The organism is Marinobacter zhanjiangensis, assembly GCF_014651935.1.
Lineage (GTDB): Bacteria > Pseudomonadota > Gammaproteobacteria > Pseudomonadales > Oleiphilaceae > Marinobacter > Marinobacter zhanjiangensis.
The window spans coordinates 1-57,671 of the sequence record NZ_BMXV01000005.1 but is presented as its reverse complement, the minus strand read 5'-3'; the positions used below and the strand labels follow the sequence as shown (position 1 = coordinate 57,671).

The following is a 57,671-nucleotide window of genomic DNA, read 5'->3' as shown; positions in this document are numbered from 1 at the left end:
GCCGCTCATGGAGCCCATCAGGCCGCTGGAGAATACCGCCACCTTGGCAGGGCCGCCCCGGACATGGCCCAGCAGTGCAAACGCCAGGTTGATAAAGAACTTGCCACCACCGGTCTTCTGCAGGGCAACACCAAACAGCAGGAAGCCGATGACCAGGTTGGCAAAGGCCTGCAGGGGTATCCCCATGATCCCCTCACGGCTCATGGCCAGATAGATGGCAGTCTGCGGTGGTGACGAGGGGAAGCCCTGAATCGGGCCCGGCACCACGTCGGCAAAAATCGGGTAGAGACTCGCAAGCCCCACGATAATCGCAATGGGCAGCCCCCCTGCCCGGCGGATTGCCTCAAGCACAGTGGCCCAGAACAGGAAGCTCATGACAACCGCGTACTGGGGCGCCGCGTATTCCCAGCCCTCGTCCAGGATCTGTTCGGCGCTGATCACGAAAAAACCGCAGATACCGATTGATGCCAGAAACAGCACGATGTCATACCAGGGCACACGGTCCCGGGCCGCATGGCGGCTGATCGGCCATAACACGAACACCAGTGGCAGCATCAGCGCCACCACTGTGTAGAAAAACTGACTCTCCACCTGGGTGACCACATTGATCAGCTGCAGGTTGAACAGGTAATCGATGGTGAACAGGGTCAGTGCCAATGTGACAAGGCGGGGAACCCACGGCCAGAGGCCGCCCGGTTGCCGGATACCGGTCACTTTCTCCGGGTCAGGGGAAGTGGTTTCAGGGGGTTGGGTCATTGCGCAGACACTCCGTCGGAAGACTCCGACGGGAGGCGATCAAACCTCCCGCCATCAAGGAAGCCGTCGCGAACAGGTCATGAGAGGGCAGGACACTGCTGGCGACAGGCTTCCGAAGGCTGTGAACTCAACGGAAGATCGGATTCATCCCCGCTTCTTCCAGAGCTTCAGCCCTGACCTCCATCCAGGCACTGCGGAAGGCGTCATCATCGTCAGGCGTATCACCGGCAGTGAAGTTGTCCCAGGTGTCCAGCAGGAGGTTCTGACGACGCACAAGCATGTCCTGGTGCTCCTGCATCTCGTCGGTCCAGTGACCGATTTCCTTGTAGTACTCCACCACGGCATCGTGGAACGGGATCACCCACTGCATGTTCTGGTTATCAAGAGCGTACCCCTCGTTACCCGGTGCAGCGTCCTTGTACTTGTCGTAGTCTTCGGTGAAGATCTTCACCATGCTCTTGACCAGGGTATCGTTGGTGCCGGCGTTGGCCACCAGGATCGGGTAGGGGTAGCTGGAGCCGATCCAGGGATCGTCCTCGCTGATACCGGCCCCCGAGGTCACCTTGTGAGGCTGGAAGTATGGCGCGACCTCTTTCAGCCGGGCCCAGCCTTCCTTGTTGTCCGGGTCCAGGGTCAGCCAGGTGATGCCGCGCGGGCTCGCCGCCAGTTGTTGGGGACCACCGGCAACACTCACGGTAAACGCGGTATCCGTCTGATTGGCGATAATGCCGTCAAATGAGCGGCCGTAGCCCGGAAACTCCACTCGCTCCACGTCATCCCAGGTCAGGTCACCGAAGGCGAGCATGGCTTCCGTTCCCAGGTTAAGGGCGTCATCGCCACGAATGTAGGACACCCGCTTGCCCTCGAGATCGGAGGGGACTTCCACATCGATATCCCCGGCCACCGCGATGCTCAGACCGAAGCTGGCGATGGAAGTGGTGACCACCCGGATCGGTTGCGGTCCCCAGTCTTCATCGGCAAACAGAAGGACGCCTTCGGCACCATAAAAGGCCGCGATGCCACAGGCACACAAGGGAACCCGCCCCATCTTGAGGGGTGTCATGCGGGAAACGTCATTGTCACCGGGCAGTATGCGCACAGAAACACCGTACTCGTTCTGCAGCAGGTTGCCGATGGATACCATCTGACTGTAGCCCGCCGAACTGGTGCCGTAAGCCGTCATCCCGAGGGTGTCTGGCAGTTCAACGCCGTCAGCGCTGAAGGCCATGGCGGGTGTGGTTGCCAGGGCGAAGGCAAGCAGGTGCCGTTTGATAGTGGGCATCGGTTTTTCCTCTCGATATTGTTGTATTTTTTGGTTCAGATTTCCGCTTTGCGGAATATTATTGGTTATGGCCAATGACTGTAGGTCGTTAATAAGTAGCCAGTCAACTACTGATTGTCGCTGCGGAATTCAGGCACGAAACAGCGCCCGGACCCCAAGGAAAGATTAGCAGCGATTCGCCGATAGGGAAGAAAATGCGGCAGGCGAATGCCTGACTCAGTGCCAGTTCAGGGTCTTCGGCTCATCCAGGTGCTCACAGAACAGGTGGCCCACTTCCGGCACCGCATAACAGCGGTCACCGCGCTGGGGCTTGCGGGCGTTGAAGTCGGAGTGGCTGATGCCCACTTCCCATAGCTCGTCGCACTCCCAACCGTCGGGCTTGAGTTCAATCCGTACTTCCGCGCCGATCACGCTGATGGCCTCGATGCGGAACGGCAGGTGGGCCTCGCGGGTCGGCTGCTGGGTCAGTCGCACCTCGTGGGGGCGCAGATAGAGCTGCCCGTCATCGTCATCGCAGCCCCGAGGCAGTTTCACCCAGGCATCCCCCTGGCGGATGATGCCATTGCCAATGGTGCCCGAGAGGACGTTCACCTGCCCCAGGAAGTCAAACACGAAGCGGCTATCCGGGCGGGCATAGAGTTCCAGGGGCGAATCCACCTGCTCGACGCTGCCATTGCTCATCACCACCACCTGATCCGACAGTTCCAGCGCTTCCTCCTGATCGTGGGTGACGAACACGCTGGTGAAGTGCAGCTCGTCATGAAGGCTGCGCAGCCAGCGGCGCAGTTCCTTGCGGACCTTGGCATCCAGGGCCCCGAACGGCTCGTCAAGCAGCAGGATTTCCGGACGCATGGCCATGGCCCGCGCCAGGGCAATGCGTTGCTTCTGGCCCCCGGACAACTGGGCCGGATAGCGGTTGGCCAGGTGGTCAAGCTGCACCATCTCCAGCAGGCCGTTCACCCGCTGGCGGATCTCCGGCTTGCCGGGGCGCTCGCGGCGTGGCAGCACATCCAGGCCGAAAGCCACGTTCTGGGCCACGGTCATGTGACGGAACAGGGCGTAGTGCTGGAACACGAAGCCCACGCTGCGGTCCCGCACATGCAGACCGGTCACGTCGCGGCCACTGAACAGGATGCGCCCCTGCTCCGCCGACTCCAGCCCCGCAATAATGCGCAACAGGGTGGTCTTGCCGGAACCGGACGGGCCAAGCAGCGCGGTAAGCTGACCATCGGGAATGGTCAGATTGATGTCGTTCAGCGCCTGGAATCTGTCGAAAAACTTGTTGATACCCTGGATTTCGATACTCATGAACAGTCCTTACAGTCGACTCTGGCGCCACTCAACGATGGCTTTTACGGCCAGGGTGATCAGCGCGATACCCGCCAGCAGGGAAGACGCGGCAAAAGCCCCCACGGCGTTATAGTCCTGGTACAGCAGTTCCACATGCAGGGGCAGCGTGTTGGTTTCGCCGCGGATATTGCCGGACACCACGGACACCGCCCCGAACTCACCAACGGCACGGGCGTTGGTGAGTATCACCCCGTAAAGCAGGGCCCAGCGGATATTGGGCAGGGTGATACGCCGGAACAGCTGCCAGCCCGAGGCGCCCAGCACCACGCCGGCTTCTTCTTCCTCACTGCCCTGCTGCTGCATCAGCGGGATCAGCTCCCGCGCCACGAACGGACAGGTCACGAACACGGTCACCATCACAATGCCGGGCCAGGAGAACATCAACTGGATGTCATACTGCCCCAGCCACTGCCCTACCCAGCCGTTGCCGCCGTATAGCAGCAGATACAGCAGGCCAGCCACCACCGGCGATACCGCAAACGGAATATCAATCAGCGTGATGAGTACCTTGCGCCCGGGAAACCGGAAGCGGGTCACCAGCCACGCCAGGAATACCCCGAACACCATGTTCAGCGGCACCGTCAGCAGGGCCACGAACAGGGTCAGGCCGATGGCATGAAGGGTGTACTCATCCAGAATGTTACCCACGTAGACGGCCCAACCTTCCGACAGGGCTTCCACAAAGATCAGCGCCAGCGGCATGAACAACAGCAGCACGGTGAAAACCACCGCCAGGCCAATCAGCGAACGGCGCACCAGCGGGCTGTCACCTACGCGGCGATGTCTCGGCGTGGCCATGACCTACCCTCCGTGCAGGCGCTTGAGGTAGCGCCCCTGCCAGACATTGATGAACAACAGCAACAGCAACGACACACCCATAACCACCGCTGCGATGGCGCTGGCCGCCGGGAAGTCATACTCCTCCAGACGCACGAAGATCATCAGGCTGATGACCTCGCTGACGTAGGGCGAGTTACCGGCAATAAATATCACCGCGCCGTACTCCCCGAGGCTGCGGGCAAACGACAGGGCACCGCCGGTGACCACCGCCGGCCACAGCACCGGGAACAGGATACGGCGGAACACCGTCCAGTCCGACGCGCCCAGGCTGACGGCGGCTTCTTCGTCTTCCGGCGCAAGCTCCTCCAGCACCGGCTGCACGGTACGCACCACGAAGGGCACGCTGGTAAAGGCCATGGCCACCACGATGCCCAGGGGTGTGTAGGCCACCTCGATGCCGATCTTCGCCAGCCACTGGCCGTACCAGCCGTTCTCCGCAAACAGGGTCGCCAGGGTAATACCGGCCACCGCGGTGGGCAGGGCAAACGGCAGATCCATGATCGCATCCAGCAGGCGCTTGCCGGGGAAGTCGTAACGCACCAACACCCAGGCCATCAGAAGCCCGAACACACAGTTGAACAGTGAGGCCGCCAGCGCCGCCAGCGCCGTGACCTTGTAGGAAGCCACCACCCGGGGATCCGATATCACGAACCAGAACTGCTCCCAGCCCATGCCCCCGGCGCGAATCACCAGACCGGAGATCGGCAGCAGCAGGACCAGGCTGACAAAGAACAGCGAGATACCAAGGCTGAGGCCGAACCCCGGCAGCACGCGTTTGGAAACAGGCGCGCCCAGCCGTCTGGCCGGGCGCGCCGAAAGGTCAGTGGTGGCCATGGTTCAGTACACAGCCCCTAGCGTTGACGCTGCAGCTGGTCGAGCTTGCCGCCACTGGCGAAGTGGGTTTCCATGGCGTTTTTCCAGCTGCCGGCGATGTCCTGAATCGGCATCAGTTTCACTTCCGGGAACTTGTCCGCCACTTCGGCCTTCACGGTCTCGTTGTGGACCCGGTAGTTGAAACCGGTCAGCATGCGCTGGGCCTCCTCGGAGTAGAGGTATTCCAGATAGGCTTTGGCCAGCTCTTCGGTACCCTTCTTCTCGATGTTCCTGTCGATCCAGGTGACCGGGAATTCCGCCAGGAAACTGACCTTCGGCACCACCACTTCGAAGTTCTGGCCCGGGTTCAGTTCCGGAATATTGTTCACCTCGGATTCGAAGGTCAGCAGTACATCCCCCAGACCACGCTCGACAAAGGTGGTGGTGGCGCCTCGACCGCCGGAGTCGAACACCTTCACCTGACCGAGCAGGTCGCTCAGGAAGGCATCGATCTTCTCCTGGTTATCACCAAACTCATCCTGGGCATAACCCAGGGCCGCCAGATAGGTATAACGGCCGTTACCGGAGGTCTTCGGGTTGGGCATGATCAGCTCGACGTCTTCCCGCACCAGGTCGTCCCAGTTCTCGATGTTCTTCGGGTTACCTTCACGAACCAGGAACGCCATGGTGGAATAGTAGGGCGAACTGTTGTTGGGCAGGCGTGACGCCCAGTCGTCCGGGATCAGATTGCCCCGCTCAGCCAGGATGTTGACGTCGGTGACCTGGTTATAGGTAACCACATCCGCCCCCAGACCCTGCAGGATTGCACGGGCCTGCTTCGAAGAGCCGGCGTGGGACTGCTGGATGTTGACGGTCTCGCCCGTCTTTTCCTGCCAGTGCTCGGAGAACAACTCGTTGTACTCGGCAAACAGCTCACGGGCTATGTCGTAGGAGGAGTTGAGAATTTCCCGCTCCTGAGCGGAGGCCGGGCCGACCATGGAGACGGTCAGCGCCAGGGCGCTGAACCACAGGCCCTTGCGGGTCTTGAATATCGACAAGATGGAATGGGACATAACAGGCAGTGCTCCGTGTTCGTGCGGAATCTCTATATTCAAATGAAGAATAAAGGTGTCGCTTCGTTAGAACGGAACGATAAGACACAGCGCACAAAACAACAATGCCCTGAATAGATGATTTCCGCCTTTTGTTGGAACGGATGGTTATATGGGTAGGTTGCTTATGGGAGCGGGTAACTTCTTTGTGCCCTGCCGGAAGGGCCCGTTAACAGACAGGAAGCGCTGGCAAAGGCCGCCGTTTTTTACAAGGCAGAAACAACCGCCTCGCAGACCTTATCCTGTTTCAGTTCCGATGCCTTCACCCATATATCGCAATAACGCTGATAGAGTTCGAACCGCTCATCAAACAGGTCTTCAAAAGACTGGCCGGGGCGGCGGGAGATGTCCCTGAGGCTGTGGTCACCGATACGCGGGATCACACCTCGCACTTCATGCCGCCAGCTCGTCCCGCATCATGTTCAGCAACCCGCCCTTGAGGACCATGCGCACCAGGCGGTCGCTCAGGTCATGGCATAGTTCGTAGGTTTCCCCGTTGCGGCGGTTTACCGCGGTGATCTTGTCACCGGATTCCAGTGCGCTGGCCAGACCCTCAAGTTCCAGTTCATCATCCTGCCGGATGTCGTCGTAATCGTCGGCCCTGGTGAAGCGCAGTGGCAACACGCCAAAGTTGCACAGGTTCTGCCAGTGGATGCGGGAGTAGTTCTTGGCAATGACCGCCCGCACGCCCAGGTAACGCGGCGCCAGCGCTGCATGTTCGCGGCTTGAACCCTGGCCATAGTTCTCGCCACCCACAATCAACGACCCTGTATCCTGATGCTGTTTGGCCCGCTCCGGATAGGAAGGATCCATTCGGGCATAGGTGAACTCACTGATCGCCGGGATGTTGCTGCGTAACGGCAGGATCTGTGATCCCGCTGGCAGGATGTCGTCGGTGGAGATGTCGTCACCCACCTTCAGGAGCACCGGGACTGTCAGGCTATCGGGCAAGCCGTCAAACTGCGGCAGTGTACTGATGTTTGGTCCCTTTTCCACGACGCTCAGCTCCGGGTGCCGGGCCGGGGGGCGAATATTGCGGTCCGCAACGTGGAAGGAACGGCTGTAGTCGAACACCGGATAGTCCATATCCAGGTCCCGGGGATCGGTAATCACCCCCGTCAGCGCCGAGGCCGTAGCCGTCTCCGGGCTGCACAGGCAGACCTTGTCTTCCGGCGTGCCGGACCGTCCGGCAAAATTCCGCGGCACTGTGCGCAGGCTGATCTGGTCCGTTGCCGGCGCCTGGCCCATGCCAATACAGCCATTGCAGCCGGTCTGGTGCAGGCGGGCGCCAGCACTGAGAAGATCCGTCAGGTGACCAAGCCCGGACAGGTTTTCCAGCACTTGCCGCGATGTGGGATTGATGTCGAAGGATACCCGGCCATGCACCTGACGCCCCTTCACCATCATCGCCGGCACCGCAAAGTCCCGCATGCCCGGGTTAGCGGAGGACCCGATATAGGCCTGGTAGATGGGCTCCCCGGCTACCTCGCGAACCGGCACCACCTTCCCCGGGCTACTCGGCAACGCAATCAGCGGCTCAAGCTTGCCAAGGTCAACCTCTTCATGCTCGTCATAGCTGGCCCCGGTGTCCGCCGTTAACGGCTCAAAATCGTCTTCCCGCTCCTGCTGGCGGAGGAAGGTACGTACCGCATCGTCCGCCGGGAATACGGTAGCGGTGTGGCCCATCTCCTGCCCCATGTTGGCAATCACGTGCCGGTCCATAGCCGACAGGTGCTTCAGGCCCGGGCCGTAATATTCAAACACCTTGCCCGTACCTCCCTTCACGCCATGGCGCCGCAGCATCTCCAGAATCACGTCCTTGGCGCTCACCCAGTCCGGCAGTTTGCCCGTCAGCTTCACGCCCACGACTTTTGGCATGTTGAGATAGAATGGCTCGCCGCAAATGGCCATGGCAACCGCCAGACCACCGGCCCCCATGGCCAGCATGCCCAGCGAACCGGCGGCGCAGGTATGGCTGTCTGATCCAAGCAGTGTCTTGCCCGGCTTGCCGAAGCGCTCCATATGCACGGGATGGCTGACCCCGGAACCGGGCGGGCTGTACCAGATACCGAACTTCTCGCAGGCACTGCGCAGGAACAGGTGATCGTCCGGATTACGGTTGTCGGACTGCAGGAGATTGTGGTCAACGTACTGGGCGGAGAGCTCCGTACGGGCGTGGTCCAGGCCCATGGCCTCCAGTTCCAGCATTACCAGTGTGCCGGTGGCATCCTGGGTCAGGGTCTGGTCGATCTTCAGGCCGATTTCCTGGCCAGCTTTCATTTCGCCCGAGACCAGGTGCGACTCGAACAGTTTCTGCGTCACGTTGCGTGGCTGGGTCTTGCTCTGTTTCGACATTGGGGTTACCTCCCTGCGCGAACCAGATGGCTACGACACTCAAGCCATATATTCGGGGATGCCTTACTAACAATATGTATCACAGATTGCCCTTTCACAACCCCTTCAGGGCTCACCCCGGGACGTCCGCTTTCGTCAAACCCGGAACAGGGGAATGAGTTCGGGGGAGAAGTGGGAGACGTTTACCCGCAGACGGTTTTCCGAGCCACTGGCCACACTGAACGAACTACCGGGCATCACCAGTACGTTGCGCGCGGCAAGGTCCTGTATGAAAGACGCCAGGTCGTCCAGTGACGGGTGGTGGATCCACAGGAACATGCCGCCCACCGGTTCTATGTCAAAACGCCATCCCAGCTCCCGCAGCGCCTGCTGGGTCACTTCCTGCTGGACCATCAGCTTGCGCTGGATGGAGTGCATGTGCTTGAGGTAGGAGCCATCGGTCATGATGGTGTTGACGAACCGCTCGCAGAACCCCGGTACCGCCACAGAGGTCAGCAGCTTCAGTTCCACCAGCGACGCGATCAGGTTCAGACTGCAGGCCAGGTAACCGATCCGCAGGGAAGCCGACAGCGACTTGGAGAAGCTGCCGATATAGATGACCCGGTCCAGCCCATCAAGCTCGGCAAAACTCTGGTGAGCACCGGCGGCGAAATCCCCGTAGACATCATCCTCGACAATCATGAAATCATGGTCGATGGCCAGCCGCAGGATCTCGAAAGCTACCCGTGCACTGAGGCAGCCTCCGGTGGGGTTATGAAAGGTGCTGTTGCAATAGAATGCGGTAATCCGGTGCTGCTGCGCCAGCCTGGCGACCGTGGCGACGTCCGGACCATCAACGCCACGGGGAACGCCGATCACCTGCCCTCCGGCAAGGTTAATCAGCTTGATCAGGTTGCCATTGCCGGGTTCATCAACCAGCACCACATCGCCGGGCTTTACCAGCAAGCGGGTGACCAGGTCCAGTGCCTGGGTTGCCCCCAGGGTGGTCAGCACCTGGATGGGCGAGACATCGAGCCGGATCTTGTTACTCAGGTGCTGGCACAGCTGCAGTCGCAAGGGACGGTAGCCCTGGATATCGCCGTACTCGACCAGTGAGCGTCGCTCAAGGCGCGCCGTTCGCCGGATGGAGCGGGTCAGTAACTCGGTGTCACGCCACTTGGTGGGCAGCCAGCCACAGCCAAGCTTGACGGCGTCGGGATTACTCTGCAGCAGCCGGAACAGCGGGTCACTGGACATTTCAAAGGAGGTTCCGGACGGCAATGCCGCCGGCGGGCTGTCGTGGCCGGAGCGCGTCACGAAATAGCCGCGCCCCTGCTGGGCTTCTATATATCCCTCCGCCACCAGGCGTTCATACAGTTTGACCACGGTATGGTGGCTGGCCCCCTCTGTCCTCACCACCTGGCGAATGGACGGTATACGCTGCCCAAGCTTCCAGCCGCCTTTCTCCAGCCGGGTTCTGAACTTGTTATAAAGGGCCCTGGAATCCATATCGCCGAATCTTCCTTGTTTGACGTGATGGTAACTGTTCGCCAATTCATCCTAACAGTTGGCGGAAGATTTGGCCCACTGTGCGCCTGACAGGGCGAGAAAACTGTCACGCTATAAGTCCGACGTCAGAACAACTATCAAAGGAAGATGATCCAGACATGAGAACGACCACAAAACTCTACTACGAAGACCAGTACCTCACGGAGTGCCCGGCCCACATCAGCCGGCTCTACACCGAGGCCATCGAACTGGACCGTACCGTGGCGTTTCCGGAGGGCGGGGGACAGGAAGCAGACCATGGCGTGATCGATACCCCGGTCGGCGCCATCCGTTTCCAGCAGGTCAAGCGCATGTACGGCCTTCCCTGCAACATCGATGGATTCAGGGGCGTCAAAACCGGCGGGGTGATACTGCACCTGGTACACACCGATGACCTGCCACTGCTGGCCAGGCTGGACGTGGGCATGCCGGTGACAGTCCGCATTGATGCCCTGCGCCGCGCAAAGCTGACGCTGTCTCACTCAGCCAGCCATTTCCTGTATGCCGCCGCCATTCACCACGACTTCCACCTGGAAGAACAGACCATTGGCTGCCACATCAAGGAGACCTCGGCCAGATTCGATTTCCTGTGCGACGGGAAATTCGACGGAGAAACGATACGGCGGATCCAGACCGTTGCCAATTCGCTGATCGAGCAGAATCTGCCCATCGAACTGGGCAGCCTGCCCAAGTGCCCTGACGCCCGCTACTGGCGCTATGGCGGTATCGAGATTCCCTGTGGCGGAACCCACCTCGACCGTCCTGCCGCCATCGGCACACTGAACGTGCGCCGAAAGAATGTGGGCAAAGGCAAGGAGCGGCTGATCTGCGAGTTCCCCGAGGCCTTTGCCGATGTCAGGCGATACCACCAGGGGCTGATCAGCGCATGAATGAGCGGCTTCCCGGATCCGCGACCGTGAGGATCCAGGGCACCTGACAGAGGTGTCACGCCCCTGAAAACGCTGCCGGTTTGCGATATGGTATAGCCATGAGCACTAACGCCAGGCTTCGCAAACAACTGAACCGTGAACTCGACTCCGCGAGATCCTTTGAGCAATGGCATGACATTGCCTGGAAGCTCGATGAACTTGACGGCAACCTGAAGTGGCGCGACGAAGGGGCAACGGCCATGCTCCACGAGCCGCTCATCCGCGAGCATATCCGTCTGATGCACAGTTGCCGGCACAAGGGCGACCCCGCTGCCCTGACCCGTGTGCTGCAGGAGAGCCTTTACCGACACCTGGGCGAGCTGTCCAACCCGGACCTTTACGCCATGGCCCGCACCGGCACCAAACAGGTGGTGGGCGAGTTCCTCGACGAGGTCCGGCGCGCCATGAATTACATCTGCGACAAACCACAGTCCGGGATGTCCGTTGAGCAGAAACTGCAGCTATTCCAGCGGGCCGACAAGGTGTTCGGCCGCCCGGCGCTGATGCTCAGTGGTGGCGCCGCCTTTGGCATCTACCATTTCGGGGTGACCCGGGCACTCTGGCGCCGCAACCTGCTGCCGGACGTCATCGCCGGCTCCAGTATGGGTGCCGTTGTCGCGGCCGCAATCTGTAGTCGCAACAGCAAGGAACTGGACAGTCTGTTCGACGACCCGGAACAGGTGCACCTGGACGCCCTGCGCTGGCACAGTCCCGGCGAGCTATGGGGCAAGGGCCATGCCATGGACCAGGCCCAGCTACAGGACCATATCCGCACCAACATAGGTACCGGCAGCTTCCGGGAAGCCTTTGAACACAGTGGCCGGGCCCTGAATATCTCGGTCTCGCCCACTCGCACACGCCAGAAGCCCCGCCTGCTGAACGAACTGACCGCGCCGGATGTCACCATCGACTCGGCGGTGCTGGCCTCATGCGCGGTGCCGGGCATCTATCCATCGGTCACCCTGCAGGCCCGGGACAAATCAGATAGCAGGAAGGTGAAAGAGATCCCCTACATGCCCACGGAAAGATGGATCGACGGCACGGTTCACGGTGACCTGCCCCTCGTGCGCATGGCGCGCCTTCACAACATCAACAAAACTATCGTGAGCCAGGCCAACCCACACGTATTGCCCTTTATCAGCCACCATTCCGAGCGGGGGCTGAGTGCCTCGGTCAAGCAGGCGGCTTCATCACTGGTTCATGCCCATGTCGCCACCCTGCTGGAACTGACGCGCAATACCTGGTCGTCATCCACGGTTCGCCCGCTGATCGAACAGGCCCATTCCATGGCCACGCAGTCCTATCTGGGGGACATCAACATCCAGTTCCCTTTCAAACCCACCCTGTACCGGAAGGTGCTTTCCAATCCAAGCGCCAAAGACCTGGCCATGTACATCCAGATCGGCGAACAGGCCACCTGGCCGATGATGGCCATGATTGAAGACCAGACCCTGATCAGCCGCACCTTCCGGGAATGCATCGGGCGTCTCAAACACAGGGCCGAACGGTCGCGGTCTGCATAACGTTCACCGATGCCAGCCAGGTAAGAGACTCAGCGCCGATCCTTCTTGTTTCGATACATCCCGTGATCGGCGTGGGCAATCAGCCTGTCGGCATCCTCGCCATCTTCGGGGTAAACTGCCCAGCCAATACTGGGAACACTGATCACACTGGCTTCCGACAGTGCATGGGGCACACTCAGACTCGCCAGAAGCTTTTCCGCAACCAGCCTGGCGTCGTCCGGCTGCTCTATGCTCTCCAGCAACACCACGAACTCGTCGCCCCCCAGCCTGGCGGCGGTGTCCATCTCCCGGAGGTTCCCATTCAGGGTCGTTGCCACGGCCTGCAGTAACTGGTCTCCCGCGCTGTGGCCGTAGCGATCGTTCACGGTCTTGAAGTCGTTGAGGTCAAGGAAGAGCACGGCCAGCCGGGTGCCCTGACGATGGGCACGGGCCAGCGCGGTTTGTAGCCGGTCCAGGAACAGTGCCCGGTTGGGCAACCCGGTGAGCTGGTCGTACTGCGCCATGTAAGACATCCGGGCCTGCAGCGCGATGCGCTCCATGGCGGCGGCCAGTTGTACCGCCACGAACTGCAGCAACTCACGGTCCTGCTCCGAATAGGCAGCACCCGGCACGTTACTCAGCACCGTCAGGGCCCCTGTAACACCCCCGGCAAAATCCAGCGGCACGCCAAGGCAGCTGAAGGGGGCTTCGCCAGCAGCACCGGCACGATTGAGGAGCAGAGACCGGCGGCAGGCAATCACCCTCCGGCAGACGCTGCCGGCTCTCGCAAAAGGCAGATCGACCACATCACCGAGACGGTTCGTGGCGAATGGAAATTCGATCTCACCCGTATCCGAGGCGCATCGGGCGAGGGTATAACTGCCGGCCGGCAGAAGATCCTCCATCACCGGATGAATGCGCTCGAACAGGGCCGGCAGGTTATTGCTTGCGGTCGCCGCTTCCGAAATGGCGTAAAGGGCCGTCCGCATGGACTCCGCATGCCGGCGCTCCGTCACATCGCGGGCCACGCCCACCCGGATACCATCGGCTTCCGACCAGCGCGCGGACCACATGATATAGGCGACGGTGCCATCCTTGCGCAGGTAGCGGTTCTCGAAGTTCAGCAAAGGCTCGCCCCCAAGCACCCTGGCAGCCGATTCCAGTGTCTTTTGCCGGTCCTGGGGATGCACAAAATCGAATATGAGCCTGCCCACCATCTCCTCGGGGGCATAACCGAAGATCCGCTCCCCCGCCGCACTGATATAGCGCAGGTACCCCTCCTCGTCGACAACGCAAATTGCGTCCAGAAGAAGGTCGGCAAAGTTGGCAAGGAAAGGCTGATCGGTCGGCGTCATCGCTCAAGTATATTGAATTGCTACCCATAAGCGAATGGCCACAGGCGAATGGCGCCTATACGATACCCTGCTCCCGGGCCATGGCCATGGCCGCCTTTGGTCCCGTCCACAGAGACGGCAGGATAATCAGCGACACGGGTATCGCCGTCAGCACGATAAACTGCTGCAACACCCCGATCTGACCGGCGCCCATATAGAGCAGGATCGCCGCCATCAGCGCCATGGCGCCGCCCCAGAATACGCGAATCCATGGGTTTGGCTCGTCGTGCCCGGCACCGACCATGGCAATGGAATAACTCATGGAATCGCCGGTTGTCGCCACAAAGATGGTGGTCAGCAACAGGATGGCTGCTGCCATCCAGGTGCCACCGGGAAGCGCCTGGGCTACAGTCAGCGTCGCTACGTCAAACTGGAAGTTGTTCAGGGCTTCGGTCAGGTCCAGCGCACCGGTCAGCTGGTAATAGATCCCGGACCCGCCCAGCAGGGTAAACCAGATGGTAGTTGCGATCGGCGCCAGCACGGCGACGGCCAGGATTATTTCCCGCACCGTTCTGCCCCGGGAAATCCTGGACACAAACACCGCCATTAAAGGCGTATACCCGATGAACCAGGCGAAAAAGAACACGGTCCACCACTTCATCCACCACTCGGGCGCGGTTTGCGTCGTCATGGTGGCCATGGCGAAGAACGAGGTGACGTATTCGCCCATGGCCTGGGTGTAGGTGTCTACCAGAAACAGGGTGGGCCCAAACACCATAATGACGGCCCCGATGGCCAGCGCAAGCAGTACGTTGAAACGGCTCAGCAGCTGGATGCCCTTGTGCAGGCCGGTCATGGCCGAGGTCATATAGACCGCGGCAAGAATCGCCAGCACCACCAGCTGCGTGCCAAACCCGTCGGCAATACCAAACAGCTCATGCAATCCGAAGCTCATCTGTGTCGCCAGAAAGCCAATCGGACCAACGGTACCCGCTACCACGGCAATAACGCAGAACGCGTCGATCACACCACCCAGACGACCCTGGATGACCCGCTCACCCAGAACCGGGTACAACAGGGTACGTGGCTGCAGGGGTTTGCCCTGACCGTAATGAGCGCGGGACAGCACCAGCGCGGTGAGAGAGCCAAGCACCGCCCAGGCCAGAAACCCCCAGTGGGTAAAGGACTGTGCCAGGGCCGGGGCAACGGCCGCCGGAGTTCCTGCTTCCGAGTCGAATGCCGGTGGCGTGACCACGAAATGGTAGACCGGCTCACCGGCGGCGAAGAAAACGCCGCCGCCAGCCAGCAGCGTACACATGATCATCGACAACCACCGGAAGCGGCCAATCTCGGGCCTGTCCAGGCCACCAATCCGTGCTGCACCGGCGCGGCTGAGCGCCGTGCCCACCGCAATGAAAAAAGTGAGCAGCAGCAGCAACTGGAAGAAGGAACCGAGGTACTTCGCGGTCCACGCAAAGCCGTTACCGATCAGGCTGGCAATATAGCCGCTGTCCACGATCGACGCACCGACGAACAGGAGAATGAACCCGATGGTCAGTATCAGCACCACCGGGTCGTTGTCGGCAAAAAAACGGGATCGCTTCCCGGCGGGGGGAACGGATGGTGCGGTCATGGGGTCTGCCCTCAAGGAAAAAACGGCGCACCCTACAGGAAAGGTCTGCCTGTTGCACATGCCCCCGACCAAAAACCGGTGCGTGAAAACCGCTAGTGTCCCGGCGGACCGCCACCGGCAAACTGCCATGAAGTGGGCGGGTTGCAGCATTTCGCCGTATACCCGGCAGACACTCCACCCATTTGTCGAGGAGGCAACCGGATGACCACCCTGATCGCCGGCATCTCGGGCGCCATTGGCAGCGCCCTGGCCGAGCGCTACCTGCACGACCAGCCGGCACAGCCATTGATCGGACTGTGTCGCCGTCCGGAAATGGTACCCGCCGCGGTTCGTGAGCAGGAAAACGTCACGCTGATTCCCTGGCAGGCGGACGCCCCCCTGAGCGAATCACTCACCGATCAACTGGCGGAGGCGCTGGGGCCATCGGGCAAGCTGCATAATCTGATCTATGCGGCAGGCCTGCTGCATGACGACCGGATGTTCCCGGAGAAACGGCTTGAGGATCTGAACCCGGATGCCATGGCCCGGGCCTTTCAGGTCAACTGCATCGGGTTCGGTATGCTGGTGCAGGCCCTGGCGCCGCGATTTCGCGGCCAACACCTGACACGGGTTGCGGCGATTTCCGCCAAGGTAGGCTCCATTTCGGACAACCGGTTCGGCGGCTGGTATGCCTACCGATGCTCCAAGTCCGCCCTGAACATGATGGTCAGAAACCTGTCGATCGAGCTGACCAGGCGCTTCTCCCCGGTCACCTGCGTGGCGCTTCATCCGGGCACGACCGAGTCACCCCTGAGCGAACCGTTTAGCCAGTCGCTGGCAAAGCTGACGGTGCATGAGCCCGAGGATACCGCCAGTAACCTGTACCGGATTCTCGACGGGCTATCCGAGAATGACAATGGCCGGTTTATCAGCTGGGATGGCACTGACCTGCCCTGGTGAAAGCAGGGCGAGTTCAGTGGCATTATCTCGACCATCAACGGCATCGCCGACCAGACCAACCTGCTGGCACTCAACGCCGCCATTGAAGCGGCCAGGGCCGGCGAAGCCGGGCGCGGTTTCGCCGTGGTTGCCGAAGAGGTGCGCTCACTGGCGAGGAAGTCCAGCACATCGGCGGGTGAAATCGACGGCCTGGTGGAAGAAACTCACCAGCGGGTTAACGCACTGGCCGCCTCCCTGGACAGGATTGACCGTTAGTGGATCTATCCGGTCTCGCCCGGTTCAATTCCATCGGCCTCGAGCTCCCGCCTGAGCAGGCGGGCGTTTCTCAGGTTGGCCTTGTACATGACGTCGAACACATCGCCCACGACGGGCACGGAACCGACGACCGCATCCAGCAGAATATTCTTGACCATATGGGCCTGGACCCGCCGGCTGGCCCCGGCGCGCTGGCTTTCCACCAGCACATAACCGGACAGCAGCAGCCCGGTCACATCCCCTACCACGGGAATCAACCCCAGTAACCCGTCCAGACCGATGTTCACTCGGGTAAAGGGAATGCGTACGGCGCTGTCCATAAGCCGGCTGAACCGTTCAATACGGTGCAGGGACGCCGCCCGCCGAAGAGCGGCGTCGGCTGCCGTTGCCGTTCTGTCTGTAGTCATACGCCGATACTCAACCCGTCTTTGGAAAAGAACCGCTGACCTGCCTGACGATTATACGACCTCCGTCAGGCATGGGCCCTGAGGTCAGGTGGTCACGCGATGGAATCCACCACCCCGCCATCCACACGCAACGCCGCTCCGGTAGTGGCGGATGACAGTGGCGACGCCACGTACACCACCAGGTTGGCCACTTCATCCACTTCCGCCGGGCGCTGGATAATGGAACTGGGCCGCGCCGACTTCACGAAGTCAATGCCGGTCTGCTCAAGGCTCTTGCCGGATTTTTCGGCGGATTCTTTCAGCATCCCCTGCACCCCCTCAGACATCGTGGGACCGGGTAATACAGCGTTGACGGTTACCCCCGTGCCCGCCATGCGCTTGGCCAGTCCGCGGGACACCGACAGGTTCGCGGTCTTGGTGAACCCGTAGTGGATCATTTCCGTGGGGATATTCAGGCCGGATTCTGACGAGAGGAAGATCACCCGGCCCCAGCCATTCTTCTCCATAGCCGGCAGATAGGCCCGGGACAGGCGCACGCCGGACATCACATTCACATCGAAAAAGCGCTGCCACTGCTCATCGGAAACGTCGAAGAACTCTTCCGGGCCAAAAATACCCAGGTTATTGACCAGGATATCAGCCGAAGGCTCGGCCTCCACCAATGCCTGACAGCCCTCCGCCGTGCCGAGATCCGCAGCCACACCCCGTACAGTGGCATCAGGGGCGCTTTCCCGCACTTTGGCAATGGCCTCATCCACCGCCGCCTGTTTGCGGCCATTGACCACCACGGTGGCACCGGAACCGGCCAGGCCCCTGGCAATGGCCAGGCCAATGCCCTGGGTGGAACCGGTAACGATAGCGACTTTGCCCTGCAGATCGATCTTCATGACGGACTCCTCTCTGGTAGAAACTGTTTGGGAAACCAAGGAGCCATCACTATCCCATGGTGACACCTGCCCCGGCCAGAGATGGTACGCTTGAAAGGTCGTTTGGTGTCAGCTGCAAGCCGACATCCTTATCGACAGGCAACAGACCGGCCCTCGGGCGGGCTATGACCCGCCGATGCAGGTACCGGCCCTGCCCTCCAGGATGGCCAGCGCGTCTTCCAGCCGACCGATGCCACTGACGCCACCGCCCTCGGCAAATGTCCGGGCCGCCGACAGTTTGGGGCCCATGGAACCGGCGGGAAGGTCCAGCTTGCCGGCCTCGGCAACCGTCAGCCGATGGATCGCTTTGGCGGTATCCTTGCCGAAGTCCCGGTAAATGGCGTTCACATCCGTGAGCAGCAACAAGGCATCCGCGTCCAGCTGGCTGGCGAGCAGGGCGCTGGCGGCATCCTTGTCAATCACCGCTTCCACGCCGAGCATGCTGCCGTCGTCGAGACGCAGCACCGGAATCCCGCCGCCACCGGCACAGATGACCACAACCCCCTGCTCCAGCAGCAATCTGAGTACCCGCATGTCGGGAATCTCCAGAGGCGTCGGCGAAGGCACCACCCTGCGCCACTTGTCCCCGTCCGGAGCAATCTGCCAGCCGGCGGCTTCGGCTTTGGTTTCGGCTTCTTCCTTGTCGTAGACGGGCCCGACGAACTTGGTCGGGTTGCGGAAGGCCGGGTCATCCCTGTCCACCAGAACCTGGGTCAGCAGGGTGGCAACCGGCCGATCATGACCAAGCGCGTTTTCCAGCTCCTGCTCGATGATATAACCGATCATGCCTTCGGTTTCCGCCCCCAGAACATCCAGCGGGTAGGCTTCATCCGGCTTGTAGGCGGCGCCCTGGAGTGCCAGCAGGCCCACCTGTGGTCCATTACCATGGGTGACAACCAGCTCGTGCCCGGCACGGACAATGGCCGCCAGTGATTCCGCGGCGGTCTTCACGTTGGCCCGCTGGGCCGCGGCGGTGAGGGGCTCACCGCGCCGCAACAGGGCGTTGCCACCAAGGGCTGCTACTACTCGCATATCCGGCTCTCCTTATCAGGACCCAAGAGTGGCGACCAGCACCGCCTTGATGGTGTGCATCCGGTTCTCCGCCTGGTCGAACACAATGGAGGCCGGGCTTTCGAAGACCTCCTCGGTGACTTCCATGGCGTCGATGCCGAACTCGGTCTGCATCTCCTTGCCAACGGTGGTTTCCGTGTTGTGGAAGGCCGGCAGGCAATGCATGAACCTTGTCCGCGGGTTGCCGGTTTTCCCCATCAGGGCCGAATTGACCTGGTATGGCTGCAACAACCGGATCCGCTCCGCCCATTTCTCCTTCGGTTCGCCCATGGAGACCCATACATCGGTATAAACGAAATCAACACCGGCCACGGCCTTGTCGATGTCGTCGGTGATTGTGATACGGGCGCCTGTGGTAGCGGCCAGATCCCGGGCTTCCTGCTGAATTGCCTGGTCGGGCCAGCAGGCTTCAGGGGCGCACAGGCGCACATCCATGCCCATTTTGGCACCGCCAACCAGCAGGCTGTCGCCCATGTTGTTGGCGGCGTCGCCGATGAACACGAACGACACATCCCGCAGGGGCTTTTCCACATTCTCCTGCATGGTCAGAAAGTCCGCCAGGATCTGGGTGGGGTGGAATTCGTTGGTCAGGCCGTTGTAGACCGGCACCCCCGCATACTGCGCCAGCTCTTCAACCACCGCCTGGCCGAAGCCCCGGTACTCGATGGCGTCGTAGACCCGGCCCAGCACCCGGGCGGTGTCCTTGACGGACTCCTTGTGACCGATATGCGTGCCGGTGGGGCCCAGGTAAGTGACCCGGGCGCCCTGGTCAAACGCAGCCACCTCGAAGCCCACCCGGGTCCGGGTAGAGTTCTTTTCGAAGATCAGCGCAATGTCCTTGCCCTGCAACAAGGGCACTTCCGTGCCTGCGTATTTGGCGGTTTTCAGGTCGGCGGAAAGCTTGAGCAGAAAACCGATCTCCCGGGGGGTGAAGTCCCGCAGGGTCAGGAAATGCCGGTTCTTGAGATTGAAAGCCATTGTCAGGCTCCTTGATTATCAAATAGCGTCGCGAATGGTAGGGCAGCTCATGCAGCGGCCACCGCCTCGCCCCCGGCCAAGCTCGGCGCCGGGAATGGCAAGCACCTCGATGCCGGCGGCTTCCAGGGCGGCATTGGTGTCGTCATTGCGATCGTAGCCAATCACCACACCGGGGCTGAGGGCGAGCACGTTATTGCCGTCATTCCACTGCTCACGCTCCCGTTCGGCGGCGGTATCGCCGCCGGTGGCAACCACTTCCAGGGAGGGGTAACCGAGCACCTCCGCCACCACCTCGAACAGCGGGCGCGGGTCCTGGTGGAAGGACAGATGCTTGTCTCCCTCTCCAGGACGCAGGTCGTAGCAGATCACCTCATCAGCCACCTCCTTGAACGCGGTAACTACATTGCCACCACAGAAAGTGAAAACCGTATCCAGGTGCATGGCCGAGCGGGTTTTGGGCAGCTGGCAGGCGATTACCCGGTCAGCGGTGCCGTTGGTAAACAGGGCTTTCGCCAGCTGACCGATGGCCTGGGGTGAACTGCGTTCGCCCATGCCCACCAGTACCGTGCCATTGCCCACCGGCATGATATCGCCCCCTTCCAGGGTCGCCAGGGCATAGTCCTGGAGTGGGTCACCCCAATGCACGTTGACCTTGCCGGCAAACGTCGGGTGGAACTGGTAGATCGCGTTTGTCAGCAGGGTTTCCGGTTTGCGCGCCGCCCAGTACATGGGGTTCAGGGTGACGCCCCCGTAGATCCAGGCGCTGTTGTCCCGGGTAAACAGGAAGTTTGGCAGCGGCGGCAGCACAAAGCCGTGCGGCCCCAGGTGGTTACCGAACAGCCCGGCCGGGTCGAAAGGCAAGTCGCCCACTTCCAGCCCGCCAATCAGGAACTCGGCCAGGGTCTGGCCGGGCAGCTCATCCATCCACGCGCGCAGGTCAGACACCATGCCCACCCCGATGTGGTTCCAGGTAATTCGGTGGTCCAGAATCCAGCGGCGGGCCTCGGGAATATCAAGGGTTTCCGCCAGCAGGTCACCAACATCCAGCACCTCCACGCCCCGGGCCCGCATCAGCCCGGCAAACACGTCATGGTCCTTCTGCGCCTGCTTGACCCAGAACACATCGTCAAACAGCAGCGCATCACAGTTGGACGGCGTCAGTCTCCGGTGGGCAAGGCCCGGGCGACAGACGATTACCTGTCGCAGCGTGCCGGTTTCCGAGTGAACGCCCAGAGCAGATTCAGTCATGTCAGGTACTCCCTTGCCTGTCGGTCAGAGAAACACGCCAATGCTGATCACGACACTGATGAAAATCGTGAGGATCAGCAGCAGTGGCCAGATAAAAGCCAGCCAGCGATCGTAGGACACACGCCCGATGGCCAGGCCGCCAACCACCACGGCAAAGGTCGGGTTGATCAGATTCACCAGACCGTTGGCGGACTGGTAGGCAGTGACCACCAGATCCCGCCCCACATCGGCGAAGTCCGCCAGCGGCGCAAGGATCGGCATGGACAGCACGGCAAGACCGGAAGAGGAAGGCACAAAGAAGCTCATGCCCACTTCAATCCAGAACATCACATTAATGAAGGCCAGCTCCGGCAAGCCACCCAGGGTGGTCTCGGCGCTGTGCAGGATGGTGTCGGCAATCATGCCCTGCTCCATGATCACCACAATGCCCCGGGCCAGACCGACCACCAGCGCGACGCCCAACAGGTCCCGGGCGCCGTCCACGAAACTGCCGGTCAGCTTCTTCTCCCCCAGCCTGGCGACCACACCGATCACGATCGCCGAGCCCAGGAACAGCGCCCCCATGCGGGCCATCCACCAGCCCTGTGACGAGACACCCCAGATCATCACGATGAAGGTGAGTGCGAAGATGATCAGGGCGACTTTCTGGGTGCCCGTCAGGGTGAAATCCTCGATCTCGTCATGCCCCTGAAGAAACAGCCGGCGGTGGGCGTCCCACTGCCTGGCAACCACGGACCGTGACGGGTCCGCCTTTACCCGACTGGCATAGCGCATGACGTAAGCGGCACAAATGACAAGGCCGCCCACCAGTATCACAGATCGCAGCACGATACCGTTAGTAAACGGAATTTCGGCGGCGTTGGACGCAATAACCGTAGCGAAAGGATTGATGGTGGACCCCAGCACGCCAATGCCGGCTCCCACCAGAATGACCGCCACACCGGTGACCGCGTCATACCCCGCCGAGATAATGACCGGTATCAGAATGGCATAGAATGCCAGGGTCTCCTCTGCCATGCCGTAGGTTGTGCCCCCGATCGCAAACAATGTCATCAGGATCGGGATCATCCAGATTTCCCGCCCCTCCAGCCGGTGCATGGCGCTGCGAATGCCAGTATCGATTGCTCCGGTGGCGTTCATCACGCCCAGAAAACCACCCAGGAACAGCACAAACAGCGCAACATCTATGGCATTGGCGACATAGCTGTCAGGGTCGTAGAACCCCGCCGTAGGAGCCAGCATCACATCAACAAAGCCCTGAGGGTTCGGGTCCACGGTTTCATAGGTGCCTGGCACGGCGACTTCGCGCCCGACTTCTTCATTCATGGCCCGTTCGTACTGCCCGGCGGGAATAATCCAGGTCAGGGCGGCCACCAAAATGATCAATCCGAAGAGAATGGTATAGGCTGTGGGAAAACGTGTTGCCAGGTCGTCTTCCAGACTCGATGAGGATGACTTTTCGTCTGCCACGGGTTATCTCCTTGTCCACGTGAATAAGCGAGCTGTCTTCTTAACCACATCATTATTTATACGACACAGTCATCTATACTACAGTTGATCAGAAACAAATATGACAGAGTTACCTGCAATGTCTCGGGTACCACTCATGCCAACGGTGGCAGCCAGTAGCGGCATACCTCCGACTGTCTGTCAGCCTGGCAGTTCGAACTTTTCTGGTAGCGAAATCGGGCGAACTGTCGAACCGCAAACCGCATTCCTGGAGCCGGGATGCGTGTTTTGTGTTAGCTTCACAAAAGCGCTATCCAGCTTTTCGCCGAACACCGCAGATGGAATGGCCTGATCAGAAACACATCTTTCAGGAAGGGCGACTATGACTGAAGCAATGACTACCCCCAAATACAATCATTTGCTGGCGGCACTACCGGAGAGTGCCTGGCGGCGGATTTCCCCGCAGCTCACGCGGGTGGAGATGAAACTGGGTGAGGTCATCTACGAAGCCGGCCAGCACATGGAATATGTGTACTTTCCAACCGACTGCATCATTTCACTGCTTTACGTCATGATTGACGGCTCGTCCGCCGAAATCTCGGTGGTTGGCAAGGAGGGGGTTACCGGCGTTGCGGTTTTCATGGGCGGGGAAAGCACCCCCAGCCGCGCCGTGGTGCAAAGCAAAGGCTTCGCCTACCGGATGCCAGCCAGGAGCCTGAAAAAGGAATTCAACGAACATGCCGAGGTACGGGTGCTGATGCTGCGCTACACCCAGGCACTGATCACGCAGATGTCGCAGACCGCGGTCTGTAACCGCCACCATTCGATTGATCAGCAGCTGTGTCGCTGGTTGCTGCTATCCCTTGATCGCCTGCCCGACAACCGGCTGACCATGACCCAGGAACTCATTGCCAACATGCTGGGCGTGCGCCGGGAGGGGGTCACCGAAGCCGCCGGAAAACTGCAGAAAAAGGGTGTCATCAAGTATCACCGAGGCCATATCGACGTAATCGACAGGCCCCAACTGGAGGCACTGTGCTGTGAGTGCTACGAGGTGGTCAGGCGAGAGACTGACCGGCTGGTTTCAGGCTCCCGTCAAGAGGCCGCCGATTCAGTGTCTTGACCCGGTACATGGACCGGTCCGCTTTTTTCAGGAGTTCGTCGACGGTTTGCCCGTTGTCGGGATAGATACTGACACCGATACTCAGTTGAAGCGCCACTTCATGGCCGTCGATCACCATTGGCGCGGCCACGGTTTCACGTATCTTGTCAGCAACCGCAACGGCGTGGTCGGGCTGGGAGATTTCGCTCAGTAACACCAGGAACTCGTCGCCACCATACCGGCACACGGTATCCGTCGACCTTACGCTCGCCTCGAGCTTGCCCGCCAGCGCCTTGAGGATAGTGTCACCACTCTCGTGACCAAGAATGTCATTGATACCCTTGAAGTTATCAAGATCAATGAACAGCAGGCCCATACGCTTCTGATGACGCCTCGCCAGTGCGAGGGACTGCTCGAAGCGCTCATAGAATGCGTTGCGGTTATGCAGGCCAGTGAGCGCATCATGCTGGGCAAGGTACGCCATGCGGGAGGTGTTTTCCCGGGAATAGCGGGCATCATGGAACACGATCACCGCGCCGACAACCACACCCTGGCGGTTGTGGATAGGGGCCGCCGAGTCCTCGATGGCCAGTTCGACACCGTCTTTGGCAATCAGCAGGGCGTTTGCTTCCAGCTCCACGATGCTGTCTGACTGAATGGCCCGTTTGGCCGGGTCGGAGGTTGGCTTGTGGGTCGTAGCATCCACCACATGAAAAACCTCACTCAGGGGCCGTCCGATGGCCTCCTGTCGGCTGAAGCCGGTCAAGGTTTCCGCAACGGTATTCATGTAGGAGACCAGCCCGCCATTATCAGTACTCAGCACCGCATCACCAATGGAGTTCAGGGTCACCTGTGCCCGCTCCTTTTCGTCGAACAGCTTCTCCTCGGCCTCCCTCCGGGCTATCTCATGGGCCTTGTAGATGCTGATGTCCTCAACCGTATGCACGTAACCCTTACCGGGCATGTCGTCGGTCAGCAGGGCCGCGTTCCGGCGGGTCCAGATAACCTCCCCGTCGGGGCGCTGTATCCGCGCCTCGCACAGAAAGGGCTCGTTTCCCGCTACCGCCGCTTCCCAGTGCCGGAGCGTGCTGGCACGATCCTCGGGGTGGATAACCGAAGTCCAGTGCGATCCAACCAGATCTTCTGCGGGCCAGTCGCACAGCTTCTGGTAAGCGGCGTTGCAGTAAAGGCATTTGCCATCCCGATCCGTCACCAGAATGCCCAGCGGCAGTGCATCACTCAAAGGAATACCCTTGTCCAGGTCGTCATCGGTTTGTGAGTCTGCTGCCTTCGGTAAAAGATCACGATAACGCAACATAGGCTTACTCCCGGTTTTCGATAATCACTTCAACACGGCGGTTCTGCTGGCGCCCCGTCGACGTATCATTGCCGGCTACAGGGCGCTCAAAGCCAAATCCGGACACGCTCAGCCTGCTCCTGTCGATACCACGGTCTACCAGGAATCGCCGCACCGATTCGGCCCGCTGACGTGAGAGCGTCTGGTTAAAGCCGGCACTGCCGACGTTGTCCGTATGGCCTTCGATCAGAACCTTGCGGTCCGGGTACTGGTCAAGGAAGTTCGCCAGTTTCTCCAGGTTGTCGTTGGTGCCTCCCTGGATCTCGGCACTGCCGGTGGCAAACAGCACATCGCCCAGGGTCAGCACCAGACCCCGTTCGGTTGCTTCGGCCTCAAGCAGGTCGATCTGCCGTTGCAGCTCTTCGGCTTCACGGGCCGACATGGCGGCAGCCGCTTCCTGGGAGCTACGAGCGCTCTCGGCCTCGGCACGGGCCCGGTCCGCTTCCCGGGTCCTTGCCGCCAGCCTCGCTGCATCACGCTGCTCACCCAGTTGGGTCCGTTCGGCTTCCAGCAGCCGGGTCTGGCCTTTGGCCCGGGCAATGTCCAGCGCCCGGTCGGCCATGTAAACCCGGTGAGCCGCCAGCGCTTCGTCATCGCCGCCCAGAGGCTGCTCGGCCAGCTCCACGGCCGCCTCGGCATCCCGCAATTCAACGCGGGCATGGGTCATCATGGCCGGGTTCTGCTGCAGTTCGGTCAGTTTGTCACGCACGTTCTCTGAGCCATCAGGGCTGGTCGGTGCGGTGGCACAAGCAGTCAGCAGTGCCGAGGAGAGCACCAGCGCCATCGTTGTTTTACGACCGGGAACGGTTTTCACAAGTGATAAAGTCATCATTGTTGATCTCCCTGGCGCCGCATTTCTTCATCAAGGGCCTCGGCACCGCGCCCCATTTCCCGATTGATTGCCTCGGCCTTGGCGGCTTCCGTCCTCGCCACCGCCAGTTCCGCGGCAATCCGCGCCTGCTTGGCCAGGCGCTCGGCCTCGGTCATCCGTTCCGCCTCAACCGCCTTGACGGCTGCCGCGAGTTGCCGGTTCGCCTCTTCCAGTTCGGCACCGGCATGTTGCCTGGCTTCGGCCTGCTCGGCACTGGCAATGGCCGCCCTGGCTGCATTCAACGATTCCGTCGGAGGCAGCGGCGCAGATGCACAGGCGACCAGAGCAAGTGGCGCAATGAGCAGAATGATCATCTGGCGAGCACGCCCAGCGACCCACCCCATCATGTCGGTAATCATGTGCTTACTCCTTGTTATCACCAAGTGACCCGTGACATCTTGGTGAGTCCGGGCCCGGTCGGTCCGGTACGGTACGGTCCGACAATACTTCTTGCTCTCCACATTAGGGCCTCGCCCGGAACACGTCGGTTCGCTAACGCACACATGTTAAAAACAGTAAAACGGCGCTATTACAGGGTCTCAAGGTGGGGTAGTATCCATTAACGTACTTCAGACGCCGGTTTTGGGAGGCAGAATGGCCGAAAAGCACGACTATCCGGATGCCGTCGATCGTCATGACCGGCTGCGCCGCAGTGCCCGGGACATGCTCGACAGGGGCGCAAGCCCACGCAACAGTGGCGCAACACTCAGCGTGGATGCCCTGCAACTGCTCTACCAGCGAGCCAGTACCCCCGAATCTGCTGCCGATGCCCTGCGGTTGCTCCATGAACTGCAAACCTATCAGGTGGAGCTTGATCTGCTTTATGAGCAGCTGCAGGACAACGAACAGGAAATCACCGAAGGACTGGCCCATTACAAGTCACTCTTCGACCTGGCACCCGCCGCCTATCTGGTGGTCACCAATGACGGCGAAATTATTGAGGGCAACCAGTCCGCAGGAGTGCTGTTCCGCGAGTCCCCCGGGCAGTTGGCCGGTAAGCCCCTCAGCGCTCTGCTGGCCCCGGGACAGCAAGGTACCGTGGATGCCCTGCTGCAGAGTTCCGGGGAACGGGCGTCGGGTGCGGGCGGTGCTGCGGAGGCGTCCGTTGGCCTTGCGGATGGCAAGCGGGCCAGAATCAGCACAAGGCCATCTGCCTCCGGGGACAGCATGCTGGTGATCCTGACTGACATTGCGACACACTCCGCCGGGTCCTGATGCGACTGGTTGGTATAGGCGCATCCGCCGGCGGCCTGGCTTCCCTTGAGGCGTTTTTCCGCAACACGCCCTGCGATACCGGGATGGCGTTCCTGGTAGTTCAGCACCTGGACCCGACCCAGAAGGCGCTGTTGCCGGAACTGCTGCAACGACATACCGAGATGCCGGTGCGTGAGGCCCAGCAGAACATGCCCATTCACGCGGACTCGGTTTATGTCATCCCGCCGAACCGGGAGCTGCGGGTGCTCGATGAAACCCTGAAGCTGCAACAACCCGCGCAACCCAGGGGCCAACGACTGCCTGTCAATGTGTTGTTCTCGTCCCTGGCCAGTGCACAGAACGAGCTGGCCATTGCCGTGGTGCTTTCCGGTATGGGCTCTGATGGCACTCTGGGGCTGCAGGCGATCAAGGCCGTCGGGGGGCTGTCAGTCGTTGAGTCGCCCGCTTCGGCGCAGTTCGACGCCATGCCCAAAAGTGCAATAGCCGCGGGCTGCGACGATATTGTGGCACCGGCAGATGAGCTGCCCCGGCGGATACTGGAGTTTGTCCGGCGGGTTCCCGAACCGGACCAGGGTCGCCAACCAGACGCTTCGATGGCAGATCTGGATCCGCTTCTGAAGCTGCTGCGCCAACAGACGCGTCATGATTTTTCACTCTACAAACCGACCACACTGAACCGCCGGATCGAACGCCGGATGGCCATCCATGGCCTTTCAGACCTGACTGAATACACCCGTTTTCTGGAGAACAGCAGCCAGGAAGTAGAGCTTCTGTTCCGGGAGTTATTGATCGGTGTTACCGAATTCTTCCGGGATTCGGCAACCTGGGACTACCTGATCGACACGGCGCTGCCGGAACTCCTGGCCGGGCGCCCGCCCGATGAGGGGCTGCGCGCCTGGGTTGTGGGCAGCTCGACCGGGGAAGAAGCCTACTCCCTGGCCATGGCAATCACGGAAGCGCTGGAGCAAACCGGCCATGGCGATGAAATACACCTGCAGATCTTCGCCTCGGACATCAGCCCGGAAGCCATCAACATCGCAAGGCGCGGGCGATACCCGCTCAGTATCGAGGACACGGTGTCCGAAACCCGGCTGGCGCGCTTTTTCGTCAGGCATGACGACCATTACCAGATACAGCCGGCCATACGGGACAAGGTGATGTTCGCCCGGCACGATGTGATTCTGGATCCGCCATTCACCAGGCTGGACCTGATTGCCTGCCGCAACCTGCTGATCTACTTCGACGTAACGCTTCAACGCCGGATACTACCGTTGTTTCACTACAGTCTTCGTGAAAACGGCATACTCATGCTCGGCAATTCCGAGAGCATTGGCCGGCTGAACCATCTGTTCAAACCCCTTGACCCGAAGCTGCGCCTTTACCGAAGAAACGGTTATGACTCCGCCCGCCACCCCGACTTCCTGCTGGAGTCGTATCCTCCGATGTCCACTCTGCCCAAGGAGCCCCCCGTGCAGTCCGACCAGGCTTCCCCACAGAAGGCCCCCAACAACCTGCAATCGGCAGCGGATGATGTGCTGCTACAGGTCTATTCACCGGCCGCCGTCGTGCTCAACGCTGACGCCGACATTGTCTACATCAGCGGTCGCACCGGGAAGTATCTCGAACCCGCGGCCGGAAAAGCCAACTGGAACATCCACGCAATGGCCCGGGAAGGGTTGCGCGAGTCCCTGTATACCGCACTGAAACAGGCCGCTGACCAGTCCGAACCGGTGGAGCTCACCGGAGTGCCAGTAAAAACCGAGGCGGGCACCCAGGCCGTTGACGTGACCATTCAGGCGTTCAGGGACACGGAGGCTCTGAAGGGCATGACCATGGTGGTGTTCCGGGATGCGCCAGCCCATGTTACACCCCGGCGGCGCAAATCGGCCTCTGCCAAAGATTCGGACTACACGGCCGAAATCGAGCGGTATCAGCAGGAAGTCGAAAGCCTGAGGCAGCAAGCCAAGCGCACCCGGGAAGAGCTCCAGGCATCCAATGAAGAGCTTCAGTCCACCAATGAAGAGTTGCAGTCCGCCAACGAGGAACTGACAACATCGAAAGAAGAAATGCAGTCGATGAATGAGGAACTGCAAACCATCAACACCGAGCTGCAAACCAAGCTGGACGACCTCGCCCTGGCCCAGAGTGACATGCAGAATGTGCTCAACAGCATCGAAATCGCGGTTCTGTTTCTCGATCAGGAGCTGAATGTACGACGCTACACCGACCGGGCATCAAGCCTTTTCAGCCTGCGCGAGAGCGACGTTGGCCGCCCACTCAGCGACCTGAACACCAGCCTTCGGTATCCGGAGCTACAGGAAGATGCCCGCCAGACCCTGAGCACGCTGGCGGTCACCGAAAAGCAGATCACCACCGACGATGACCGCTGGTTTTCGGTCAGGATCATACCTTACCGGCGGCTGGACAATGTGATTGACGGGGTGGTTATCACCCTGGTGGATATTACCGACACCAAGAAACTGGAATCCTCGCTAAGAGAAGAATCTCAGTTGTGAAACAACCCGTGCGGGGCTGTCACATCACTTTTTGGTGGCCTTTTCAAACTCCTTGATCTGTTTCTCGGCCTCGTCGCGGGTGACGCCATACGTTTCCTGGATATGTCCCACCAGCTTTTCCCGCTTGCCGGCTATCACATCGAGCTGATCATCGGTGAGCTTGCCCCAGCGGGACCTGATATCACCCTTGAATTGTTTCCAGTTGCCTTCGATGGTATCCCAGTTCATAGCTGTCTCCTTTTATCAGCGTCAGGACAGGTGTCCTACTGACGTTGCCAATGTCCCGACTGGCAACGTCCTGTGGGTATGCAACCACAATAACCGGCCGAGGTCGCTCATGGCGCCTGCACCTTATTTCACCATAGGTCTTTGTACACAAACCCGCAACATCCTGGCTCTGGCCGGGCAGCCTTCAGAAGTATGCCCCAACCCGGCATGATGGTATTCCCTCTGCTAATCGGTTAACGGGCGGGGCTCAGCCTCCGGCCGGCCGAACAGGTAGCCCTGGAAATAGGTACAACCATGGGCCACCAGCCAGTCTCTCTGCTCTGGTGTCTCCACACCCTCGGCGATGATGTCCAGCGTCAGGCCCCGGGCGAGGCCGATCATGGATTCCACAATGGCGGCGCTGGCCGTGCTGGTGGTCACTTCCCTGATAAAGGACTGGTCGATCTTGACCTGGTCCAGGGGCAGGCGCCGGAGATAGCTCAGGGATGAATAACCGGTGCCAAAATCATCCAGTGAGAACCGGACCCCGAGTGCCCGCAGACGCTTCATGGTACGGGTGATCCGGTCCGGGTCATCCATCAGCAGACTTTCCGTCACCTCCAGTTTCAGCATGGCGGGCGGGGCTCCGGTCTGCCGGAGGATCTGCGCCAGTTCTTCAATGAACTCGCTGCTCTGAAACTGAACGATACTGACGTTGACGGCCAGCACCAACTGGGCGGTAGCCGGGTCATCTTTCCAGGCGGCCAGCTGCCGGCAGGCCTTTTCCAGAACCCATTCGCCGATAGGCAGTATCAACCGGCTTTGCTCGGCAATCGGAATAAACACGGCCGGAGACACCATGCCCCGCTCGGGGTGCTGCCAGCGCAGCAGTACTTCATACCCCATTAGCTGGTCCGGGTGTTGAACCTGGGGCTGGTAATACGCCCGCAACTGGTCCTGAGCCAGCGCGGCTCTCAGCTCTTCCTCCAGCAACACATGCTGCACCACCTGCTTCTGGATTTCAGGATCGAAGAACGCTATGCGCTTCCGGCCCCGATGCAAGGCCTGATCCTTGGCCTGTTGCGTGGCCTGCTCGGCTCGCTGCAGCTGCCCCTCGAAACCTGACTGCCGGTCGTCAATCAGCGTAATGCCGATACTGACCTCAACCTGCACAGACTGGCCGGCAACCTCAATCGGCCGGACAAACATGGCAAGAATCTTATCGGCAACCCTCTCCGCCGATCGGGCCGCCTGCTTTTCAGTTTCATGCAGGCCAGGCAGCAACACCGCGAACTCGTCACTGCCGACCCGCGCGAGCGTATCAGTCTCTCGCATGATCGACGACAACCGCTCGGCAAGCGCCTTCAGGGTCAGATCACCAATGCCATAGCCTTTCGAATCATTGATTGCCCGAAACTGTTCGATATCCAGATACAGAAGGGCCGCATTGGTATGTTGCCGGGTATTCGCCTTGCCAACTTCGGCTATTTTCTCCTCCAGCAGCGCCTTGTTCGCCAGCCCTGTGAGGGTATCGTAAAACGCGAGCCGGTGAGCCTCGCGTTCGGCCTCCTTGCGCCGGGTAATATCGTGAAAGGTGCCGACAAAATTCTGAATGGCGCCTGAGCTGTTGCGAACCACGCTGATGGTGAGCCACTCCGCGTAGACTTCGCCGTTCTTGCGACGGTTCCAGATTTCCCCTTCCCAGGCGCCCTTCTCCAGCACCCGCGCCCAGAGGTTATTGTAGAACGCCCGCCCCTGCAGGCCGGATCGGAGAATGGCCGGTGTCTTGCCGACCACTTCGTGTTCGGCATAGCCGGTGATGGCCGTAAAAGCGTGGTTCGCCCGCAGAATCAGACCCTGTTTATCGGTAATCATAATGCCGAGATGGGTCTCGAATGCGGCCGAGGCGATGCGCAACTCGGCCTCGCGGACCTTCTGCTCGGTCACATCCCGCACCAGCGCCAGGAAACCGTTGTAAGACCGCTCCTCATCCCGTAACACGTTCACCCTGGCCTCGAAGGCCCGGAGTTCATTACCGACTTTCAGGTGATAATCAAAGTTAAGGGTTTCCCGGGATTCCAGGACTTCACTCTTGGCCTCACTGAAGCGGTCCGCAAGCTCCGGCGACAGAACCTCACGGTAATGACGACCGATGAGCTGGTCCGGGGTCATGAGCAGTTGCTGCTTCTCTGCGGCGTGGACAAAGACAAACCGGCCCTGCTCATCGATCACCAGAACAAGATCGGGAATCGACCGGACCAGTGCTTCCAGCCTTGCCTCGTTGGACTGGGCGACCTGGTGCAATCGCTTGCGCTCCTGGTTCTCGTGGATCAGGCCCTGCTCTGCTCTCTGCCGCCGGTAGAACTGCTTCAGCAGGAAAAGACCAATAATGGCAACCAGCAGAATACCGGTGCTGCCGACCCACAGGCTTTGCCACCAGCTCTCAAGAGCGACCGAGGTTTTTTCACCCACAACGACAATGTAGGGTGCATCATCAACACGCCTGAAACCGTAAAAGCGTTCTGCGCCGTCGATGGGCGAGCGAACGGTCGCCTGAGCCTTTTGCTGTCCACTTTCGATAAACGCCTGAGTCCGGGGCTCACTGATCCGCGGGGGGCCAAGTGTAACCGACTGCGTCCCAGCCCCGGCGGGAAGCCGGGCAACCAGTGCCATGGTCTCATCAACGATGGCAATGCTCTGACCATCAGCAAGGGACAGGCTGGCCAGAGACTCGGCAAGTACAGCCGGAGGCTGGCGGATCACCAGCATCCCCGTGACAGCGTTGTCGTCAGAGTGAAGCGTGCGCATGCTGAATATCCATGACCGGCCGGTGCCGGGTTCGATATACACGGGAGTTACCAGATTATCCCCGTCCTGCCCGGCCAGAGCGTCACTCAGAAAAGGCCAGGCCGGAATGGTCTCGCCTTCGCTTCCTTCCGATGAATACAGCAGAGTGCCATCATGACCGGCAACGAAAAGCGCATCCGCGAACGCGAACTGAAATCCCTGCGTCTTTTTATCCAGCAAATGCTCGAGACTCGTCAGGCCCGGGTCCGGAAGGACCCGCGCCTGGGGAGCCAGGGGCTCGACAAACCCGGCAAGCGTTTCCAGCGCGTACTGACTTGAAAGAAAGGTATTGGCGACCAGTCCGGCTGCCAGGTCGGCCCGGGCGGCAGAGCGTCTGTTCGCATTTTCCGTGGCCTGCCGGTATCCGTTGACGGCGATAAAACTTGCGGAAACCAGCAGAACCGTCAACGCTAGCAGATACCCGATCAGCGGAGAACGACCACCTGCCGTTACCTCCGGAATCGGTTTACTGTCCAGATACCCCATTGACTACTCACATAAGTTATTATTTTAAAAAGAACTTGTGACAGAATTTTTCACAGGCCAGTCCATGATCGACGCGTGGCGGCGCCTGCTCCCAAGATAGCACGTCCCCCACACCCTTGCTGATAAGGATCCTTGCGTGACTCAGGCAACCATTTATTATCTCGATGGCCATCAACGCATTGGCGCCGTTTCAGTCTGGGACCCCAGCTCAGGCCGCGTGGAACTGACTTCCGTTAAAGACAAAACGCCCATCTCCCCACAGTGGCCCCTGATCGCCCACGTCGACCGCCCTCTGCACGTAACGCCGCTTGGCAAACGCGACGAATTCCAGAATTACGTGATCCAGCTCGTCAACCAGCAAACCCTCGGCGGAAAGATGATTTCCGCATCCGTGGCCACCACGGGCATCCAGATCTGCCACTACTCGGACAGCGAACACCTGATAGAGCGCTTCGTGCCCTGGCAGGCCGTCAAAACCTATCGCCTGGGCCACATTCCGCTGCAGAACGACCAGAACCCCAGGGCCCCTGCCCCCGACGATCCGGACCCGGCCGGCAACCCGCCAGAAGCAGCGGCCACAGACTCACGGTCCCCGCTGGCGCTTGGGTCGCTGGAGGTCAGAAAAGCCAGCCAGCTGAAATCAGCCCTCGATCGCGGCAAGGCCATTGAACAAAGCGGTTATGACCGGAACCTCAACCGGACACTGGGTGACATACTGGTGCAGTCCGGCATTGTCGACAGCGAGCAGCTCAATGTTGCCCTTCACCGCAAACGTTCAGAGCCGGCCCGCCCGGTCGGCCAGATCCTGATCGATATGGGTCTGGCGTCCGAGGAGGTTGTTCAGCGGGCGCTGGCTTATAAACTGGGCGTTCCGTTTGTAAGCCTGGAAGAGTTCGACATTGATCCCGAAGCCGTCAAGTTCATTCCCCCGACCACCGCAGCCAGGCTGAGAATTCTGCCGCTGATGTTCTATGATGGCCGCCTGGTGGTGGCCCTGAGCAACCCCTCCGATTCCGAAGCCCTGAACATTCTGAATTTTCTGGTTGGCTACCCGGTCAAGTACGCGCTGGCCCCGAGAACCGATCTGTCCCGGGAAATCGATCATTACTATGGCGCAGCGGAAAGCCAGGAGGCCGCCGAAGAGCTGGAAATGGAGCTGGTGGAAAGCCCGTCACCACAGCCCAACCGTCAGGCGATTGAAAAACTCGGGCAGGAAAAGCCGGTGATCCGCTTTGTAAACTCGGTTATCCGCGATGCCATCCGGCAGAATGCCTCGGACATCCACCTGAGCCCGAGGGAAGACTATGTGCAGCTTATCTACCGGCTGAATGGCGACATGATTCCCGTCAAACGCTTCAACAAGGGGATGCTGGCGGCAGCCGTCAGCCGCATAAAGATTATCGGCGGCATGGATATCACCGAGCGCCGGGTGCCACAGGATGGCAGGGCCTCTGTGCGCTGGGACAAGAATGATGTTGATCTGCGGATTTCGGTGATGCCCACCATACAGGGTGAGAGTGTGGTTATTCGCATACTCAATACCCGGCAGGGCCTCAAATCCGTCGACGATCTGGGTTTTTCGGAGGGCGACCGCCAGAACTTTGTGGACCTGATCCATCGTGGCCAGGGCATGCTGCTGATTACCGGGCCGACCGGGTCCGGCAAGAGCACGACCCTTTATGCGGCGCTGCATGAACTGCGATCAAAAAGAGTGAATATTCTAACGGTGGAGAACCCCGTGGAGTATCACATGGACGGCATAGAGCAGATGCAGGTGAACGAGCCCGCCGGCTTCACCTTCGCCAGCGCCCTGCGCAATATGCTCCGCCATGACCCCGACATCATCATGGTGGGTGAGATCCGGGACCGGGAAACCGGCCAGATTGCCATCCAGAGCGCGCTCACCGGGCACCTTGTGCTGAGCACCCTGCACACCAACAGCGCTGCCAGCACGGTGATGCGAATGATCGACATGGGTATCGAGGATTACCTGATCAGCGGCACCCTGAACGGCGTCCTCGCCCAGCGCCTGGTGCGGCGGAATTGCTCGCACTGCACAAAGGAAGAAACCGTTGACCCATGGGTCCGGAAAGCGCTGGGCATCGGCGATGACGAAACCTTTGCCGTCGGCACGGGCTGCCGTGCCTGTCATGATACCGGGTTCTCGGGTCGCCTGGCGGTGTACGAACTGATGGTGATGACACCCGAGCTGCGCACTATGATCGTGGCGGGCACCTCGTCGGACGAACTGGAGAAACAGGCCATCTCATCGGGAATGACGCCGCTGACCGACAATGCCCTGAGCAGGGCCAGAGACGGCTCCATTTCCGTGGCTGAAGTGTACCGGATCCGCCTTGCCTGACCGAACTGAACCGAGGAGTTGATATGGAGTTGCCAGCCTACCTGAAAGTGATGGCCGACAAGGGCGCTTCCGACCTGTACCTGTCCACCGGCTCCCGGGTCATGATGAAGATCGAAGGGAAAACCGGCCCGGTTACCCAGAAGCCGCTACCGCCAGGCGCCGTCAAGGAGCTGGCCTATTCGGTGATGAGTGACAGGCAACGGGCAAGCTTCGAAAAGGATCTGGAACTGGACATGGCCGTTGGCATCAACCAGGTCGGACGTTTCCGGGTCAATGTCTTCTGGCAGCGGGGCGAGGTCGCCATGGTGATCCGCCACCTCAAGACCGACATCCCCTCTATCGAATCCCTGGGCCTGCCCGGCGTGCTGGAACAGCTGATCATGGAACCGAGGGGGCTGATCCTGGTGGTGGGTTCGACGGGTTCCGGGAAATCCACCACCCTCGCCTCCATGATCGACTACCGCAACAGCCATCATTCGGGCCATATCCTCACCATCGAGGACCCCATCGAATACACGCACCATCACAAGCAGAGCGTGGTCAACCAGCGGGAAGTGGGGGTCGATACCCTGTCCTACGGCGAAGCCCTCAGGCGTGCCATGCGGGAGGCCCCGGACGTGATCATGATCGGCGAAATCCGCGACCGGGAAACCATGAAACATGCCCTGACCTACGCCGAAACCGGTCACCTGTGCCTGGCCACCCTGCATGCCAGCAACGTCAACCAGACCATGCGGCGTATCGTGAACGTGTTCCCGGAGAGCGCCCACCGTGAACTGTTCATGGACCTGAGCATGCACCTGAAGGCGGTTGTCTCGCAGCGCCTGCTCAAGAGCCGGGACGGCAAGCGGGTCGCCGCCGTGGAAGTCATGCTCGCCAGCCCTTACATCAAGGAACTGATCAACAAGGGCGAGCTGGACGGTATCGGGGACATCATGGAGAAGAGCCCGGAACAGGGTATGCAGACCTTCGACCATGCCATCCTGGATCTTTACCACCAGGGCAGGATCACGCAGGAAGAGGCCCTGGCCAATGCCGACTCCCGGCATAACCTGGAAGTAAAGATCCGGCTGGAACATGGCAATATCGAAGGCGGGGGCGGTCAATTCAGTATTGATGAAAGCTGACCCGTAGCCTCCCTGGCTCGCCCCGGTTCCGTTCTCTGGTGAAAGCTGCCATTTACTTCGCCGCTGCCTGCCAACCAAGGCGTTGATCATACCAGGACCGGAACGCATCGGGGGCCAGCGGTCTGGCGATAGCGAAGCTCTGCGCTTCATCACATCCCAGCTGGCACAGCGTATCTCTCATTGAGGCCGGCTCGTATCCCTCGGCGACGGTCTGATACCCCATGCCATGGGCAAGATCGATAATGGCCTTGAGCATCATCACCTGGGAGTCCCGTCGTTTCCGGCCACCGGCTGAGCTGAACACACGGTCGATCTTGATCACATCCGCCGGCACATTCACCAGGTACGCAAGGCTGCTATAGCCGGTACCGAAATCATCAATTGCCAGGCGGATACCCGCTCTGGAGAGTGCCTTGAGCTGCCTACGGACGGCGCGGCTATTGCCCACCAACGCACTTTCGGTCAACTCCAGCTCAAGGGCATGGGCAGGCAGATTACGCTGTTGGAGACGCCTGATCAGCTGGTCCGTAAAGCCTGCCTGCTCAAAGTTCGAGGCCATCACGTTGGCCGATAGCCGCAATGCCACACCCTGGTCCAACCAGCTCGCTGCCTGGGCAATGGTGGCATCGAGCACCCACTGGGTCAGGTAGTTGGCCATGGGAGTATTCTCGACAAGAGGAATAAACTCCGAAGGCGAGATCTCGCCCAGTTCCGGGTGCCGCCATCGCAACAACGCCTCGGCACCGACACACTCACCGGACTCCAGCGCAACCCGGGGCTGAAACACCAGGCGGAGCTGGTCGGCCCCATTCTGGAGCAGACGGTGCATATCGTTCAGCAGGCGGAAGTGGCGCTGCTGTTCGCTGTCCATTGACGGTGTGAATGTGGCCACGGGGGTTTCCTGCCGCCGCGCACTCTGGCAGGCGCTCTCGGCAAGGCGGACAACGTCGTCGGCCGGGGTGCCTGCCGGCAGGAAGGAGGTAATGCCAATACGGGGGCGGACGATAATAGCCAGGTTGGTCCACAGGGAAAGCCGGCTCAGCTGGCGATGCAGTTGCTTCGTCTCCGCCCGCACCCGCTGCTCGTCGTCCGTCTCCCGCAGGAAAAGATACTGGCAGGGGCCGACGCAGTATAGATGGTGGTCACGGCCGATCAACGTGGTCAGCAAGGTTGTCAGTTGCCAGGCGCCTTCCCGTGCGAGGGTGTCAACCTGGCTGCCGCCCAGAACCCGGGTCACCGTATCCAGCTCAACCACACTGCCAAGCTCGATGAAAATGGCATGATGCCGGCTGGCGGGACGTTCCCGGGCGAGATCCTGCAGGTCGTCATTGAACTGACTGCGGTTCGGTAGCAGCGTCACCGGGTCAATGCGGCCAAGGGCGTGCTGCAGCTCGATCTGCGCCATCACCATGGTACTGAGATCCAGCAGGCTGATGAGTTCGTCACTGGTCGCGGCTCGTGGCTCCGGGCCCAGTACGCAGAGCGTGCCCAGCGTGTAGCCATCGCGGGTATTCAGGGGGGCGCCAGCGTAAAACCGCATACCCAGCTTTGCCTGAGGGCTGTTGCGATAACAGTCATTGGCGAGCAAGTCTTCGATCACCGTCAGTTCCGAACTGGCCGAGACGTCGCTGCAGGGTGATCGATAGCGGGGAACTTCGGTCAACTCGGTACCCACCCGGGACTTGAACCACTGCCTGTCTTCATCCGTCAGTGATACGGCGGCGGCAGGCAGTCCGAACAGCTTGCTGGCCATACGCGTAATGCGATCAAAGGCCTCGCTGGGCGGTGTATCCAGTAGGTTTAACTGGCGCAGCGTGTAAAGTCGTTGGCGTTCATAATCTGACATGGGCCATCCTGTTCCCACACAACCAGATATCCGCACACCCGCCAGAAGCCGGTGCGGAAATCACAGCAAGTGAGCCGTTTTCTACAGGGTAGACGAAGCTTCTGGTTCGTGCCCGGGCCGAAGGGCAAGCATGGACTTGCTCAGCGAAAGCGATTCCTGAATCTGACGCCACTGCCGGCGCTGCATGGATCATTTTGTGAAGATATTTCCGCCGTGAAAACCGTCGTCTTTATATACATAGATTATTGATTTATCTGGAAAATGGCGACTTCAAGCAGTTTGGTCCAGACTGAAACCTGAAAACAGGTTTCAATTTCGACACGTCGCCAAAGGCCAGCCATGATAAGCATGCATGGAGAGTACCGCCGGCATGTGCGATCCGGGATCAGGGTTCCGGTCACTCTGAAGTATGCCAGTCACACCGTTGAAACCAATACTCTGGACGTATCGGCCAGCGGGTTACGCCTGAAAAGGCCGAAGCGGGTTTATATCCGCCCCGGTGAGGTTATTGACGTCGAATTCCCGGACAAGTCTGGTATGAACGTAGCAGCGACCGTGGCGTACACCGGCAAGTCCCACATCGGTTTGCAGCTCAACCTCAGACGTTTTTCCGACACTGAACTGAGTGAACTCTACGACATTGCTCCACCCTGGCAACGCCTGATCGCCACAGGCAAGCGCACGCTTTGGAGGAACAGTCGCCGTTCTGCGGTTTTTTTGGCCAATACCTGGCTGCGCGCCCCCCTTCATGCCCTGGCCAGGCCGCACTTTGTATTTGCAGTGTACGGTAACAGGCAACAGGCCGAGTCCTATTTCACACCCTGGATGGCGCAGCGCATGCCGTCCAATATGGTGCTCGGTTTCATTCGCAATGAGGGCATGCGCGGCCTGCTGGTGGCGTCGCAATTCATGGAGGAGGAGTTGGAGGAAGACTCCAACAAAGTCCGGTTTTACCTGGATCAGTTGCAACGGGACTACCCTGAGGTAGAAAGGATCGCCCTGGTCGGACGGCTTCCCAACTTCGCCATGAAAGCGGGTATCGGGATGAACGAGCCACTGGTGGAAGGCAGCCTGGGAACACGGTATATGATCTGGGACGTGGCGCGGCAAATGCACGAGCGTCCCCGATACAGCCAGCAGAACAGCATTGTCGTGCTGGGAGGCGCAGGGCGCATTGGCAATGCGGTATGCCAGGATCTCACCAGCTTGTATGACAAGGTGATCGGATTTGATTCGCGTTATGAGGAGGACAGGGAAATAGCCACTGACCGGGGTACGGTTCTGCAGACCTCCTCACCAGACCATCTACGGGACGAAAAGCTCTATATCGGCCTGACGACCCATGGTGATGCCGTACTGGAATTCCAGCAATATATCGCTCCGGGCGCCTTGATCGCAGATGATACCCACCCCTGCGTCAGCCTGACGGCCCGGGAACGCCTGCTGGAAAGGCAAATCACGGTGGAAAAGGTGGTGCTTTCCCACGAGGAATTCCTGATGTGGCCACGCATGCCGGCCTGGAACAACCGGGATATTCCGGGATGCCTGGTCGAAGCGCTGGTCCTGCTTCGTCAGCCAGCCGTCGGGCAAGGCGACTTTTCCGCCTTTTGCCAGGAAGCCGGGTTTCTCGGCTTTACCGGCCGCCTGATCAGTCCCCTGGACGAATAGGGTGAACAGGAATGCACCATGCTGAAATACCACCTACGGTCAGCAGGACTCGCGATATTGCTTTTGTTCACCCTTACCGCCAGCGGCAAGGAGCTGACGATTCAGGGAAGTGCGGGTCATTACACCCTGAACAAACACATCGAGTACGTGCTGGGCGATGAACGAACTCTTGGTCAGGTATTGCAGCGGAAACAGTGGCAAACAAAGCACGACAACAGCGTACTGAACCTCGGGTTCACCGACCAGTCAGTATGGCTCAGGACATCCCTGACAATCCCGACCCCCTTGACCCGCCAGTGGTACCTGTTGATTCCCTATCCACTTCTGGAGGAGGTGGATCTCTATATATTGCGTGACGGGCAACGGCCAGAGATCTACCACACCAGCCGCCAGGAGACCGAGCGCCGTCGTGAACAGGCCCACAGCTACCAGGTGGCTCTGCCGTTACCCCGTGATCTGGACGGCCGGGTGGAACTGTTCCTGCGGGCGCGGTCAGCGACATCACTGCAAGTACCGGTCGAGCTCTGGCGCGAGGACCATCTGCTGATTCAGTTTTCACTGGAGAGCCTCTACTGGGGCGCCTATTTCGGCGTGATGTGTGCCCTGGTGATCTACAACCTGTTCCTGTTTCTTTCCCTCAGGGATCCGGCCTACGGCTATTACCTTCTGTACATCGGCTCGATCAGCCTGCTGGTGCTCTCCACGTCCGGGGTCGGGAGCGCCTGGATCTGGGGCGGGCAGCCCATGCTGCCCCGTTATGCCCTGCCCTTCAGCACCGCACTTGCCTCGCTGTTTGCCTTGATGTTCGCACGCAGCTTTCTCAAATGGCAGAACATTTCCTACCGCTGGGATCGCAGCATGAAGATCGCAGCCGCACTGGCCGGGGTGCTGATCGCATATACATTGATTGATCCCATACACGGTGTACTGTTCGCAGGCCTGCTGGGCTCGCTGGTAATTGTGCTGCTCATCGCCGTGGGGCTGGCAGGCCTGAAGGCCGGTATCGCCATCGCCCGCTATTTCGTGCTGGCCTGGACAACCTTTGCCCTGGGGGCAGCCCTGTATTTACTGAGCATCTTCGATCTTCTGCCGGTAAACCTCGTCACCAATCATGCCATGCAAGTCGGCTCAGTCGCCGAGGTGCTACTGCTCTCCTTTGCCCTGGCCCATCGCATCAAGGACGAACGGACGCGCAAGCTGGCGGCGCTGCGGAGACAACAGTTGGCCGAGCGACAGGTCGGCGACCTGCAAATGCAATCCCTTGAACAGGCCATGCACGATTCAACCACCAGGCTGCCCAATGCCTCGCTGCTCAATCAGCAACTGCAGGTAATGATGAGTCAGAAAAAACATGTCGCGCTCACACTGGTCCACTATCCCCAGATCAAAGACATTGCGTCCAGCATGGGTCACCGGCTGGCAGAAGAAATGTTCTGTCAGTTAATGAACAAGCTGGACCATACGCTGGCGGGCCTGGACGGCGTGGTATGCCTGGAAAGCCGACAGGGGGCCTATATTGCGATTCCCGAATTCGGTTCAGCAGCCTTTCTGATTGACCTCGACCAGTTGCAAGGCCCGCTGGAGCCTTTCATCGAGCACGTGGTGGGTAATCATGAAATCACTGTTCAGGCAGTCAGGCTGCCTGTGTTCATGAATCTGCACTGCGGCGTGGCTATCGCCCCGGAGCATGGCGACAGCACGGATACCCTGTTTCAGCATGCCTCGGCGGCGCAGGACCGCAGCGAATCAAGCAACGTTTCGGTGCAAGTCTATAGCGACGAAATCTCCAATTTCGCGAGGCGCCGCCTGGAGCTGGTGACGGCCTTGCCGCCAGCCATCGAGGCCGGGGAACTGGAGCTTTACCTGCAACCGCAAATGAACAGTACCGGCGAGGAGCTGGTGGGCGCGGAGATACTGTTACGCTGGCACAGCCCACGGTTCGGGCCAGTACCCACCGGTGAAGTGATCGAGATCGCAGAACATGCCGGCTTGATGGATCTTCTATCACGCAATATCGTGGCCCAGGCCTGGAGCGCCATTCAGACACTGCAGGAACGACAACTGAACATTACCTGCAGCATCAACCTGTCGGTTCAGAACCTCACCAACAGCCACTTTGTGTCCTTTGCTCTGGCAGGGATCAGGGAACACGCCATCCCCATGAATCGCGTGATCTTCGAAGTGACGGAGACCGCCATGATGCACAACATGGAGGCCGTGATTGGCTCCCTGCTTCAGTTAGCCAACAGTGGCTGCAGGGTCGCCCTGGATGACTTTGGTACTGGCTACTCCTCTCTGGCCTATCTCAGCCGGCTACCCATTCACGAGCTGAAGATCGACCGTTGCTTCATAAGCCAGATGTCGTCCAACCAGAATGACCTGGGAATTGTCCAGAACATCCTGAAACTGGCACATTCCCTCAACCTGGAAACCGTAGCCGAAGGCGTGGAGGACAATAACACCAGGGATCTGCTCACAGGGCTGGGCTGCCACCGGCTGCAGGGTTACCTGTTTGCCAGGCCAATGCCGCTGGAGCAATTCTGCGATTGGGCAGCGGCGCAAAAGGGCTGAGCCCGGCACCCTGAAAACCACGAACTACCCAAGCTATTTCGCCATGTGCCCCACATAGGCGGCGGTAAAGGCGGTTTCCTGAAAGGCCTTCAGTCCGGTCTCGGCAAACGCAATCGGCAGCGGGTTGGCGGCCAGCGTGGACTTGATCAGCGCCGGTGGCAGCAACCTGACTTCCAGCTCAATAGCGTCAATCAATTGAATGGCCGCCTCCAGCTTGAAGCTGATGGCGCCACCGGCGAACTTGCCTTTCGGCATCCGTTCCTTGATCGCGACCCGGGTCACCTCGTACTCGCCCATCAATTGCGCAAAGGCATTCTGGAACTGTTTCAGGTCTTCCCCGGTGTGGTTTTTGCTCAGCGACAGCTTGCGTACCTTGCACTCGGGCAGGCTGAACTGTCCGCGGTCCAGATTCAGCAAACACACCACCGCATCGCTGCCGGTCAGTTCAACGCCGCAAACAATCATCGCATGGCTCTCATTTTGTTCATTGCGCTCAGCCACAGCACTTCTTGAATTTGAAGCCACTGCCACAGCTGCAAGGGTCGTTGCGGGAAGGTACCCTGGCCGTGGTAACCGTCGCCCCTTTGTTCTGTAGGGCGGTCAGTTCGGTGATGGACTCAACGGCGCCGTCACGGGTATCAACCCGGATGTCCGCGTGCAGCTTCGCCCGGGCCACCTGAGCTTCGATCTCCTGCTTGCGCGCCTCACTGGTCACCACCAGCGTTAGCGGGAACTTCCTGCTGCCGCTCTTCTGGCTGGCGTTGGTCTGGAAGCCGCCGCGAGCGGTATGGTGCTGGCGCGCGTCCTGCCGGCCTTTGTAGAAAAATTTGTCTGACATGCTGAGATCCTGATAAGCGGAAGAGTACCCGGAGGCTTGACGACCGCTGGGCGGAGATCTTTTAGCATGCTTTCGGAATCGGTTATATAGGCATATGTGGAATTGTTTCGGCTCATTTCCCGCCAAGAACCGACTGCAACCACTGAGTCAGCTGTGCCTGGTTCATCGCCCCACTCTTGCGGGCCACTTCCCGGCCACCCTGGAACAGGATCAGCGTGGGAATACTGCGAATGCCGAACTGACCCGCCGGCCCGGGCGCCTGTTCGGTGTTCAGCTTGGCAAAGCGGACTTTACCCTGCCACGCCTTTGCCGCCTGCTCAAACTGCGGCGCCATTACCTTGCAGGGACCGCACCAGCTGGCCCAGAAGTCCACCAGCACCGGCAGGTCACTACGCCCGGTATGGGCCGCAAAGCTCTGCTCGGTCAATTCCAGCACGCCACCCGGCCAGAGTGGCTGTTTACAGGCACCACAATTACCACCAGACGCCAGTTTTTCAGCGGGGACCCGGTTTACCTTGTGGCAGTGGGGACAGACTACGTGTCGGAGATCGCCAGTCATGGTTCAGCCTCGTTTGAAATTGCTGAACAATGACATCGGGGCGGTTGGGTAAAAATCAAGCGGTGATGTCAGCCTAGAAGTCCGACAGGACCTCTTGCAGGTCGCTCTTCAGCTCTTCCGGACTGGTGATCCAGAGCTCGCCGTCTGCACCGGGGAGAACACCAACCTCCAGACCGTCCTTGCTTAGCCCCGGCACCCATTTCCTGAAGAAATCCGGCAGGGAGATACTTTTCGGAGAAAGATCGCCTGACCCCTGGGCATAATCGATGGCAAACGCGGCGCCTGGCCAGACCGGCAGGTACGCCACGCCGTCTTCTTCCGAAACAATCTTCAGAAACTGATTGCCGGCGTTGATCAGAATCCAGATTTCGCGCTCCTCAACCACCTCGCTCAGAAAATAGTCGTATCGCTCTTCGCCATCCATCTGGAGTACTTCATGTATCGGGTTGTCACTCATGAGGGGCCACGCTACCTGGTTGGATGTTGTTTCGGGAGTCTAACGTAAAACCGGGGCGGATTGCCCTGCCCCCGAAACGGCAGCCTGGCTTTACGGCTGGCCTTCCAGCCGCAAGGGGCTGATGGGCTTCAGCTGTTCCTGCAGTGATTCCATCGCAAAGCTCACCTTGACGCTACAAGTGGCGGTGCCCTCCTCGCCCGACTGTAACGCCGCCCACAGATTCTTGCCGTCAAAATGGAATCCGGTGATGGATGTCGCCTCGGGACAGGTTTCCGACTTGCCCGCCATCTGCGCTTCAAGCTCGTGATTTAATGCCTCTACGGCCCGCTCCTGAAAGCTCTCGTAACTGTCCCTGTCACGGAACTGCGCTTCCAGATCAAGCTCGGAGCCCGCCACCAGGTCGAGATTCAGAAACCCGGTCTCACTTTCCGGCGACGGCATGGACGCGCAAGTCCACACCGCTTCATACGCCATGCTGAGGATGCCGTTGCCGAGGTAGATCTCTCGGGCATGGAATGCCTCATCCCCCATGTCTTCGCATCGGGCTTGATGTACCAAAGCATCAATGCGCTGGTTTGCGGCGTTAGCTGCCGAGGGGTGGCTCGCTGACACGATTTCAGGGTAAACCCTCGTCACTTCCCAGTACCCGAACGGAAAACGGTCGTCCTGCACGGACGCTTCTTCGGACCGGAGCTCGTACTCGAACTGCCCATTGAGTTCTGTGTTCCCCGGCCCCTCCTGCGTGTTCGTGCTGACGGACGTGGTGGAGGCCTTATCCGTGTTGGCTGTTGCATCGCAACCTGTCAGCAGAAAGCCACTTACGAGAAAACCTAGGGCGAGAGTAAGTTTTGAAAAATCCATTTATCAGGCTTTATTTAAAAGGGTTGTCTGTAACGGCATGAGTCGGCCGCGTGTGGACGCTATTATCCACATCAACGCCCACATAAACAAAACGACCCGCTCACGAGTCGACAAAACGGGTCGGTAAGTGTTCACAGATAGCCCACTCGGGAATCAGTCAGCTGTGGGCTTGAACCAGCGATAAACCCTCATCGGGGGAATGTTCCGCATCTCCAGTTTACAGCTGTCGTGTGACCCCATGATCGGGTCGGTGATGCGGGCCACATCGCTGCGGAACTGATAGGCGATGAAACGCCCACCCTCGGCAAGGTTGCTTTTCACTGCCTCGGCGACCCGGATGGCAACGGGTTCCGGCATTTTCGAGAAGGGAATGCCCGAGATAACTACGTCCGGTTTCCCCAGGTGGTGCGATTCCAGAATCTCTGCCAGATCTTCCGCACTGCCCAGGTGATTGATGAAGCGCGGGTCTGTGATTTCACCGAGCAACTCATGAAAAAAGGGACTCAACTCGATGGAAAGCAGGTTCGCGTCCTGGCCAAGTTGCTGAAGAAAGGTCCGCGTTGTACCGCCGGTGCCGGGACCCAGCTCCACTACCCGTTTGGCATTGGCAAGATCCGACGCTTCGAGGATACGGCGTTCCAGGAATCGTGAACTGGGAATGACCGAGCCCACCTGACGGGGCTCACGCAGGAACCCTCGAAAGAAAGCTGCCGGGCTGGTTCGCCGGTTTGAGCTTTCTTCCGAGCCAATTATTTCCTCACCCATACTCTCTTCGCCCATACTTCTCTCTCAACTGGTCACAAATCAATGCTAACAATGAGACCTGAAAACACAGCCGTCAATCACTATCCGGCTTGGCCGACGGGATCTTCCGGTTCCATTCACGGGCCGGGTCGACTGCCATGATCGTCTCCAATCCTGTGGACACGCACAACCCTGTTCAACACGGGTGGGTTTATGGAGATTCATTAAAGTCGCATACTGAACAATAGACCATTGAGCCATATGAGTGGGCTGCCAGGCCTGGTAACCCGCCGTGAGCGTGAGGGGGCAATGATGATCGACGAAGGCGATATGAAACACCTGGGCCGCTGCGTTGAATTGGCGACCAGAGCTCTGGAAACCGGTAACCCGCCGTTTGGGTCGGTGCTGGTCGATGAAAAAGGCGCGGTGAGGTACGAGGACCATAACCACACCGTCGGTGGCGATGACACTCAGCATCCCGAGTTTGCCATCGCCCGCTGGGCCGCAGCCAATATGACGCCAGACGAGCGTGCAGCGTCGACGGTATACACCTCGGGTGAGCATTGCCCCATGTGTGCCGCCGCCCATGGCTGGGTAGGGCTTGGCCGGATCGTCTATGCCAGCTCTTCAGAACAACTGGTGTCATGGCTTGATGACCTGCACGCGCCGCCGCCTCCCGTAGCTGCCCTGCCAATCAATGACGTTGTGCCCGGCCTGCCAGTGGAGGGGCCTTTTCCGGTGATGGCAGCGGCTGTTCGTGACCTGCACAGGCAGTATCAGGAACGCCTGGGCTAAAAGTGCTCTGAACGAACTGTCGGCAACAAATACAGGTTTTCGATGTTCTATAATTGATCCCGATAGCTGTGCATTCATCGTCGGCTTCATTGATTAACAACAACACCGTTATGCGTCTCAGGTAGTAGTGTTGCTGAATCAAGGGGACATCTGAAAAGCCCGGGGTATCACATGAGGCGAATCATGGCTGGCACTCGAGAGCCCATGTCGAGCGTGGACGCCGCCTGGCTGCGCATGGAAACCGACTGCAATCTGATGATGATTGCAGGGGTGCTGATACTGGACCGCCCAATTGATATTGAGCGGCTGCGAACGGTATTGAACGCCCGCTTCCTGTGCTTCAAGCGTTTTCGTCAGCGGGTAGTCGATGAGGGCAACCGAGTCTGGTGGGAGACGGATCCGGTCTTCCATATCGACCATCATCTTCACCGCATTGGCCTCCCCGGTGACGCCGGAGAGGCGGAACTGCAGCAAGTGATCAGCGATCTGATCAGCACACCATTGAATTTCCGGCGCCCGCTGTGGCAGATGCATCTGGTAGAGCCCTATGGCGAAGGGGCAGCTCTGGTTGTGCGAATCCATCACTGCATCGCCGATGGGCTGGCGCTCGTGCAGGTACTCTTATCCATTACCGACGACGCCGACGAACAGGACTGCGGTGAGCATTCACCATTGGCAATCACCAGCCTGGCAGAGCGGGTACTGAAGCCGGCCCGTGGCCTGGTCAGGCAGGGATTGGGCCTGGGGCACGAGGTACTCGAACAGAGCATCGAGCTGCTAAGACACCCTTCACACCTGGTGGAGCTGGCACGCCAGGGGATTGCGGCGGGATCGGAGTTAGCCCATCTGAGCCTGCTTCCGGCTGATCCCCACGCGTTGAAACACGCCCTCAGTGGCCGCAAACACGTGGCCTGGTCGGCGCCCCTGGACCTGGATCGGGTCAAGGCAACGGCCCATGCGCTTGCCGGCACCGTGAACGATGTGCTTCTCGCCAGCGTCGCTGGCGCCTTGCGCGGGCATCTGCTGGAGAGTGAGGCCCAGGTGTCGGAAGACATCCATGTGGCTGTTCCCTTTAACCTGCGCCCGCGCGAGCAGCCAGTCAGCGAACTGGGCAATCAGTTCGGCCTGGTCGTGGTGCCCCTGCCGGTCGGGCTGGACGATCCCGGTGCCCGGTTCCAGGCGGTACAGGAAGCCATGCGGAACATAAAAAACTCGGCCCAGCCCCAGGCAACCTTCGGCCTGCTCACCATTCTCGGCTACGGGCCGGCCGTGCTGGAACAAACGGCGCTTGAGTTCCTTGCCAGCAAAACCTCGTTGGTGGTGACCAATGTCCCGGGCCCCGGGCAGGCCCGTTTCCTGGCCGGCGCCCGCATACTGCAACCGATGGCCTGGGTTCCCCAGTCAGGAGGCATTGGCCTGGGGCTGAGTATTCTGAGCTACGATGGCACTGTGCAATTTGGCATTGTTGCGGACAAATCGGTGGTGTCGGATATCGAAAAGGTCGTGCACGACGTCCTCATTCAGTTCGAGACGCTCGCACAAAGCATCACCCCGGCTTCGAAACCGGCCCGCCGCCGGCGAAGCAAACCGGGCAGAAAAGCGAGCAAATAACGACTGTGCCTCCATTTTCAGGGAGCCGGGATAGTAGGGTGCAGTCACGCGGCGCCGGGACTTACGTACTTAATCCGCGTAACCTGCTCATTCCATCGATGCGAACGGAGTAACGGCATGATCACAGTTCATCACCTCAATAATTCCCGCTCACAGCGCGTTCTCTGGATGCTGGAAGAACTGGGTGTACCCTACGAGATACAGTATTACGAACGTGATCCCCAAACCATGCAGGCGCCTGCGAGCCTCAAGAAAATACACCCGCTGGGTAAGTCACCGGTGATTACCGACGGCGATCTGGTGGTAGCCGAATCCGGCGCCATTGTAGAGTATCTTGCCCGCACCTATGGCAAAGACACCATGCTTCCGACTGACGGCGGCCAGGCATGGCTTGATTACACCTACTGGCTACACTATGCCGAAGGCTCCCTGATGCCGCCGCTGCTTATGCGGCTGGTGTTTGAAAAGGTAAAAACCAGCCCGATGCCATTTTTTATCAAGCCCGTGGCCAAAGGCATCGCGAACAAAACCAATCAGACCTTCATCGGCCCGATGATTGAAACACACATGGATTTTGTCGAATCCCATCTGGCGAAAAACACCTGGTTTCTCGGGGACAACCTGAGCGGCGCGGATATTCAGATGAGTTTCCCCCTGGAAGCCTCCGTGGCCCGGGGCATTGTCGGCAGGAACCACCCCCATATCATCGCCTGGGTGGAGCGTGTGCACGCCAGGCCGGCTTACCAGAAGGCCCTCGAAAAAGGCGGGGAATACGATTTTGCCTGAATTGCCTCAAAACCGGACCCGATGACTCAGGAGATCCAATGCCCTACCAGTTTGAAGACCTGAAAAGCAGCTGCCAGACGGAATGGTGCGCCTACATAGAACACAGCTTCGTGCAGCAGCTGGGCAATGCATCGCTGGCGCCGGAGGCGTTCCAGCACTACCTGAAGCAGGACTATCTTTTTCTGATCCAGTTTGCCCGGGCCTTCGCCCTGGCCGCCTACAAAAGCCCGACCCTGTCGGACCTCCGCCAGGCCAAGGAAGGCCTGCAAGCCATCGTGGACGTGGAGCTGGGCCTGCACATCGACTACTGCAAGGAATGGGGGATATCCGAGGAAGAGCTGGCCAACCTGCCGGAAGCCCGCGCCACCCTCGCGTATACACGCTATGTGCTGGACGCCGGCAACCGCGGCGACCTGCTGGACCTGCACGTTGCGCTGTCACCCTGCATGGTGGGTTATGGCGAAATCGCCAACCGGCTGAACAGCCGGGCGGAAACCATTCGCGGTGACGACAACCCGTACGATGCCTGGATCGCCATGTATGAAAGCGATGAGTTCCAGGAAGCCATGCACGCGGAAATCCGCTGGCTGGATGAGCGGCTGGCTGATGTCTCCCCCGCTCGCTTTCAGCAACTCACCCGCATCTTCAGCGACGCAACCCGGCTTGAGATCGATTTCTGGGAGATGGGGCTGAAGCTGAGCGATTGATTGAGTGTCAACGGGGGCCCAGTTGACATGCCCTGAGGTTCATTGAAGGATAGGACAGTATGACCAGAGCCAACGATGAATCAGAAGACCCAAACAACGGCAACGGCGCATCAGCCGAGCTGCTGACGGCGCTTGACACGGCCATCAAACGCCTTGCGGAAGCCAATGCCATTCATGGCGTCTCGCCGGTCTTCGAGGTGATCGATGCGGCAAAACCCCTGATGCTCAGCCAGGAAGGACTGGAAGCACTTTACGAACGCGTACCGGCCATTGAGTCAGCGGGCCTGTTTGGTGGAAGCGACTGGGACTATCCCCAGACACTGGTGCCCTCCCTGGCCGCACGCACGGTTCGCCACGGGGACCCGACCGCAACACTGGTTGAATGCCTGAGCCAGATTCGTCTTCTGGCGGTGGCCAAAGGCGATTACACTCACGCGTCTATTTCGGCGGAACACGCCCATCACTTTCTCGCCCAGGTACTGGCGATGAATCTCGACCTGGTCGTTGGTGATCTGCATGAGAGCGACCGGCTGCGGCCCGAACAGCTCGGCTACGCCGTTCAGAACCTGTATCGCTACCTGCTGCAGCATCTGGGCTACGAAAACCTCCTGGAAGATCTGGTCGCCGAAGTGTGGCGCATTCTCGCGCAACGCCCCGTCCAGGTCGCGGGTGTCAAACACATGGTGACCCAGATAGCGGTCTGCCTGGAGAAACCGGACGCGCTGGGTGGCGAAGTCAGCGACAACGCAGTGCAACTGATTAACGCCGTGTTCAGCCCCACCGAGGGCTGCCGTGAAGATCCCGGCTTTGAGGTCTATGCTGAACGATTGGCGGAAATGGACGATGCCACCCTGCTACAGGAGGCCATCGCTTTCGCCGGGGCCATGCACTCTACCGGCCTGGTGTCGGCCTACATGCCGGTGTTCATACGCTACCTGCGTGAGCGCTGGAACGAGCTGATTCCCACGGCCCTGGGGCTGAGCTACACAGGTGCCGACGCTTTTCACTGCTACCCCGCGTTGATTCATCGCCTGATTGACGAAGCCCTGTTTCCAGAGACCAGCCAGTGCGCCTATGGCCTGGCCATGATGCTCGAGCGGGGCATTCTCTACTCGCCCCCGGTGGCGCCTTCCCTTTGGCGCCAGATACGCCTGTCGCTCTGCGACGCTGCGGCCGAGAAGATTGAGGCCGTGTTCGGCAGCAGCCGTTCCCCCGAATGCTTTTTGCTGGCCGACGTGCTCAATGTGCTTGGGCGCCCGCTGGGCATCGGACAGGGAAACTATCCCACCTGTCAGTCCACCCGCGCCCTGTCCATGTGGGCCTATAACATGCCGGCAGAAATGCTGCGGATCCTTGCCTGGGCGGCGCGGGACGATGAAATCGTGATGCGCTTTGAAGGTAACAGCATATCGTCGCGGGAGCTTGGCGCCGGGCTGGCGACCGAGCCGTCGGTGGATGTGGATGCGGTATCCCTGCTGACCGTGCCGCACCTGGATCGCATCTATTTTGAAATGGGTCGACGCAGTGTCGGGCGCGGGGAAGACCCCCACAAATGGGTCAACGCAGAATTCCATGGCGATCATGTCGGCCACGGGTTTCGCATCGCCGTCGATGTGTTTACCGGTGGCCTCAAGGACTTCGAAGGGTTTGTTCGCGATTTTTATGCCGCCTATCACCCCTTCTACAACGGCGACATTCCGGTCATCAATCCGCAACCGGCCGGCATTGCCGTGACCGACAGCGCCACGCGGTTCCTTGGCTGGCACGCAATCACCATCCAGCGGGTGGCGCTGGACACAGACAAAACCATGCGGGTCTACTTTTTTAACCCCAACAACGACAGCGGGCAGAACTGGGGCCAGGGCATCGTCACCTCAACCCAGGGCCACAACGAGCGTTATGGCGAAGCCTCGCTACCGGTGGCCGAGTTCGTCTCCCGCCTGTACGTATTTCACTATGACCCGCTCGAAAAGGGTGACCCGGGCAACATTCCCGCAGAGGACGTTAACCGGGCCATGGAGCTGGCAAAAGGCAGCTGGGCCTCGGGGCGCTAGAAAACCGGCTTCGGGCGAACAGAGTCAGCCCGAAAAACAATCACGAAACAGATCGGTTCCGGTCTTCCATCACCCGGAGCCCCCCGGCTCCGGTTTCTCTTCATCAAGCCAGGTACCGCAATATTTACAGTAGTTGGCGTCATTCTCATGTCGATGTTTGCCGCATCCCGGACAGGCTTGATCAGAGTATCGTTCTGCACGCAGGGAGCGAATAACTTCCGCGGAAAAAACGCCAACGGGAAGCGCAATAATCGAGTAACCCGTCAACATGATCATCATGGAAATAAACTGACCCCAGGGTGTAACGGGTGTGATATCGCCATAGCCCACTGTCGTCAGTGTCACGATTCCCCAGTAAATGGATACGGGAATACTGGTAAAGCCTGCTTCCGCCGGTTCAATGAGATAAAGCAGAGAAGAAAAGATGGTCACGACCATCAGCACTGTGAACAGAAAAAGCAGGATCTGGTCCCGGCTGCGAAGCAAAGCGTCCATCAGCAGGCGGCCCTCGCCCACTACCGTCATCATTTCCAGTACCCGTAACAGGCGAAGGGTACGCAGTAAGCGCAATACGACGAGGGTCTGTGCACCCGGGAACAGGAGTGCCAGCCAGGTAGGCATGACAGCCAGAACGTCGACAACTCCGTAAAAACTTTTCAGATAGAGCTTCGGCTTCTCCAGGCAATAAATACGCAGGCCGAGTTCAAGAGTAAACAGTAGCGTTACACCCCATTCCAACCTGTAAAAGAGCTCACCGAAGCGGGCATGATATTCCGGAACGCTGTCCAGGAGAATAATCCCGACGCTGAAAAATATGAGCAAAGCCAAAAAAACATCAAAGCCTTTGGCCAGGCGGGTGTCTGATTCGAAAATGACTTGAAACAGGCGGGTTTTGATTCCCAGGCCGCCCGGTTTTTCTGTCGTCATTTAAGCTGCCTCTTTAACCACCACTGACAATCCGGCGACTCCGCCAAACCCGGGGCCTTCCAATTTACAGATACCTGCCGCCGGCACCGATCGCCACCACGATAAGCCCAAGAATCAGGTTAATGCCGACCAGCTTGCGGATCTGTCCCACCTGGCGCCCACCTTCCTGGGGATCCTTGTTGGCAACGGCCTGCTTCAGCCGCCGGAAGGGCGCGAAATAGACATGAAAATAGAGCAGGATCATCACAATCCCCAGCCCCTGCATGGCGTGGATATGCCAGCCGGCCCCGGCCATGCCACCGAATACGCTGAAAACCATCCAGTAACCGGTTACCAGCAACAGGATCACGGCCGCCCATACCCACCGGAAAAACCGTGACAGGGTATGACACCAGAGTACGCCCCTTTGAGACGCATCAATCACCTCGACTACCGCCGGCCGCATGGCCATATAGGCGAAAAACATGCCGCCAACCCAGATCACGGCAGAGAGAACATGTAGTGCAACAGCCAGACTCATAAAGCGGCTCCGGAATGGGAAATTTGTTTGCTCAGCATAAGCGTCACCTGCCGCAAAACCAACTGCTTCGACACAGATCAATTCTGTGCAATTAAAGCCTGACCGCAGGTTGCCAGAAGTACTCGGCGGCTGCCCCGCTGCCGACCGACTCAGCGCCAGCATCCTGTTGCGGAGGAACTCCGTCAGCGAGATCGATAAACTGGTTCTGTTCCGGCTTCGGAGGCAAAAGGCGAGACCTGCCCCTTATCTTTCAATCGCTAATCGACAGATAATCGGAACAGATCTATTCTTGTGTTGCTTCGTTTGCCATTCTTGGAACAGTCCACCGAAAGACGCCAAGAGCAGATATATCCCGGTTTTCCGTACCGGTTTTTCATAGAGAAGGAGACAGACAGTGACGGACGAATCACTCCAGGGGCAACTGAACAACGCTGTAAAAAGCGCGATGCGAAACAAAGATAAAACACGGCTCGGTACGCTGCGTATGGCTCAATCCGCGATCAAGCAGATCGAGATTGATGAACGCCGCGACCTGAGTGACGAAGACGTGCTGAAAGTGCTGGACAAAATGCTCAAACAGCGCCGCGACGCGGCTGCGCAATACGATGAGGCCGGCCGGGAGGATCTGGGCGACAAGGAAAGGGCGGAAATGGTAGTGATCGAGGAATTCATGCCCGGAGCCCTGTCCGAAGATGACCTGGATGCCCTTATCCGCACCACCATCAGCTCAACCGACGCCCAGGGCATGCAGGACATGGGGCGCGTGATGAACGAGCTGAAGCCGCAGGTGATCGGGCGGGTTGATATGGGGCACCTGAGCAAGAAGGTTCGGGAGCAACTGGCCGGCTGACCACAGGGGCAATCCGCAAGGCCCGGTTCAGACTGATCCATGGATCCTGGCATCAGCCAGGTCTTCTTCCGGGGCGTGGTTTCACCGGTGTTTCCGGTAATGGCGCGTGATCTTCTTCACCAGCACCTGAACGCTCGCCCCGGGCTTTTATCGGCTTCAGAACGCCCCGGTCTCGGCCAGCTGCCGTATGATCTGGATGGTTTCAACGTCTGTGGCCACATACGCCTCGTGGAGATACTGGTCATAGGGCATCGAATCCCCCGGATTCTCGATGCTCGCGGTGTGATAGCGGAAGCGGACAAAAAGCGCCCCCGGTTCCGGCTCTTCAATATCCATCACAAGCGAGGCCGCCGGAACGGTGTTGGTTGGCCGAGTTCGATATTCGATTCTCGCCTCATGCCAGAATGTGACTTCATCAACCACCTCAAGCCCCGGCAGCTGCAGGCACCGTTTCATCCAGGCCGGCTCTCGCTCAAGAATCTCGTAATCGTCAACGCCTACCAGGAACTTGTCCGGGCGCCGGGCCCGGAGCGCCAGACCTTCCCATACCTGGAATCGAGTCAGCATCGGCAACTCTGGCCTGGTCAGGTCGTTTATCTGAACGATGTGTTCAAAAGTCACGTGACCTCCTGTGTGCTGATGTCAGCTACCAGCTACCACTCTGCCAGCCACGCTACCTTTATAAAAACCCTTTCGATCCGGTTTGTGGCGGGCCCAACCAATCAAGTCGGCAGTTCGATGATTTCGCCAGCCACCCGGTCTTCGCTCACCTCCAGCCGCCCTACCGTGATCGGCAGAGTAAAGCGCCGGGGCCCGGCACCGCCCGGATTGAAGTAGAGCACGTCGCCGATCCACTCGTTACGGGGTTTGTGGGAATGGCCGGCGACAACCACACGGTAGCGACCTTGCGGATCCATGTTGAGGGTTTTGACGTCGTGAAGCATGTAGAACGCGTGACCGAGAAATTCCAGATCCCGAACATCGGGAAGATTCGCAGCACGGCCTGTTTTGTCGATATTGCCGCGAATCGCCACCACCGGCGCGATCGCGTCCAGCGCTTCCAGAACCTCGTCCCGCCCGACGTCACCGGCGTGAAGGATCAGGTCCGAGCCTTGCAATACGTCCAGGGCTTGGGGACGCATTTTGCTGTGGGTGTCTGCTATTACGCCGAGTTGCATGCTTCAGCCCTATATCACTTTTTACCTCATGAGGAATGAGTCTTTACCTCAATGATGCCCACCCGGTCCATGCGCATGGCCGTGAGCCAGCTCTTCGGCATCGGCTGCGCGTACTTCAATGATGTCGATATCGAAGGTCAGGGTTCTACCGGCCATGGGATGGTTGGTGTCGACATCGGCAAACTTGTGGCCGACCTTGGCGACAACCACATGGCGAGGGCCCTGCTCGGTTTTCACCTGGGCGATCATGCCAGGTTTCCAGCGTCTGGCACCGGTCAGATGCTTGATCGGCACACGCTGAATGGCATCGGGCTTGCGCGGACCGTAGGCTTTATCCGGCGCGACGGTAACACTGAAGTTTTCGCCGGCGTGGCGCCCCTCCAGGGCTTCTTCCAGGCCGCGGATAATGCCGCCGTGGCCATGCAGGTAGGCGTTCGGCTCGCCGCCACGGGAGTCTTCAACAACATTGCCCTGTTCATCACTGACACTGTAGTGGAACAGGACCACTTGATTCTTTTCGATGGGCATAGGGTCCTCTGCGATGGTTCAAAGTGCCCCATTATAACCAGCAGCGGCATTGGCTGCAGTGGCCCCTGCAATCAGGCCGGCTCGAATCGTTCCTGCAGCCACGCCTTGATATCGGCAGACTCGTACAGCCATCGCTCACTGCCATCATCCTGACGAATCTTCAGGCAAGGCACCTTGATGCGACCGCCGCCAGTCTCCAGTGCTGCACGATGCTGTGGGTCGTGCTGGGCATCGCGGGTTTCAATGTTCAGACCCAGCCGGGCCATTTCCTTGCGTACCTTGATGCAGAACGGACAGGCGCTGAACTGGTACAGAGCGAGATCTTTGCTGGCCTCGTCGACGAGGGCCTGATCTTCAGCGGCGCGGGTCATGCCCTTGGGCGTGCTGAGCTTTTCACTCAGCAGCATGAAGGGCGTCAGGACCAGGCGCAGGGTGCGGAAAAAATAGCGAATAATAACTCTCATGGGTAAGGCTCAAACTCCGGATTGAAGGTGACTTGCCGGTTGTCGGCATCCCGGCTGGATTTGCGTACTTGATAGCGGTGCGCGAGGATATCACTTCATCCGGTCGATCCGATAACAACCGGAACAGCGATCCGCCCCGATTTGCAGTCTTTGCTGGCGGTTAACAGGAGGTCCCGATGAAGCTGATGATTCTTGGAGCAACAGGTGCCGTCGGCAGCCAGGTGCTGGATCAGGCCTGTCAGGATGGCAGGTTCGAAACCATCGTGGCTCCCACCCGTCGGCCGCTGGGGTCCCCCGGAAAGGCCCACAACCCGATCACTCCCTTTGACCTGCCACTGCCGCCGGCCGACTGGTGGGCGGTCGATGCCGTTATCTGCTGCCTCGGAACGACTCTTAAACAGGCTGGCTCGAAGCAGGCCTTCTATCGGGTTGATCACGATCTGGTACTTGCCTGCGCAGAGCAGGCCCGGGCCGCTGGCGCCAGCGTGTTTGTCCTGAACTCGGCCCTCGGGGCGAATCCGAAGAGCCGGAGCTTTTATTTGCGTACCAAGGGAGAGGTGGAATCGGCTGTAGCCCGGATGGGGTTTGAGCGAGTAGTACTGGCAAGGCCCTCGCTGATTGACGCCGAGCGGGAGGACAACAGGCCGGCCGAGAAACTGGGCCTGATGGCCAGCCGTCTGCTGGCGCCCCTTATCCCCAAGCGCTATCATCCGGTTAGCGCCGGTGCCATTGCGGCCACCCTCTTACGGGAAGTGACGGGTGGGCCTGGCGTGATCACACTGGCATCCGAACAGTTGGGGCACGACTAGTGTGCCGTGCGGTTAATTCGCTGATCTACTGAGCCCCTGAGGGCCTTGAGAGCAAGGCGCGGTGGCGAAGGTTTGGTGGTTCCAAATCGAGGCAGCGCAACG

General features: G+C 59.7%; 52 protein-coding genes and 1 pseudogene (1 of these 53 running past the window's edge). 18 read left to right on the top strand and 35 right to left on the bottom strand.

The genetic code is table 11. The features are described from left to right. The 9 genes from IE079_RS11295 to IE079_RS11255 all read right to left on the bottom strand — a co-directional run. A protein-coding gene (locus tag IE079_RS11295) for a TRAP transporter permease (RefSeq protein WP_189576477.1) crosses the window boundary here: on the bottom strand, positions 1-756 show its 5' portion. Its footprint begins 1,239 nt before the window's first position; only the first 756 of its 1,995 coding nucleotides appear in the window; the start codon lies at positions 754-756; its stop codon lies off the left edge, out of view. Positions 757-883: 127 nt separating this feature from the next. Beyond that, positions 884-2,038: a TAXI family TRAP transporter solute-binding subunit gene (locus IE079_RS11290; RefSeq protein ID WP_189576475.1), complete on the bottom strand. Its 1,155-nt coding sequence runs from the start codon at positions 2,036-2,038 to the stop codon at positions 884-886. Between the two features lie 216 nt (positions 2,039-2,254). Beyond that, complete coding sequence (locus tag IE079_RS11285) at positions 2,255-3,346, bottom strand: sulfate/molybdate ABC transporter ATP-binding protein (protein ID WP_189576473.1); 1,092 nt, start codon at positions 3,344-3,346, stop codon at positions 2,255-2,257. Positions 3,347-3,355: 9 nt separating this feature from the next. Further along, on the bottom strand, positions 3,356-4,186 hold the full coding sequence (gene cysW, locus IE079_RS11280) for a sulfate ABC transporter permease subunit CysW (protein WP_189576471.1): 831 nt from the start codon (positions 4,184-4,186) through the stop codon (positions 3,356-3,358). A 3-nt stretch (positions 4,187-4,189) separates the two neighbouring features. Next, the gene (gene cysT, locus IE079_RS11275; protein WP_189576469.1) at positions 4,190-5,062 is read right to left on the bottom strand and encodes a sulfate/thiosulfate ABC transporter permease CysT; all 873 of its coding nucleotides are present in this window, start codon (positions 5,060-5,062) and stop codon (positions 4,190-4,192) included. Positions 5,063-5,079: 17 nt separating this feature from the next. Continuing rightward, positions 5,080-6,114 carry a thiosulfate ABC transporter substrate-binding protein CysP gene (gene cysP / locus IE079_RS11270; RefSeq protein ID WP_189576467.1) on the bottom strand — a complete coding sequence of 345 codons (1,035 nt, stop codon included), beginning with the start codon at positions 6,112-6,114 and terminating at the stop codon, positions 5,080-5,082. Positions 6,115-6,359: 245 nt separating this feature from the next. Then, the gene (locus tag IE079_RS11265; protein ID WP_189576465.1) at positions 6,360-6,536 is read right to left on the bottom strand and encodes a nucleoside/nucleotide kinase family protein; all 177 of its coding nucleotides are present in this window, start codon (positions 6,534-6,536) and stop codon (positions 6,360-6,362) included. A gap of 10 nt (positions 6,537-6,546) precedes the next feature. Further along, positions 6,547-8,508, bottom strand: a complete 1,962-nt coding sequence (locus tag IE079_RS11260) for an aconitate hydratase (RefSeq protein WP_189576463.1) — start codon at positions 8,506-8,508, stop codon at positions 6,547-6,549. A 135-nt stretch (positions 8,509-8,643) separates the two neighbouring features. Further along, complete coding sequence (locus IE079_RS11255) at positions 8,644-9,996, bottom strand: aminotransferase-like domain-containing protein (RefSeq protein ID WP_189576461.1); 1,353 nt, start codon at positions 9,994-9,996, stop codon at positions 8,644-8,646. Between the two features lie 158 nt (positions 9,997-10,154). Here IE079_RS11255 and IE079_RS11250 point away from each other — a divergent pair, with 158 nt between their 5' ends. Then, positions 10,155-10,925 (top strand): alanyl-tRNA editing protein, encoded by a 771-nt coding sequence (locus IE079_RS11250; protein ID WP_189576459.1) that lies wholly within the window; start codon positions 10,155-10,157, stop codon positions 10,923-10,925. A 98-nt stretch (positions 10,926-11,023) separates the two neighbouring features. Next, positions 11,024-12,487 carry a DUF3336 domain-containing protein gene (locus IE079_RS11245; RefSeq protein ID WP_189576457.1) on the top strand — a complete coding sequence of 488 codons (1,464 nt, stop codon included), beginning with the start codon at positions 11,024-11,026 and terminating at the stop codon, positions 12,485-12,487. A gap of 29 nt (positions 12,488-12,516) precedes the next feature. Here the strand turns inward: IE079_RS11245 and IE079_RS11240 are convergent, their stop codons facing one another. Both IE079_RS11240 and IE079_RS11235 read right to left on the bottom strand, forming a co-directional pair. Then, positions 12,517-13,821: a diguanylate cyclase domain-containing protein gene (locus IE079_RS11240; protein ID WP_189576455.1), complete on the bottom strand. Its 1,305-nt coding sequence runs from the start codon at positions 13,819-13,821 to the stop codon at positions 12,517-12,519. 55 nt (positions 13,822-13,876) lie between these two features. Next, positions 13,877-15,433, bottom strand: a complete 1,557-nt coding sequence (locus tag IE079_RS11235) for a BCCT family transporter (protein WP_189576453.1) — start codon at positions 15,431-15,433, stop codon at positions 13,877-13,879. A gap of 201 nt (positions 15,434-15,634) precedes the next feature. Between IE079_RS11235 and IE079_RS11230 the strand changes: the two genes are divergently transcribed. Together IE079_RS11230 and IE079_RS11225 are read left to right on the top strand one after the other, a co-directional pair. Next, on the top strand, positions 15,635-16,372 hold the full coding sequence (locus IE079_RS11230) for an SDR family oxidoreductase (protein ID WP_189576451.1): 738 nt from the start codon (positions 15,635-15,637) through the stop codon (positions 16,370-16,372). A 33-nt stretch (positions 16,373-16,405) separates the two neighbouring features. Next, positions 16,406-16,627: pseudogene (locus IE079_RS11225) on the top strand (methyl-accepting chemotaxis protein); the annotation flags it as partial. A 5-nt stretch (positions 16,628-16,632) separates the two neighbouring features. Here the strand turns inward: IE079_RS11225 and IE079_RS11220 are convergent. From IE079_RS11220 to IE079_RS11195, 6 genes are all read right to left on the bottom strand, one after another. After that, complete coding sequence (locus tag IE079_RS11220) at positions 16,633-17,034, bottom strand: DUF4112 domain-containing protein (RefSeq protein WP_189576449.1); 402 nt, start codon at positions 17,032-17,034, stop codon at positions 16,633-16,635. Between the two features lie 92 nt (positions 17,035-17,126). Then, the gene (locus tag IE079_RS11215; RefSeq protein WP_189576447.1) at positions 17,127-17,921 is read right to left on the bottom strand and encodes an SDR family NAD(P)-dependent oxidoreductase; all 795 of its coding nucleotides are present in this window, start codon (positions 17,919-17,921) and stop codon (positions 17,127-17,129) included. A 162-nt stretch (positions 17,922-18,083) separates the two neighbouring features. Then, positions 18,084-18,992, bottom strand: a complete 909-nt coding sequence (gene arcC, locus IE079_RS11210) for a carbamate kinase (protein ID WP_189576445.1) — start codon at positions 18,990-18,992, stop codon at positions 18,084-18,086. Positions 18,993-19,007: 15 nt separating this feature from the next. Next, entirely contained in the window at positions 19,008-20,009 is a 1,002-nt protein-coding gene (gene argF, locus IE079_RS11205) for an ornithine carbamoyltransferase (RefSeq protein WP_189576443.1), read from the bottom strand. 18 nt (positions 20,010-20,027) lie between these two features. Then, on the bottom strand, positions 20,028-21,257 hold the full coding sequence (locus IE079_RS11200; protein WP_189576441.1) for an arginine deiminase: 1,230 nt from the start codon (positions 21,255-21,257) through the stop codon (positions 20,028-20,030). Between the two features lie 24 nt (positions 21,258-21,281). After that, positions 21,282-22,727 (bottom strand): YfcC family protein, encoded by a 1,446-nt coding sequence (locus IE079_RS11195; protein ID WP_189576438.1) that lies wholly within the window; start codon positions 22,725-22,727, stop codon positions 21,282-21,284. Between the two features lie 361 nt (positions 22,728-23,088). Between IE079_RS11195 and IE079_RS11190 the strand changes: the two genes are divergently transcribed. Further along, positions 23,089-23,829, top strand: coding sequence for a Crp/Fnr family transcriptional regulator (locus IE079_RS11190; protein ID WP_189576437.1), 741 nt, complete (start codon positions 23,089-23,091; stop codon positions 23,827-23,829). Here the strand turns inward: IE079_RS11190 and IE079_RS11185 are convergent. Genes IE079_RS11185 through IE079_RS11175 form a run of 3 tightly spaced genes read right to left on the bottom strand, consistent with a single transcriptional unit; the run spans position 23,765 to position 26,395 of the window. Next, positions 23,765-25,126, bottom strand: coding sequence for a diguanylate cyclase domain-containing protein (locus IE079_RS11185; protein WP_189576435.1), 1,362 nt, complete (start codon positions 25,124-25,126; stop codon positions 23,765-23,767). The two genes, IE079_RS11190 and IE079_RS11185, sit on opposite strands and share 65 nt — an antisense overlap. Positions 25,127-25,130: 4 nt before the next feature. Beyond that, positions 25,131-25,994, bottom strand: a complete 864-nt coding sequence (locus tag IE079_RS11180; RefSeq protein WP_189577046.1) for an OmpA family protein — start codon at positions 25,992-25,994, stop codon at positions 25,131-25,133. Continuing rightward, complete coding sequence (locus IE079_RS11175; RefSeq protein ID WP_227712462.1) at positions 25,994-26,395, bottom strand: DUF4398 domain-containing protein; 402 nt, start codon at positions 26,393-26,395, stop codon at positions 25,994-25,996. Before IE079_RS11175 ends, IE079_RS11180 begins: the two co-directional genes overlap by 1 nt. Before the next feature lie 235 nt (positions 26,396-26,630). Between IE079_RS11175 and IE079_RS11170 the strand changes: the two genes are divergently transcribed. Together IE079_RS11170 and IE079_RS11165 are read left to right on the top strand one after the other, a co-directional pair. Then, positions 26,631-27,251, top strand: a complete 621-nt coding sequence (locus IE079_RS11170; RefSeq protein ID WP_189576426.1) for a PAS domain-containing protein — start codon at positions 26,631-26,633, stop codon at positions 27,249-27,251. Further along, positions 27,251-29,767 carry a chemotaxis protein CheB gene (locus tag IE079_RS11165; RefSeq protein WP_189576424.1) on the top strand — a complete coding sequence of 839 codons (2,517 nt, stop codon included), beginning with the start codon at positions 27,251-27,253 and terminating at the stop codon, positions 29,765-29,767. Before IE079_RS11170 ends, IE079_RS11165 begins: the two co-directional genes overlap by 1 nt. A gap of 24 nt (positions 29,768-29,791) precedes the next feature. On the opposite strand, the gene IE079_RS11160 is transcribed toward IE079_RS11165, so the two are convergent. Further along, positions 29,792-29,995: a CsbD family protein gene (locus tag IE079_RS11160; RefSeq protein ID WP_189576422.1), complete on the bottom strand. Its 204-nt coding sequence runs from the start codon at positions 29,993-29,995 to the stop codon at positions 29,792-29,794. A gap of 225 nt (positions 29,996-30,220) precedes the next feature. Next, on the bottom strand, positions 30,221-33,307 hold the full coding sequence (locus tag IE079_RS11155; protein ID WP_189576420.1) for a bifunctional diguanylate cyclase/phosphodiesterase: 3,087 nt from the start codon (positions 33,305-33,307) through the stop codon (positions 30,221-30,223). Between the two features lie 136 nt (positions 33,308-33,443). Between IE079_RS11155 and IE079_RS11150 the strand changes: the two genes are divergently transcribed. Beyond that, positions 33,444-35,669, top strand: a complete 2,226-nt coding sequence (locus tag IE079_RS11150; RefSeq protein ID WP_189576418.1) for a GspE/PulE family protein — start codon at positions 33,444-33,446, stop codon at positions 35,667-35,669. A gap of 23 nt (positions 35,670-35,692) precedes the next feature. Further along, a complete protein-coding gene (locus IE079_RS11145; RefSeq protein WP_189576416.1) occupies positions 35,693-36,796 on the top strand; it encodes a PilT/PilU family type 4a pilus ATPase in 1,104 nt (367 codons plus the stop codon). Positions 36,797-36,848: 52 nt separating this feature from the next. Here the strand turns inward: IE079_RS11145 and IE079_RS11140 are convergent, their stop codons facing one another. After that, on the bottom strand, positions 36,849-38,642 hold the full coding sequence (locus tag IE079_RS11140; protein ID WP_189576414.1) for a sensor domain-containing phosphodiesterase: 1,794 nt from the start codon (positions 38,640-38,642) through the stop codon (positions 36,849-36,851). A 339-nt stretch (positions 38,643-38,981) separates the two neighbouring features. Between IE079_RS11140 and IE079_RS11135 the strand changes: the two genes are divergently transcribed. Continuing rightward, positions 38,982-40,310: a PilZ domain-containing protein gene (locus IE079_RS11135; RefSeq protein ID WP_189576412.1), complete on the top strand. Its 1,329-nt coding sequence runs from the start codon at positions 38,982-38,984 to the stop codon at positions 40,308-40,310. Between the two features lie 18 nt (positions 40,311-40,328). Beyond that, complete coding sequence (locus IE079_RS11130; protein ID WP_189576410.1) at positions 40,329-42,881, top strand: EAL domain-containing protein; 2,553 nt, start codon at positions 40,329-40,331, stop codon at positions 42,879-42,881. Positions 42,882-42,914: 33 nt separating this feature from the next. Here the strand turns inward: IE079_RS11130 and IE079_RS11125 are convergent, their stop codons facing one another. From IE079_RS11125 to IE079_RS11100, 6 genes are all read right to left on the bottom strand, one after another. Continuing rightward, positions 42,915-43,346, bottom strand: a complete 432-nt coding sequence (locus tag IE079_RS11125; RefSeq protein ID WP_189577044.1) for a DUF3010 family protein — start codon at positions 43,344-43,346, stop codon at positions 42,915-42,917. A gap of 28 nt (positions 43,347-43,374) precedes the next feature. Continuing rightward, positions 43,375-43,719 (bottom strand): PBPRA1643 family SWIM/SEC-C metal-binding motif protein, encoded by a 345-nt coding sequence (locus IE079_RS11120; RefSeq protein ID WP_189576408.1) that lies wholly within the window; start codon positions 43,717-43,719, stop codon positions 43,375-43,377. Between the two features lie 112 nt (positions 43,720-43,831). Continuing rightward, complete coding sequence (trxC, locus tag IE079_RS11115) at positions 43,832-44,278, bottom strand: thioredoxin TrxC (protein WP_189576406.1); 447 nt, start codon at positions 44,276-44,278, stop codon at positions 43,832-43,834. Between the two features lie 73 nt (positions 44,279-44,351). Beyond that, positions 44,352-44,735 carry a DUF2750 domain-containing protein gene (locus IE079_RS11110; RefSeq protein ID WP_189576405.1) on the bottom strand — a complete coding sequence of 128 codons (384 nt, stop codon included), beginning with the start codon at positions 44,733-44,735 and terminating at the stop codon, positions 44,352-44,354. A gap of 90 nt (positions 44,736-44,825) precedes the next feature. Next, on the bottom strand, positions 44,826-45,596 hold the full coding sequence (locus IE079_RS11105) for a hypothetical protein (RefSeq protein ID WP_189576404.1): 771 nt from the start codon (positions 45,594-45,596) through the stop codon (positions 44,826-44,828). Between the two features lie 153 nt (positions 45,597-45,749). After that, the gene (locus tag IE079_RS11100; protein ID WP_227712460.1) at positions 45,750-46,376 is read right to left on the bottom strand and encodes a class I SAM-dependent methyltransferase; all 627 of its coding nucleotides are present in this window, start codon (positions 46,374-46,376) and stop codon (positions 45,750-45,752) included. Between the two features lie 225 nt (positions 46,377-46,601). Between IE079_RS11100 and IE079_RS11095 the strand changes: the two genes are divergently transcribed. The 5 genes from IE079_RS11095 (at position 46,602) to IE079_RS11075 (ending at position 52,293) form a co-directional block, all read left to right on the top strand. Further along, positions 46,602-47,135, top strand: a complete 534-nt coding sequence (locus IE079_RS11095) for a nucleoside deaminase (RefSeq protein ID WP_227712459.1) — start codon at positions 46,602-46,604, stop codon at positions 47,133-47,135. A 183-nt stretch (positions 47,136-47,318) separates the two neighbouring features. Next, on the top strand, positions 47,319-48,746 hold the full coding sequence (locus tag IE079_RS11090) for a WS/DGAT/MGAT family O-acyltransferase (protein WP_189576403.1): 1,428 nt from the start codon (positions 47,319-47,321) through the stop codon (positions 48,744-48,746). 117 nt (positions 48,747-48,863) lie between these two features. After that, on the top strand, positions 48,864-49,532 hold the full coding sequence (locus IE079_RS11085; RefSeq protein ID WP_189576402.1) for a glutathione S-transferase family protein: 669 nt from the start codon (positions 48,864-48,866) through the stop codon (positions 49,530-49,532). A 38-nt stretch (positions 49,533-49,570) separates the two neighbouring features. Beyond that, positions 49,571-50,239 carry a thiaminase II gene (gene tenA, locus IE079_RS11080; RefSeq protein WP_189576401.1) on the top strand — a complete coding sequence of 223 codons (669 nt, stop codon included), beginning with the start codon at positions 49,571-49,573 and terminating at the stop codon, positions 50,237-50,239. Positions 50,240-50,298: 59 nt separating this feature from the next. Further along, positions 50,299-52,293, top strand: a complete 1,995-nt coding sequence (locus IE079_RS11075; RefSeq protein WP_189576400.1) for a hypothetical protein — start codon at positions 50,299-50,301, stop codon at positions 52,291-52,293. Between the two features lie 69 nt (positions 52,294-52,362). On the opposite strand, the gene IE079_RS11070 is transcribed toward IE079_RS11075, so the two are convergent. Both IE079_RS11070 and IE079_RS11065 read right to left on the bottom strand, forming a co-directional pair. Further along, positions 52,363-53,220 (bottom strand): ion transporter, encoded by an 858-nt coding sequence (locus IE079_RS11070; protein ID WP_189576398.1) that lies wholly within the window; start codon positions 53,218-53,220, stop codon positions 52,363-52,365. A 64-nt stretch (positions 53,221-53,284) separates the two neighbouring features. Beyond that, a complete protein-coding gene (locus IE079_RS11065; protein ID WP_189576396.1) occupies positions 53,285-53,740 on the bottom strand; it encodes a CopD family protein in 456 nt (151 codons plus the stop codon). Positions 53,741-54,134: 394 nt separating this feature from the next. Here IE079_RS11065 and IE079_RS11060 point away from each other — a divergent pair, with 394 nt between their 5' ends. Then, complete coding sequence (locus IE079_RS11060; protein WP_189576394.1) at positions 54,135-54,590, top strand: GatB/YqeY domain-containing protein; 456 nt, start codon at positions 54,135-54,137, stop codon at positions 54,588-54,590. A 156-nt stretch (positions 54,591-54,746) separates the two neighbouring features. Here the strand turns inward: IE079_RS11060 and IE079_RS11055 are convergent, their stop codons facing one another. The 4 genes from IE079_RS11055 to IE079_RS11040 form a co-directional block, all read right to left on the bottom strand. After that, entirely contained in the window at positions 54,747-55,211 is a 465-nt protein-coding gene (locus IE079_RS11055) for an AtaL-like protein (RefSeq protein WP_189576392.1), read from the bottom strand. A 101-nt stretch (positions 55,212-55,312) separates the two neighbouring features. Next, positions 55,313-55,768, bottom strand: coding sequence for a metallophosphoesterase family protein (locus IE079_RS11050; protein ID WP_189576390.1), 456 nt, complete (start codon positions 55,766-55,768; stop codon positions 55,313-55,315). A 48-nt stretch (positions 55,769-55,816) separates the two neighbouring features. Beyond that, entirely contained in the window at positions 55,817-56,296 is a 480-nt protein-coding gene (locus tag IE079_RS11045; RefSeq protein WP_189576388.1) for an FKBP-type peptidyl-prolyl cis-trans isomerase, read from the bottom strand. Between the two features lie 71 nt (positions 56,297-56,367). Beyond that, positions 56,368-56,760 carry a glutaredoxin family protein gene (locus IE079_RS11040; protein WP_189576386.1) on the bottom strand — a complete coding sequence of 131 codons (393 nt, stop codon included), beginning with the start codon at positions 56,758-56,760 and terminating at the stop codon, positions 56,368-56,370. A gap of 176 nt (positions 56,761-56,936) precedes the next feature. Here IE079_RS11040 and IE079_RS11035 point away from each other — a divergent pair, with 176 nt between their 5' ends. Next, on the top strand, positions 56,937-57,569 hold the full coding sequence (locus tag IE079_RS11035) for a Rossmann-fold NAD(P)-binding domain-containing protein (protein ID WP_189576384.1): 633 nt from the start codon (positions 56,937-56,939) through the stop codon (positions 57,567-57,569). Positions 57,570-57,671: the final 102 nt, after the last annotated feature.

Coding starts and splice junctions, on each gene's coding strand:
- IE079_RS11110 (WP_189576405.1), bottom strand. CDS start 44,735: ATGAGTGACAACCCGATACATGAAGTACTCCAGATGGATGGCGAAGAG.
- IE079_RS11250 (WP_189576459.1), top strand. CDS start 10,155: ATGAGAACGACCACAAAACTCTACTACGAAGACCAGTACCTCACGGAG.
- cysT (WP_189576469.1), bottom strand. CDS start 5,062: ATGGCCACCACTGACCTTTCGGCGCGCCCGGCCAGACGGCTGGGCGCG.
- IE079_RS11145 (WP_189576416.1), top strand. CDS start 35,693: ATGGAGTTGCCAGCCTACCTGAAAGTGATGGCCGACAAGGGCGCTTCC.
- IE079_RS11180 (WP_189577046.1), bottom strand. CDS start 25,994: ATGACTTTATCACTTGTGAAAACCGTTCCCGGTCGTAAAACAACGATG.
- cysW (WP_189576471.1), bottom strand. CDS start 4,186: ATGGCCACGCCGAGACATCGCCGCGTAGGTGACAGCCCGCTGGTGCGC.
- IE079_RS11215 (WP_189576447.1), bottom strand. CDS start 17,921: ATGAAGATCGATCTGCAGGGCAAAGTCGCTATCGTTACCGGTTCCACC.
- IE079_RS11045 (WP_189576388.1), bottom strand. CDS start 56,296: ATGCCCATCGAAAAGAATCAAGTGGTCCTGTTCCACTACAGTGTCAGT.
- IE079_RS11230 (WP_189576451.1), top strand. CDS start 15,635: ATGACCACCCTGATCGCCGGCATCTCGGGCGCCATTGGCAGCGCCCTG.
- IE079_RS11245 (WP_189576457.1), top strand. CDS start 11,024: ATGAGCACTAACGCCAGGCTTCGCAAACAACTGAACCGTGAACTCGAC.
- IE079_RS11065 (WP_189576396.1), bottom strand. CDS start 53,740: ATGAGTCTGGCTGTTGCACTACATGTTCTCTCTGCCGTGATCTGGGTT.
- IE079_RS11035 (WP_189576384.1), top strand. CDS start 56,937: ATGAAGCTGATGATTCTTGGAGCAACAGGTGCCGTCGGCAGCCAGGTG.
- IE079_RS11070 (WP_189576398.1), bottom strand. CDS start 53,220: ATGACGACAGAAAAACCGGGCGGCCTGGGAATCAAAACCCGCCTGTTT.
- IE079_RS11220 (WP_189576449.1), bottom strand. CDS start 17,034: ATGACTACAGACAGAACGGCAACGGCAGCCGACGCCGCTCTTCGGCGG.
- IE079_RS11260 (WP_189576463.1), bottom strand. CDS start 8,508: ATGTCGAAACAGAGCAAGACCCAGCCACGCAACGTGACGCAGAAACTG.
- IE079_RS11105 (WP_189576404.1), bottom strand. CDS start 45,596: ATGGATTTTTCAAAACTTACTCTCGCCCTAGGTTTTCTCGTAAGTGGC.
- IE079_RS11165 (WP_189576424.1), top strand. CDS start 27,251: ATGCGACTGGTTGGTATAGGCGCATCCGCCGGCGGCCTGGCTTCCCTT.
- IE079_RS11040 (WP_189576386.1), bottom strand. CDS start 56,760: ATGAGAGTTATTATTCGCTATTTTTTCCGCACCCTGCGCCTGGTCCTG.
- IE079_RS11155 (WP_189576420.1), bottom strand. CDS start 33,307: ATGGGGTATCTGGACAGTAAACCGATTCCGGAGGTAACGGCAGGTGGT.
- IE079_RS11120 (WP_189576408.1), bottom strand. CDS start 43,719: ATGTCAGACAAATTTTTCTACAAAGGCCGGCAGGACGCGCGCCAGCAC.
- IE079_RS11100 (WP_227712460.1), bottom strand. CDS start 46,376: ATGGGCGAAGAGAGTATGGGTGAGGAAATAATTGGCTCGGAAGAAAGC.
- IE079_RS11175 (WP_227712462.1), bottom strand. CDS start 26,395: ATGATTACCGACATGATGGGGTGGGTCGCTGGGCGTGCTCGCCAGATG.
- cysP (WP_189576467.1), bottom strand. CDS start 6,114: ATGTCCCATTCCATCTTGTCGATATTCAAGACCCGCAAGGGCCTGTGG.
- IE079_RS11140 (WP_189576414.1), bottom strand. CDS start 38,642: ATGTCAGATTATGAACGCCAACGACTTTACACGCTGCGCCAGTTAAAC.
- IE079_RS11240 (WP_189576455.1), bottom strand. CDS start 13,821: ATGACGCCGACCGATCAGCCTTTCCTTGCCAACTTTGCCGACCTTCTT.
- IE079_RS11200 (WP_189576441.1), bottom strand. CDS start 21,257: ATGACTGAATCTGCTCTGGGCGTTCACTCGGAAACCGGCACGCTGCGA.
- IE079_RS11170 (WP_189576426.1), top strand. CDS start 26,631: ATGGCCGAAAAGCACGACTATCCGGATGCCGTCGATCGTCATGACCGG.
- IE079_RS11125 (WP_189577044.1), bottom strand. CDS start 43,346: ATGATTGTTTGCGGCGTTGAACTGACCGGCAGCGATGCGGTGGTGTGT.
- tenA (WP_189576401.1), top strand. CDS start 49,571: ATGCCCTACCAGTTTGAAGACCTGAAAAGCAGCTGCCAGACGGAATGG.
- IE079_RS11285 (WP_189576473.1), bottom strand. CDS start 3,346: ATGAGTATCGAAATCCAGGGTATCAACAAGTTTTTCGACAGATTCCAG.
- IE079_RS11190 (WP_189576437.1), top strand. CDS start 23,089: ATGACTGAAGCAATGACTACCCCCAAATACAATCATTTGCTGGCGGCA.
- IE079_RS11130 (WP_189576410.1), top strand. CDS start 40,329: ATGCTGAAATACCACCTACGGTCAGCAGGACTCGCGATATTGCTTTTG.
- IE079_RS11050 (WP_189576390.1), bottom strand. CDS start 55,768: ATGCAACTCGGCGTAATAGCAGACACCCACAGCAAAATGCGTCCCCAA.
- IE079_RS11185 (WP_189576435.1), bottom strand. CDS start 25,126: ATGTTGCGTTATCGTGATCTTTTACCGAAGGCAGCAGACTCACAAACC.
- IE079_RS11160 (WP_189576422.1), bottom strand. CDS start 29,995: ATGAACTGGGATACCATCGAAGGCAACTGGAAACAATTCAAGGGTGAT.
- IE079_RS11235 (WP_189576453.1), bottom strand. CDS start 15,433: ATGACCGCACCATCCGTTCCCCCCGCCGGGAAGCGATCCCGTTTTTTT.
- IE079_RS11095 (WP_227712459.1), top strand. CDS start 46,602: ATGAGTGGGCTGCCAGGCCTGGTAACCCGCCGTGAGCGTGAGGGGGCA.
- IE079_RS11135 (WP_189576412.1), top strand. CDS start 38,982: ATGATAAGCATGCATGGAGAGTACCGCCGGCATGTGCGATCCGGGATC.
- IE079_RS11255 (WP_189576461.1), bottom strand. CDS start 9,996: ATGGATTCCAGGGCCCTTTATAACAAGTTCAGAACCCGGCTGGAGAAA.
- argF (WP_189576443.1), bottom strand. CDS start 20,009: ATGGCTTTCAATCTCAAGAACCGGCATTTCCTGACCCTGCGGGACTTC.
- arcC (WP_189576445.1), bottom strand. CDS start 18,992: ATGCGAGTAGTAGCAGCCCTTGGTGGCAACGCCCTGTTGCGGCGCGGT.
- IE079_RS11090 (WP_189576403.1), top strand. CDS start 47,319: ATGGCTGGCACTCGAGAGCCCATGTCGAGCGTGGACGCCGCCTGGCTG.
- trxC (WP_189576406.1), bottom strand. CDS start 44,278: ATGACTGGCGATCTCCGACACGTAGTCTGTCCCCACTGCCACAAGGTA.
- IE079_RS11290 (WP_189576475.1), bottom strand. CDS start 2,038: ATGCCCACTATCAAACGGCACCTGCTTGCCTTCGCCCTGGCAACCACA.
- IE079_RS11075 (WP_189576400.1), top strand. CDS start 50,299: ATGACCAGAGCCAACGATGAATCAGAAGACCCAAACAACGGCAACGGC.
- IE079_RS11085 (WP_189576402.1), top strand. CDS start 48,864: ATGATCACAGTTCATCACCTCAATAATTCCCGCTCACAGCGCGTTCTC.